The sequence below is a fragment of the Azospirillum sp. UENF 111221 genome, from assembly GCF_058780625.1.
The window spans coordinates 614,675-671,697 of sequence record NZ_JBSNCH010000002.1 but is presented as its reverse complement, the minus strand read 5'-3'; the positions used below and the strand labels follow the sequence as shown (position 1 = coordinate 671,697).

Sequence of the window (57,023 nt, the reverse complement as noted above, 5' to 3'; positions counted from 1 at the left end):
TCGAGGATGTCGCGCTCCCCCCGCACCACCCGCCGGACCAGCCGGTGCAGCAGGGCATAACGCTCCGGATCGCGGTGGCAGACCACGCTTTCGATCAGCGCCCCCACCGGGCGCGGCAGCGGAACCGGCGGCGCGTCCGCCGGCAGCGGAGCCGTATCGCCGAACAGCGACGGCGCCGCCCCGCCGCTCCACACCACCGCGTCCGGTTCGACATCGAGCGCGACCAGCCCGCGCAGCGCGCGGCGGAAGCCGTCCAGATCGGCGCCGTCCTTCAACTCCACATGCCGCATGGCTCAACCCCTCAGAACAGGCTGAGCTGCTTGGGCGGCGCCACCAGCCGCTGCCGCAGGTCGGCGCGGTCGGTCAGCCCGCCCGGATGGTGGTCGGCGGCGATCAGGAAGGCGCGCGCCCGCTTCAGTCCCGACGACAGCCGCGCCACATCCTCCAGCCGCAGGGTGGTGTGGCGCCGCGCCTCGACGATCTTGTCGACCGCCCGCGCCCCCAGCCCCGGCACGCGCAGCAGCATCTCGCGGTCGGCGCTGTTCACGTCCACCGGGAAGCGCTCGCGGTTCTTCAGGGCCCAGGCCAGCTTGGGGTCGATGCCCAGAATCCAGCATGCCGCCCTCGCCCCCGGCGGCGATCTCGTCCACGGTGAAGCCGTAATAGCGCAGCAGCCAGTCGGCCTGGTACAGCCGGTTCTCGCGCTGGAGCGGCGGCGGCTTGGCCGGCAGGGCGGAACTCGCCTCCGGGATCGGGCTGAAGGCGGAATAATAGACCCGGCGCAGCCCGTAGCGGCGATAGAGCGTGTCGCTGGTCTCCAGCACCGACAGGTCGGTGGAGGCGTCGGCACCGACGATCATCTGGGTGCTCTGCCCGGCGGGGGAGAAGCGGCGCTTTTCCTCCTTGGCCTCCAGGATGCGTTCGCCGACCTGACCCATCACCGCCTTGATCGAGCTGCCGTCCTTCTCCGGCGCGAACTCCTTCAGGCTGCGGTCTGAGGCCAGTTCGAGGTTGATCGACAGCCGGTCGGCCCACAGCCCGGCCTGCTCGATCAGCCAGGGGCTGGCCTCCGGGATGGTCTTCAGATGGATGTAGCCGGCGAAGCCATGGTCGCGCCGCAGCGTGCGCGCCACCAGCATCAGCTGCTCCATCGTGTGGTCGGGCGAGCGGATGATGCCGGAGGACAGGAACAGCCCTTCGATGCAGTTGCGCTTGTAGAAGCCCAGCGTCAGCTGCACCACCTCGTCGACGCTGAACCGCGCGCGCCGCACGTTGGAGGACCGGCGGTTGATGCAGTAGGCGCAGTCGAACAGGCAGTAGTTGGTCAGCAGGATCTTGAGCAGCGAGACGCAGCGCCCGTCCGGCGTATAGGCGTGGCAGATGCCGGCCCCGGTGGTCGAACCGATGCCGTCCGGCCCGCCCGTCCGCCGCTTCGCTCCCGACGATGCGCAGGAGGCGTCGTATTTCGCCGCATCCGCCAGGATCTCGAGTTTGTCGAGCAGCGCGTCATCCACTGTGATGGCTTCCCTCTTCCTTCCAGATGTTCGCAATATGTTCTTATCTAAGGAAAAGGCAAGCGGGGCGTCTTGAAAGCGGGCCGGAACGGGGCCACGTGCTCTACAACCGGATCCGGGCCCCTCTGGCGACTTAGACGTGGTCGCGATGTCGGATCTCTTCACCTGCTCTTGCGCCGACGGGCGTGACCGCACTTGGAGGGACTGATGCCCTTGCCCCTGAGACAACGCCCCCGGCCTCCGGCATTCCCCGCTCCCGACCTTCCCCGTCGCGCGCCGCCCCTCCGGCGCGCCGCACGGCTTTGCCACCGCTCCGGGTGGGCGGCTTTGCCGCCCTCTGGGCGGCCGGCTCCGTGCGCCTGCGGGGCGCCGGGGCCAGGGCCGAGACCCTGAAATCTTCCCCCGCCTCATTCCCACCCTTTTGATGAAGACGAGCATCGCCATGGACCACACCGAACGCCAGATCATCGACGACCTGTTCGCCAAGCTGCATCAGGCCGAGGCGCAATCCGGCCCGCGCGATCCCGAGGCCGAGGCGCTGATCCGCGAGCGGATCGCCCGCCAGCCGGCCGCCCCCTACCTGATGGCGCAGGCCATCGTGATGATGGAGCAGGCGCTCGCCGCCTCGCAGGGCCGCAACGAGGAGCTGGAGCGCCAGCTGCGCGAGCGTCCCGCCGCCGCTCCCGCCGCCCCGGCCCAGTCCGGCGGCGGCCTGTTCGGCAGCCTGTTCGGCGGCAGCAGCCGTCCCGCTCCGCAGCCGTCATATCCGGCGGCGGCCCCGGCCGCTGCCGCCCCTGCGGCCGCCATGCCGGCCGGCTCGCCCTGGGGCCGTCCGCCCGCCGCTGCCGGTACGCCCGCCTATGGCGACCCGCGCGTCGCCGGCTATGCCCAGCAGCCGCGGGCCGGCGGCGGCTTCATGGCCGGCGCCATGCAGACGGCGGCCGGCGTCGCCGGCGGCATGCTGATCGGCAGCGCGCTCTCCAGCATGTTCTCTGGCGGCGAGGCGGTGGCGGCCGAGGCTGCCGGTGCTGCCACCGATGCGGCCACCGCCGCCACCGACCATGTCGAACAGACGGTCGAGGACAGCGGCTGGGGCGATTTCGGCGGCGAAGAGGAGATGTGAGTCCATCCCTGATGGCGGCGCTCCGTTGAACTGAGCGCCGCCATTAGAGAAATAATTCCTATATAATGGCGTCGGACCCACCGTTGCGGAACCGACGCCATGCCTTCCCCTCTCCCCTTTTCAGGATCGCCTGCGCCAGGGCATGGGAGGGGGATTTTCCCAACCGATGGAACGCTGCCGTCCGGCCTGTTTCACAGCGTTCCATCCGGCCCCGGCGTTGGACCCTTGCCCACCCGGCGGATGGAACGCCGCCGCTTGGCGTGTTTCACGCTGTTCCAGCGGTCTCTCCCGTCGGCCCTGCCGATGGAACGCCGCCGCCCGGCACGTTCCACGCCGTTCCAACCGCCGGCCGTTCCGCCCCGCGCTTCAGGCCTTGACGATGCGGTCGGCGAAGCCCTCGACCGCCCGCATGGCGTTGCGGGTGTCGACCACCAGCGGGCAGTGGGCGGCGAGGCTCTGCCAGTCGATGCCGTCATGGTCGGTGACGATCACCGCCGCGTCGAAGCCTGCGAGCCGCTCCGCCGTCCAGTCCACGGACCTGCGGCCGGCGAGGGCGGCATGCTCGCGGGTGACCGGCAGCACGGGAATGAAGGGGTCGTGGTAGTCGACCGCGGCCCCGCGTTCCAGCAGCATCTCCATCAGCCGCAGCCCCGGCGACTCCCGGCTGTCGTCGACGTTCTTCTTGTAGGCCATGCCGACCAGCAGGATGCGCGACCGGCTGAGCCCGATCCCGGCCTGCCGGTCGAGCGCCAGGGCCAGCCGGTCCACCACATGGCGCGGCATCATCGTGTTGACCTCTCCCGCCAGCTCGATGAAGCGGGTAGAGATTCTGGTATTCGCGGGCCTTCCAGGTCAGGTAGAAGGGGTCGATCGGGATGCAGTGGCCGCCCAGGCCGGGGCCGGGATAGAAGGGCATGAAGCCGAAGGGCTTGGTCTTCGCCGCCTCGATCACCTCCCAGATGTCGATGCCCATCGGTTCAAAAACGATCTTCAGCTCGTTCACCAGGGCGATGTTGACCGAGCGGAAGATGTTCTCAGTCAGCTTGGTCGCCTCCGCCGCCCGCGTGCCCGACACCGGCACCACCTGCGGCACCACCTGTTCGTAGAGCGCCACCGCCAGCTGGCGCGCGCCCTCGTCGTCGCCGCCGACCACCTTGGGGATGGTGCTGGTGGTGAAGCTGATGTTGCCGGGATCCTCGCGCTCGGGCGAATAGGCCAGGAAGAAGTCGCGACCGCTGGCCAGCCCGGTCTCCTCCAGGATCGGCCGCATCACCTCGTCGGTGGTGCCGGGCCAGGTGGTCGATTCCAGGACCACCAGCTGGCCCCGGCGCAGCCGGTCGCGGATCAGCCGGGTGGAGGCCTCGACGAAGCTCAGGTCCGGCTCGCGCTGGGGCGACAGCGGGGTGGGGACGCAGACGATCACGGCGTCGCAGGCGGCGAATGCGTCGGCATCGGTCGTCGCCCGGAACCGCCCGGTCGCCGCCGCCTGGGCGACACGGCCGTCGGCGATCTGTCGGATGTAGGAGCGCCCGCCGTTCAGCGCCGCCGCCTTGGCCGGGTCGATGTCGAAGCCGGTGACCGTGAAGCCGGCCCCGGTCAGCGCCAGGGCCAACGGCAGTCCGACATAGCCGAGCCCGACCACCGCCACCCGCGCGCTGCGGCCGCGATAGGCGCTTTCCAGCGACTGGATGTCGGGTGCCTGCATGTCGGGCTGGGTGTCCGCTGTGCTCATCGTGCCGTTCCGTTCGAAAGGACTGGACCGCCCGGACGGCTGTCCCGCCTGCGGCCGCCGGAATGTGTGACGGGCGGCATGCTTTGCGCAACCCCCCGCTCCGTATTGGTGCCGGGGATCGGAAACTCTGGCGCCGGGACCGTGAAGGGTGCCACCCTCCCCGGACTCCTTGGACTTCCCTCGCCCAGACCCAACCCGCCATGACAGCCCGGCACCCACCTCTCCTTCCGCAAGAGATCGCCCCGGTGGATGACCGCCAGTCGGCGCTGACCGCCCTCCATCTGGGCGGCGACCCGGCGGCCCTCTTCGGCTATTTCATGGCGCTGCGCGAGGAGAGCGACCGGGCGCTCGCCGGCCTGCCACCGGCCGGCGGCAAGCACTATCCCTATGGCCGCTGCGAGGAGATCACCCGCGACCTCTTCGCCCGCCTGTCGCAGCGTCTGGCCCAGCCGGCCGGCCCGGTGGAGCGCGCGCTGCGCGCCTTCGTCGAGGGGGGCGGCGTGCTGCACAGCGTCTGGGGAGTCCTGCGCGGGCAGTATTTCCAGAACGCGCTCCAGATCGGGGCGCTCTATGTCGACGTGTCGAACGACACGGTGGTGGTTACCAAGCCGAAGGTGGAGATCCTGCCGGTCGCGGAGTCCGGCCTGGTGCCGGTGCGCGACCTCGACCATTTCCGGCAGACGGCGGAGCGCTACTGGGGGGCGACGCTCTATGCCAACCATCTGGCGCCGACGCTGGCCCCGCTGCTGCCGGTGCTGTCGGTCAGTCCCGGCCGGCTGGCGCCCGGCCTGCAATCGGCCTGCGACTACATGATCGCGCTGATGTGCCGCGACCGGTTCGAGCAGGCCGAACGCTGGCTGGAGACCGGCCCCGCCCCGCCCGCCGCCCTTGCCGCCGGCTGTCTCGCCGCCATCCCCGCCGACCTGCGCCCGCTGACCGGCCAGCCCCGGCTGGAGGCGGTCGCCGCCTGCCGCCGCGCCCGGGAAGCCGCCTGCTGGGCCGACCCCGACTGGCGCACCGCCCGCGTTCTCGACTATCTGCGGCTCATGCGCGGGCCGGGAGGTTAAGCCTCTTCCCGGCCCTTCACCCCCCTCACAGCCGGTCCGTGCCGAAGGTGTCGCAGGCTTCCAGGCGGCCGCTTTCCAGGCCGGTGCGGAACCAGCGGACGCGCTGGGCGGAGCTGCCGTGGGTGAAGCTGTCGGGGCTGACGGTGCCGCGCGCCTGACGTTGCAGGCGGTCGTCGCCGATGGCACTGGCGGCGGTCAGCGCCTCCTCGACGTCGCCGGGCTCCAGCATCTTGCGGTCGCGGTTGGCGTGGTTGCCCCAGATGCCGGCGAAGCAGTCGGCCTGCAGTTCCAGCCGCACCGACAGGGCGTTGGCCTCGGCCTGGCCGCCCGCCCGCTGCTGGGCCGCCTGCACCTTGTCGGAAATGCCCAGCAGGTTCTGCACATGGTGGCCGACCTCATGGGCGATGACGTAGGCCTGGGCGAAGTCGCCCGGGGCCTGGAAACGGTCGCGCAGCTCGCGGTAGAAGCCGAGGTCGATGTAGAGCTTACGGTCCATCGGGCAGTAGAAGGGCCCCATCGCCGCCTGGGCCCGGCCGCAGCCCGACGCCACCGTGCCGGTGAACAGCACCAGCGTCGGGTCCTGGTACTGGCGCCCCATCTGCTGGAACAGGCCCTGCCAGGTGTCCTCGGTGTCGGCCAGCACGACGGAGACGAAGCGCTTCAGCTCGTCGTCGCCCTGGCTGCGCGGAGCGGCCTCGCCGATCTGGGTGCGGTCTGCGGTGGTCCGGTCTCCCTGCTCGCCGCCGCCCAGCAGCACCGTGGGATCGACCCCCAGCACCATCGAGACCAGCAGCACCACGATGACGCCGCCGACGCCCAGCCCGCCCGCGCCGATGCGGATGCCCCCTCCCCCGAGCCCGCCGCCGCCTAGCCTGCCGCCCAGGCCTCCCTGTCCGCGGCGGTCCTCGACATTCTCGCTTTCCCGTCCGCCCTGCCACCGCATCGCCGCCCTCCTTCGCCCGCCCGTCCCGATCGTCAGGTCCGGTGGAGACGAAACCATCAAGGGCTTCCCACGTTCCCTGCGGGTCCGGCGGTAAGACGGGGAGTTCGGTGCGGAACGGCTTGAAAATCCCACCCCGCTCCCCATCTGGAGACTGGCCGAAGACCGTCTGGGCAGAACCGCTCGGGCTGTGCCGCCCCCCACCTTATCCCGCCCCGGCGGGAGAGAGCCTTCGTGGGGGCGCCGGCCGTTTGGAACATGCCCATGCCGGGGCCTGTTTTACTTTATCGGAGTCTCCTGCGGCGGTGTTGCGCCGCCGCGGCTCCCGTTTCACGACGCCACACACGAACAAGAGCCGGCCGGCACCGAAATCCATCGGTCCGCCCATCCGGCCTGGAGGATTTTCATGACGACCCCGATCGTTTCCGCCCTTTCGCAGACCGCTCGCCATTTTGCCGCCCAGCCCGCGCTTGCGCCGGTCCATCTGGCCTCTACCCGCCTCTCCGCTGGCCAATTCGCCGCAGCTGAAAGCAAAAAGCCCGATTTTCGCTCCAAGCCTGAGCCGTCCGGCTTGACCCGGGGCGAACTGCGGCAGATTGTGCTCGACATCCTGGGCTGATCCTATCGGCCCGGGCTCGTCCCTTTCTACCCATCCACGACTATAGGAGATCACCATAGCCAAGCTCTACGACGCGGACCCCGTCCGCGAAGGCCCGCGCCTCAACCGTGAAATCACCGCCCGTATGGTCCGCCTCGTCGGCGCCGACGGCGAGATGGTCGGCGTGGTGCCGCTCCGCCAAGCGCTGGAAGCCGCCGCGGATGCCGACCTCGACCTCGTCGAAGTGGCGCCCCAGGCGGATCCGCCTGTCTGCAAGATCCTCGATTACGGCAAGTTCCGTTTCGAGGAGCAGAAGAAGGCCAACGAGGCGCGGAAGAAGCAGAAGATCATCGAGCTGAAGGAAATCAAACTTCGGCCGAACATCGACGATCACGATTATGACGTGAAGATGCGTTCCGCCATCCGCTTCATCGAGGAAGGCGACAAGGTCAAGATGACCATGCGCTTCCGCGGTCGCGAGATGGCGCACCAGGATCTCGGTCTGAACGTGCTCGTCCGCGTGCGTGACCAGCTCCAGGACATCGCCAAGGTCGAGCAGATGCCCCGGGTCGAAGGCCGCATGATGGTCATGGTGCTGGCCCCGCGCTGAGCCTGGACCAAAGGGATCTCGCGGGGCGGTTCGCCGCCCCGCCCCTTTCTCGTGCCGGCCGTAAATTCCCCCGCGAATTTCCCTATTATCAAATTTTCCCGCCCTCAAATCGCGCCGGATTAATCCCGGAACATCCCGCGTGATGCGGCGGAATAATACCCGACTATTCGCATTGGGTTATTGACCCCGTCGGTGTCGAACGGGAATCATCGCACTTCCCGTGTCTCACTCCCCCCTGTGTTCCGGAAAGTCGTTGTTATGAAGGACGAACGTGTCGCGCCCGCCTGGGAGCCCATCTCCGGCGAACGGCAGTTCCGCCTGCTGGTCCAGAGCGTGGTCGACTATGCGATCTTCATGCTCGATCCCGCTGGCATCGTCCGCAGCTGGAATGCCGGGGCGGCCCGGATGAAGGGCTATGCCGCCGACGAGATCATCGGCCGGCATTTCTCCAGCTTCTACACGCCGGAGGACCGCGCCGCCGACATGCCGCAGCGCGCGCTCGCCACCGCCCTGTCGGAGGGCAGGTTCGAGGCGGAGGGCTGGCGCCTGCGCAAGGACGGCACCCGCTTCTGGGCCAGCGTCGTCATCGACCCGATCCGTGACGAGACCGGGACCTTGCGCGGCTTCGCCAAGGTCACCCGCGACATCACCGAGCGCCGCAAGGCCCAGCAGGCGCTGGATGAGGCGCGCGAGGCCCTGGCCCAGGCTCAGAAGATGGAGGCGGTCGGCCAGCTGACCGGCGGTGTCGCCCATGACTTCAACAACCTGCTGCAGGCGATCAGCAGCAGCCTGGAGCTGATCGACCAGCGGCTGTCGGTCGGGCGCAGCGACATCGCCCCCTTCACCGCCACCGCCCGCGCCGCGGTGGACCGGGCCGCCACCCTGACCCGGCGCCTGCTGGCCTTCGCCCGGCGCCAGCCGCTGAAGCCGGAGCGCGTCGAGCTGAACGGGCTTGTGGCCGGGCTGTGGGATCTGCTGGGCCGCTCGGTGGGCGAGCAGATCCGGCTGGAGCGGCGGCTGGCGGAGACGCTGTGGCCGGTCCATGCCGACGTGAACCAGATCGAGAGCGCCCTGCTGAATCTGGTGATCAACGCCCGCGACGCCATGCCGGAGGGCGGATGCGTGACGGTGGAGACCGCCAATGCCGCTTTTTCACCGGCCGACCTCGTCAACGATCCCGGGGTGCAGGCCGGCGATTATGCGGTGCTGACCGTGCGCGACAGCGGGACCGGCATGCCGCCCGACGTGCTGGCCCGCGTCTTCGAGCCCTTCTTCACCACCAAGCCGATCGGCCAGGGCACCGGCCTGGGGCTGAGCCAGCTCTACGGTTTCGCCCGCCAGTCCGGGGGCTTCGTCCGCATCGACAGCGCGGTCGGCCGCGGCACCGCGGTGCATCTCCACCTGCCGCGCGATCATGCCGCCGCCGCTTGCACCGGACAGGCGCAGCCCGCCGCCGTGCCGGCGCTGCCGCCCGGCCGGACCGGGCGGGGCACCGTGCTGGTGGTGGAGGACGAGGAGCTGGTCCGCATGCTGCTGGTGGAGGTGCTGGAGAGCGACGGCTACACCACGCTGGAAGCCGCCGACGGCACCTCGGCGCTTGCCCGACTGACAAATGCCCAAGCGGGAACCAAAGACAAAGCCGGGGCAAATCCGCCGGTCGACCTGCTGGTGACCGATGTCGGGCTGCCCGGTCTGAACGGCCGTCAACTGGCGGAGGCGGCGCAGGCGCACTATCCCGATCTGAAGGTCCTGTTCCTGACCGGCTATGCCTTTCAAGCCCTGGACGACAGGCACGGCGACGGCGAGGATGGGCTTGGCCACAACATGCGCATGCTGGTCAAGCCCGTGGCGGTCGACGCCTTCCGCGCCATGGTGCGGAAGCTTCTGTCCGACGGCCCTTCCGACGGCATCTAGGGAGACCTGAGACGATGCACCCGCTCGCCCGCGTCTCGACGCTGCTGCTCTCCCTGACCGTCCTCACGGCTCTGGTCGCGGTCCTGCTGACGCCCCTGCCGGCCTTGGCCAAGCGCTCGGCGAAAAAGACTCCCCTGCCGGTCGCGGCGGAAATCCTGATGGACGCCGGCAGCGGCACGGTCCTGCAGGGGCGCAATGCCGACACCCTGACCTATCCGGCATCGCTGACGAAGATGATGACGCTGATGCTGACCTTCGAGGCGCTGGAACGCGGCACGCTGCGGCTGGACCAAAGCCTCGTGGTGTCGCAGCATGCCGCGTCGATGCCGCCGTCGCGGCTGTGGCTGGCCCCCGGCAGCACCATCACGGTGGAGCAGGCGATCCTGGCGCTGGTCACCCGCTCGGCCAACGACGTCGCGGTGGTGCTGGGGGAGGCGCTGGGCGGCAGCGAGACCGCCTTCGCCGCGAAGATGACCGCCCGTGCCCGGGCGATCGGCATGCGCCGCACGGTCTTCCGCAACGCGTCGGGCTTGCCCGACCGGCTGCAGCGGACAACGGCGCGCGACATGGCGATCCTCTCCCGCGCGCTGATCCGCGGCCACGCCCGCCATTACGCCTATTTCCAGCGCCGCAGCTTCGACTGGCAGGGTGACACGGTCTATGGCCACAACCGCCTGATGGCGCGCTACCCAGGCATGGACGGCATCAAGACCGGCTACATCGCCGCTTCCGGCTTCAACCTCGCCGCCTCGGCGGTGCGGGACGGCCGCCGCCTGATCGCGGTGGTGATGGGCGGCCACAGCGCCAACTCCCGCGACGACCGGGTTGCCGACCTGCTGGATGCCGGCTTCAAACGCCCGACCAGCCCGGCCAAACCGGCGCCCGTGCAGCCGGATCTGCTGATTACCAAGAACAGCGCTTCGATCGCCCAGCGCAGCACGGCGGTGAGCGTGGGCGCCCCGGCGGTGAAGCCGCCCCCCGCTGCGAAATCCACCGGTGGTCCCCCCATTGGCGGTCCCTGGTCCATCCAGGTCGGCGCCTTCGCCAGCCATGCCGCCGCACAGAGCAGCGCCCGCGCCACGGCCAAGCGCCTGGGCGCCCTTGCCGCCGGCACCAGCGCTGCGGTCGTGCGGTCCGGCGGTCTCTACAAGGCCCGGCTGACCGGCTTTGCCGCGACGAAGGCCGATGCGGCCTGCGCCGCCCTGAAGACGGCCGGGAAGGGCTGCTTCGCGCTTCAGGACCGATGACGCGCCGCGGACGGCGTCTTTGGATTTCGCTTTGGATCGGGGGCCTGTTCTCGGCTATGTAGGGAGCGATGGCCACCCTCTCCGAAGCGACTCTTCTGGCGTTTGATCTGCACGCCGCAGGACGGTTTGCCGAGGCGGAAACCCTCTATGCCCGTGTGCTGGAGGCCGAGCCGGACTATCCGGACGCGCTTCATCTGTCCGGTATCCTGCTGGGCCAGACCGGGCGCCTGGAGGAGGGACTGGCCCGGGTCGCCGGAGCCGTGGCCCGGCGGCCGGACTCCGCGGAGTATCTCCTCAATTACGGCAATCTGCTGCGTGCCGCCGGCCGCACCGGGGACGCGATGCACGCCTACCGGCGGGCGCATGTCCTGGGCGCGCCGCAGGCTGCCGAGCTGCTGTCCGGCCTGCTGCTGGATCATGGCGCACGTTGCCTGGACGGCCGCGATCCGACCGCCACCGAGGCGGCCTTCGCCGAGGCGTCGCGTTTGCGTCCCGGCGATCTCCGCATCCGCACCGGGCTGGCGGATGCCCGCTTCGACCGGCAGGACTGGGAGGCCGCCTTGGCGGCTTACCGCGCCGTCCTGGCGCTGTCCCCGTCCTCGCACCTCGTCTGGTACAATTCCGGGGTCGCCGCCTGCAATGCCGGGCGGATGGCGGAGGCGGCGACCGCCTTCCGGTGTGCCGGGACCCTCGTCCCCGATCATCTGGATACGCAGGAATACCTCGTCGCGACGCTTTTCCACTGCGGGCGGATGGCGGAGGCGGCAAGCGAAGCCTGTGCGGTCCTGACGCGGAAGGCGAAAGCGGCGCGGAAGGGGCGGCAGGGCGTCGGAGTGGCGCCGGTTCCCGCAGCTTCGCAGGACGGCCGGACGCGGCGGATCATCAGTTTCAGCCTGTGGGGCTCCGCATCCCTGTACATGCAGGGCGCGCTGGAGAATGTCCGGCTTGCGGCCGAGTTCTATCCGGGCTGGACCTGCCGCATCCACCATGACAAGTCCGTGCCGGCATCCGTTCTCGGCGAGCTGGCCGCGGCGGGGGCGGAACTGGTCGCCATGGACGCGGGCAGCGGACCGGTGCGCGGCCTGTTCTGGCGCTTCCTCGTCTCCGACGATCCGACGGTCAGCCATTTCCTGTGCCGCGACGCCGATTCCCGTTTGAACAGCCGGGAGCGGGCCGCAGTGGATGCCTGGCTGGCCTCCGGCCTCCCCTTCCATGTCATGCGCGACCACATCATGCACACCGATCTGATGCTGGCCGGCATGTGGGGCGGGCGGGCCGGCATTCTGCCGCCGATGGCTCCTCTGGTGGAGGTTGCCGCCCGCGCTGAAGACGGACGCTTGCGGGACCAGCGCTTCCTTGGCCGGGTCGTCTGGCCGCTGATCGAGGGCTGCTGCCTCGTGCATGACAGCGCCCATGACGGCCATGGGCTGCCCTTTCCCGATGTGCCGATCGATGCGCGCTTCCGCTTCACCCATGTGGGGGCTTGCCTGAAGGACACCTGACGCCGGTGTGCGATCTCGGCACCCGGCTCAGCACCCGATACCGGCGCGGGAGTCCTGCAATGCCGTCATGATGTGCCCGATCAGGGCCGATGGCGGAATGGGCTTGGACAAGATGCGGATGCCGGGCTCGCGCCCCAGATCCTGCAGCACCGCCTTTTCGGCATAGCCGGTGACGATCAGGACCGGCAGGCCGGGGCGGTGACGACGGACGAGGCGGGTCAGGTCGGCGCCGGTCATGCCGGGCATGGCGAAGTCGGTGACCAGCACGCCGATGCCCTCGTCCGCTTCCAGCAAAGCCAGGGCCTCCTCGCCGCCGGCGGCCTCCGACACCATGAGGCCGGCCTCGTCCAGCGCCGCGGCATTCGCCATGCGGACCAGGGCGTCGTCCTCGACCAGCAGGATGCGCAGGGCGGCGGACGGCACGGGCAGGGGGTCGGTTCCGGTGGAGGCCGCCGGGCCGCCGGTCGCATCCACCCTGCTTCCCGGCCTGATTTCTGGCCTGGCTTCTGCTGGGCTTTCCACCGGAGCGTGGGGCAGGTACAGCGTCACCGCGGTGCCCAGGCCGGGATGGCTTTCCAGCCGGATGCCGCCGCCTGACTGGGCGGTCAGGCCATGCACCATGCTCAGCCCCAGCCCGCTGCCCTGCCCGACCGGCTTGGTGGTGAAGAAGGGTTCGCAGGCCCGCGCCAGAATGTCGGGCGGCATGCCCGACCCGCTGTCGCGCACGGTCACGGCGACATAGCCGCCGGGCGTGAGGGCGGGGGAAGCCTCCTCGCACGCAATCCCAACCGGCAGGCTGGTGACGGTAATGGTCAGGGTGCCGCCGTCCGGCATGGCGTCGCGGGCGTTGATGGCGAGGTTCAGCAGGGCGATGTCGAACTGGTGGGGATCGACCAGCGCCGGCGGCACATCGGCGTCGCGGTCGATGCGGATGCGGATGGCGCCGCCCAGCGTGCGTTCCAGCAGCGTCGCCATCCCCGCCACCTGGGTGCCGAGATCGACCGGCGCCGGGGCCAGCCGCTGACGGCGGGCGAAGGCCAGCAGATGCTGGGTCAGGGTGGCGCCGCGGTCGACCGCCTGGCTTGCGATCTCCAGCGCCCGGCGGCTTTCCGCCCCGCGCAGTTCGCCGCCGGCCTCCAGCATGTGCAGGCTGGAGCGCACCGCCTGGAGCAGGTTGTTGAAGTCGTGGGCGACGCCGCCGGTCAGCTGGCCCAACGCCTCCATCTTCTGCAATTGGCGGACATGCTCCTCCGCCTCGTCGCGGGCCTCCACCGCCTGCCGCCGCTCGCCGAGCGCGCGGTTGGCGGTCTCGTAGGCCAGGAACTGGCGGGCCATCGCCCACAGCATCAGGGCGAGCGCCACCGCGCTGACCAGCCCGGCGGCGGCGATGACGACCGCCTGACTCTCCCAGCGCGCCAGAATTTCCCCGCGCGTCCGGCTGACCGCGACGACCAGCGGGTAGTTGCGCAACTGCTGGACCGACAGGATGCGCTCCTCGCCGTCGATCGAACTTTTCAGGGTGGCTGTGGCGATGCCGGACTGGGAGAGCTGACTGTCGATGATCGGTTCGGTGGCGACAGTTCCGATCCTGTCCGGTGTTGGCGGGAAGCGCGCCAGCAGCATGCCGTCGCGCCACCACAGGCTGAAGCCGCTGCCCGGCGTCACATGAAGGCTGCGGTAGAACTGCTCGAAATAGGACAGGCGGATGACCCCGACCACCAGCCCGGCCAGCCCGCCGTCCGGGTCGTTCACGCGCCGCGCGATGTAGAGCGTCCAGTCCCGGGTGACCAGGCTCTGCGTCGGCCGGCTGAGGTAGGCGCGTCCCGGATCGGCATCCTTGAGCGCCAGATAATAGTCGCGCCGGGACAGGTCGAGCGCCGGGGCCGGGAACCGGCGGGTGAAATTGACCAGGGTGCCGTCGGCGGCGATCAGGCTCAGCGCCTCCAGCTGCGGCAGGCCGGACGCCTTGGCCTTCAGGATTTCATGAACCTGCCGGTCCGTCCGCAGCCGGTTGAAGGCTTCGGCGCTGCGCCGGTTCTCAAGCGGGATCTGGTCGGCGATCCCGCTGACGGTCAGGTCGATCCCTTCGATGGTGCGCGCCGTCTGCTCGGCCAGCGAGGCGTTGAGCGTTCGCAGGCCCAGCATCGCCTCGGTCACCGTCTCGCCATGCAGCCGGTCCAGGACCATCGCCGTGCCGCCGCACAGAACCGCCAGCAGGCCGATGCCGAGCGCCCCGATGCGCTGGAGCGGGCGGCTTTCCTTCAGAAGCCGCAGCATGACGCCCGCTTCCGGTCCGCCTTTGCCGCCGCTCCCCCACTCATGCTTGAGCCTGCTCCCTTTATCGTCGCCATGCGATCCGATCCCCCTTGCAGGCCACCTTGTGGCGCCTGCCGGAGTTACGGAAGGTTTCGACACTGCATGAGCTTGACTATAAACCCCGTGGCCCGCCGGGCAACCGGTTCCAGGTCATAGGGTGCCTCCCCCCGCTGCGGTGCTTCGTCCCGGCCAGGGTTTTCAGCGCAGTCAGGGTTTCAGCGCAGTCAGGGTTTCAGTGCCGGCAAACTTCAATGCCGGTCATGCAGGCAGTGGGCGTGGTCGGCCAGCACCTCGATCACGTGGCAGCTGCGCACCTGATCCTGGGCGCAGCCCTCCACCATCCGCCGCACCTCGTCGCGCAGGGCTTCCAGCCGGGCGATCCGGGACTCGATCTCGGCCAGATGGGTGCGGGCCAGCAGGTCGGCGTCCCGGCAGGGCTGGCCCGGATCATCGGCCATGGCCAGCAGTTGGCGGATCGCCTCCACCTCGAACCCCAGCTCACGGGCATGGCGGATGAAGCGCAGGCGGCGGACCGACCCGCCGTCGTAAGTGCGCCGGTTGCTGTCGGTGCGCGGCGCTTCCGGCAGCAGGCCGATGCTCTCGTAATAGCGGATGGTCGGGATCTTCACGCCGGTCTGCTTGGCGAGCGCCCCGATGGTCAGGGGGGATGGCGGGGTGGCGGGCAGGCTGGACATGGTCGGCATTTCCCTCTTGATCCTCCAGTCACTGGAGGATCTCAGGCTTTGGAAGAGCTGCCGGCAACGGCCATGATCGAGGAGCGTCTTCCATGCACGGACCGATTTCCGATTCCTTTCCCGATCCTCCGGCCGGGACGCAGGCCGCTACCGCCCTGCGCACCAGCCGCTACCGGGTGTCCGGCATGGACTGCGGCTCCTGCGCCGCCAAGATCGAGACGGCGCTGCGCCGGGTGCCGGGGATCCATGAGGTGCGGGTGTCGGTGCCCGCCGGGACGGTGACCGTCTCGCACGAGAACATGCTGGGTGCTGATGCGGTGGTCCGTCCACTGACGGCGCTTGGTTACGGCGCCACCCCTGCCGATCCGGTGGTGGAGGCCGGACCGTCAAGCCGCGGCGGGGGCTGCTGCGGGGCCGAGGCCCAGCCGCATTCTCACGCTCACTCCCATGATCATTCCCATGGGCCCTCCCACAGCCATTCCCACAACCATTCCCATGGCCACGACGATGCGTCCGAAGCGCCCTGGTGGCGGGGACGCAAGGCTCGGCTGACCCTGGCGGCCGGCGCGGCCCTGGCCGCCGCGACGGCGCTGGGACTGCTGGTGCCGGCGGCGGAGCCCTGGGCCTTCCCGCTGGCGCTGCTGGTCGGGCTCGTTCCGGTCGCCCGCCGCGCCCTGGCGGCGGCACGGGCCGGAACGCCCTTCTCCATCGAGATGCTGATGACGGTCGCCGCCATCGGCGCGCTGCTGATCGGCGCGGTGGAGGAGGCGGCGACGGTCCTGGTCCTCTTTTTGGTCGGCGAACTGCTGGAGGGGGTGGCGGCCGGCCGGGCGCAGGCCGGCATCCGCGGCCTGACCGCACTGGTCCCCGACACGGCGTTGCTGGAACAGGACGACGCCGCCCCGCACTCCGTTCCCGCCGCCGGGCTGGCGGTGGGCTCGGTCATCCTGGTGCGGCCGGGCGACCGGGTGGCGGCCGACGGTGTCGTGCTGTCCGGCCGCAGCGCGGTCGACGAATCCCCCGTCACCGGCGAAAGCGTGCCGAAGCCGAAGGCCGAAGGCGACGAGGTCTTCGCCGGCACCATCAACGCCGACGGCGCGTTGCGCGTCCGCGTCACCGCCGCGGCGCGCGACAACACCATCGCCCGCATCGTCCGGCTGGTGGAGGAGGCGCAGGCGAGCAAGGCCCCGACCGAGCGGCTGATCGACCGCTTCGCCCGCGTCTACACGCCGGGCATCGTCGGGGTGGCGGCGCTGGTCGCCGTGGTACCGCCGCTGCTTTCCGGCGGCGACTGGACGGAGTGGATCTACCGCGCCCTGGCGGTGCTGCTGATCGGCTGCCCCTGCGCGCTGGTGATCTCCACCCCGGCGGCCATCGCCGCCGGCCTGTCGAACGGCGCCCGGCGCGGGCTGCTGCTGAAGGGCGGCGCCGTGCTGGAGGCGCTGGGCCGCATCACCACCGTCGCCTTCGACAAGACCGGCACCCTGACGGAAGGCAAGCCCCGCGTCACCGACCTGATCCCCTTGCAGGGCAGCGAGGCGGAACTGCTGGCCGATGCCGCGGCGCTGGAAGCCGGATCGAGCCATCCGCTGGCCCGCGCCATCCTGGCCGCGGCGGCCGAACGCGGCATCGCCCCGCCAGCGGCAGGCGAGGTCACCGCCCTTCCCGGTGCCGGCCTGACCGGCAAAGTGGATGGCCGCCTGCTGGCCCTGCTGTCGCCCCAGGCTGCGGCATCGTCGCTGGGTGCGGCACCGGCGGACCAGGCCGCCGCCTTCGCCGAGGCGGGCAAGACGGTCTCGGTCCTGCTGGTCGACGGTATCCCCGCCGGACTGATCGCCATGCGCGACGAGCCGCGCCCCGATGCCCGCAGCGGGATCGAGGCGCTGGAGCGCGCCGGCATCCGCTCGCTGATGGTGACGGGTGACAATGCCCGCACCGCCGGGGCGGTCGCCGGGATGCTTGGCATGGCGGCGCATGCCGAACTGCTGCCGGACGACAAGCTGCGCATCGTCCGCGACCTCCAGGCCCGGGGGCAGCGGGTGGCGAAGGTCGGCGACGGCATCAACGACGCCCCGGCGCTCGCCGCCGCCGATGTCGGCATCGCGATGGGCGGCGGCACCGACGTGGCGCTGGAGACGGCCGACGCCGCCATCCTGCACGGCCGGGTCGGCGACGTGGCCGCCATGGTGGCGCTGTCCCGCCGCACCATGGCCAATATACGTCAAAACATCGCACTGGCCCTGGGCTTGAAGGCGGTCTTCCTGCTTACCACCGTGCTTGGTGTCACCGGGCTGTGGCCCGCGATCCTGGCGGACACCGGTGCCACCGTGCTGGTCACCGCCAACGCCCTGCGCCTTCTGTCCGTCCGCCCGTGAGAGTGATGGACAATACATTGATTCTATTAGGAGAAATTCTATGAACATGACACGGCGGACGATGATGCAGGGGGCGGCGCTCGCCGTCCTGGCGCTCGGCCTCGGGTCCGTGGGGCTGCCGGGCATGGTCCGCGCCGCCGTGCCCGCCGGCAACGCGGCGGTGGAGGTCTGGAAGGCGGCGAGCTGCGAATGCTGCGAAGGCTGGGTGCGGCACATGCGCGCGGCCGGCTTCGACGTCACCGTCCATGTCGTCGACGACGTGACGCCGATGAAGCGGATGGCCGGCGTGCCGGACGATCTCGCCTCCTGCCACACGGCGCGGGTCGGTGGCTATGTGCTGGAAGGCCATGTGCCGGCCGAGGACGTAACGCGGCTGCTGGCCGAACGGCCGCAGGCCCGCGGGCTGGCGGTCCCCGGCATGCCGCAGGACGCCCCCGGCATGGATATGGCCAGCGGCCAGCCCTATCAGGTCATGCTGTTCGGCGCCGCCGGCGGCCCGCAGGTCTTCGCCCGCCACTGACCTCCCTGCCGGACCGGGATGGCGGCCCAAGCGCCATCCCGGTCCGGCAAGCCTTGTCTTTGACTCTATCCCCTCCGGGGGGATAGGATCGGGGCATGAGCAAGCACCATTCCCATCCCGACATCGTCAAGCGCCTGAAGCGCGCCGACGGTCACCTGCGCGGCATCATCGAGATGATCGAGGCCGAGCGTCCCTGTCTGGACATCGCGCAGCAGCTCCACGCGGTGGAAAGCGCCGTGCGCGAGGCCAAGAAGCTGCTGATCCATGACCATCTCGACCATTGCCTGGACGCCGCGGTCGATGCCGGACCGGAGGAGTCCCGCCGCTCCATCGCCGAGTTCAAGGCGATCACCAAATACCTCTGAGGGGGCTGGAATGCCGGATTTCGCCGCCCTGTTGCAGCAGGGAGCCGGGCAGGCCTGGCTGTTCGTTCCCAGCGCCATCCTGCTGGGCGCCCTGCATGGGCTGGAGCCCGGCCATTCGAAGACCATGATGGCCGCCTTCATCGTCGCCATCCGCGGCACGGTGTTGCAGGCGGTCCTGCTGGGGCTGGCGGCGACGGTTTCGCACACGCTGGTGGTCTGGGTGGTGGCGCTTGCCGGCTTGCGCCTTGGCCAGGGCTGGGACGCCGCGACGACCGAGCCCTATTTCCAGGTCGCCTCGGCGGTGCTGATCGTCGGAGTGGCGCTGTGGATGATGGTGCGGACGTGGCGGGAGCAACATTCGCATCGCCATCATGACCATCACCACGATCATGGTCACGGCCATCACCATGGTCACCACCGTCATGACGACGAGCCGGAGGATGCGCACGCGCGGGCGCATGCCGAGGAGATTCACCGCCGCTTCGACGGGCGGCCGGTCACCACCGGCCAGATCGTCCTGTTCGGCCTGACCGGCGGCCTGATCCCCTGCCCCGCCGCCATCACCGTCCTGCTGCTGTGCCTGCAATTGAAGGAGGTCGCCCTGGGCGGCGCGCTGGTGCTGTGCTTCAGCATCGGGCTGGCATTGACCCTGATGTCGGCCGGGGTGGTCGCGGCGCTGGGGATGCGCCATGCCGAGCGCCGCTGGTCCGGTGCCTTCGGCCGCATCGCCCGTCAGGCCCCCTATGTCTCCGGCGCTTTGATCCTGGCGGTCGGGCTTTACGTCGGTCTGCACGGGCTGTCGGGGCTGGGATACCATCTCGCCGGCTCGCCCTCCCTGTCCTCCGCCGTTCAGCGGGCGGGATAGGCCGGACAGATCATGCTTTCGGCGGCAAAGAGATGGGCGCGCGCGATCAAGCGCGACGTGCTGGCGGTCTATCTGGCGGCGCGCGACCCGCGCACCCCCTGGGGCGTCCGGGTCCTGGCGATGGCGGTCGCCGCCTATGCGCTGAGCCCGATCGACCTGATCCCCGATTTCATCCCGGTGCTGGGCTATCTGGACGACCTGCTGATCGTGCCGCTTGGCATCCTGTTGGTCGTCCGCCTGATCCCGCCGGACCTTCTGGCCGAACACCGGGCCGCCGCGGCGCGCCGTTCCGCCCAGCCGGTCAGCGTCGCCGCCGCTGCGGTCATGGTTGCCCTCTGGCTGGCGGCGGGCGTTCTCCTATGGCTGTGGTTGGCACCGCCCTTTGAAGGCTGGCTGTCCTAGGCCCAATCGACATTCATGGTTCCCATCGGGACTGAGTTGTGATTCATGGGTTTCCGCTATTTTGAGGCGGAGCTGTCGATGGGGATCAAACGCTACGAACTGACGGATTCCCAATGGGCACGGATTTCAGGATTGCTGCCCGGCAAGGTTGGCGATCCCGGCCGCTCGGGTGGCGATAATCGTCTGTTCGTCAATGGCTGCCTGTGGGTTCTCCGTTCCGGCGCCCACTGGTGCGATCTGCCTGAACGATATGGCAAGTGGAAGACGGTCCACCGCCGTTTCAGCCGCTGGTGCCACGCCGGGGTCTGGGAGCGGGTGTTCGAGGCGCTGACTGCCGACCGGGATAACCAGTACCTGATGATCGATAGCACGATCGTGCGTGCGCATCAGCAGGCGGCGAGCGGAAAAGGGGGGCCAAGGATCAGGCGCTGGGGCGTTCCCGAGGAGGATTGACCACCAAGATCCACATGCTGGCCGATGCGCTCGGCCGACCTCTGCGCTTGATTGTCACCGCCGGACAGGTCGGCGACATCACTCAGGCCGAAGCCTTGTTGGAAGGGCAGTCCGGCGCCGCTGTCCTCGCCGACAAAGCCTATGACAGCAATGCCTTGCGGGAGACGATTGCCGCCATGAATGCCAAAGCCGTCATCCCCTCCAACCGCTCTCGCAAGCTCATCATTCCTCATGATGCCGAAGCCTACAGACATCGAAACCGCATCGAGCGATGTTTCAACCGCCTCAAGCACTTCAGGCAATTCGCCACTCGCTACGACCGCAGGAAAATACACTTCAATGGCTTTCTCAGCCTCGCAAGCATCTCAATTTGGCTGAGGTGATTGTCGATCCGACCTAACCCTCTCCCCGGGGGGGAGAGGGGGATATTGTGGTGGGGAGCAGGATCAGGCGTGCAACAGGCCGATGTCGCTGTAGGCGATGTGGTCGAAGCCAAGGCCGTAGACCGGCGAGTTCGAGGCCAGGCTGAAATCGTCGGCACCCGGATTGACGAAGGCCGGGTTCAGGATCACCGAGCCCTTGTCGTAGCCGGCGGCCTGCCAGTTCGCCAGCGTGCCCCAGGCGCCGCTCGACATCACCTGCGGCCAGGCGTCGAACTCCTTCTCGGCGGTGTTCAGGCTGCTGTAGAAGTTGTTGTGGAGATTGCCGACATTGGCCGGGCCGTAGATGTGGACGGCCGTGCCCTCGCGCACGTCGATGACGTTGCCCGAGATGTCGTTGCTGGTCATCGTGTGGCCCTTCCAGCCGCTCCAGGCGACATCCTGCTGGAGGCCGATCTGGGCGCCGCTGTTGCCGGCGATCACGTTCTCGGTGACCGTGTTGTTCCAGCCGCCATGCAGGAAGACGCCGCCGATGTTGTCGTGGACGACGTTGCCCTTCACCGTGGTGCCGCTGGTCCAGTCGTCGAGATAGATGCCCCAGCTCGCCACCTGGCTCGACGGGTTGGTCGCGGTGGTGCCGGACACGTCGTTGTTGATGACGGTGTGGTTGGCCAGATCCTGCTGGCGGTTGATCAGGTAGATGCCGCCGCCGTCGTTGGACTCGAGGTTGGCGTTGATCACCTTGTTGTAGGAGATGGTCACGCGGTAGGCGGCGTCGCTGCCGTCCGTCTGGACCGAGCCGACGGCGATGGCCTTCTCCGGCGAATTCTCGATCTGGTTGTGGGTGACCTTGACGTCGGAGCTGCCGTTGATCCAGATGCCGGCGTCGCCGCGGTCGGCGGCGTTCGGATGGCGGATCAGATTGTCGGAGACCAGCGTGGCGTTGGAGCCGGCCTTGACGAAGATCGACTCCGCACCGGTGTTGTCGAACTGGTTGCCGGTGACCTTGCTGTTGGCGCTGTTCTGCACCGTGATGCCGTAGCCGCCGCCCTTGACCACGTTGTTGGAGAAGGTCAGGCCGGACGCGTTGTCGGCGTAGACGTAATGGCCGCTGACGACGCCGTCGGCGAAGTTGAGCCCCTCGATGGTGACGTTCTTGGCGCCGCCGAGGCCGAAGGACACGCTGGCGTTGGAGCCGCCGTGGATCACCGCCTTCTCGCTGCCGTAGCCGGCGAAGGTCACGCCGCTGTCGCGGCTGTCCAGCCACAGGCCGCTCTGGTGATAGTCGCCGCCGCGGATGTAGGTGGTGTCGATGTTGGGGTCGGCGCGCATCGCCGCCTGCGCCTTGGCGAGGCTGGCGAAAGGACCGTCGGTGCCGTCGGCGTTGGGCGCCGCCAGCTTGCCCGACCAGCTGTCCTTGCCGTTGGTGGCGACGTAGAAGGCCGGGCCGGTCGGGGTTGGGTTGGTCGGGGTGGTGGAAGTCGTCGGCGTGGTGGGGGTGGTCGGGGTCGTCGTGCTGCCGGCCGGGAAATCGGAGGCCGGGGCGTTCACCACCAGCGTGCCGTTCCACCACATGCCCTTCTGGCCGGCCACCACGTCCTTGCCGTCGAGCGCGCCCTTGTCATAGGTGACGGCGCTGTCGGTCGCGGCGTATTTGTGGCCGTTGATCGAGATGCTGTTGACGGTCAGGCTGCGGTCCTGGCCGTTGATCACCGCATCGTTGTCGTACTGGATCTGCACCTTGTGCGCGACGCGGTCGGCGACGTCGGTGGTGAAGCTGAAATCCTTGGCGGCGGTGCCGGCGGTGCCCTCGCCGATCTGCTTGCCGTCGACCAGCACCTTGAAATGGGCGTTGACGCCGCCCGCCGGGGTGCCGGAGGCGTTCACCACGATGGTGTCCTTGGCCGTCGTGCCCGCGGCCGGCGTCGCCGTGACGGCGGTGGGGAAATAGCTCTTGTCGGCGTTGACGACCAGCGTGCCGTTCCACCACAGGTTCGACTGGCCGGCGACGACGTCCTTGCCGTCCAGCGCGCCCTTGTCGTAGCTGACGATGCCGGCGGTCGGCGCGATCGTCTTGCCGCCGATCGAGATGCTGTTGACGGTCAGGCTGCGGTCCTGGCCGTTGATGACGGCGTCGTTGTCGTACTTGATCTGCACCTTGTGCGCGACGTCGCTGGTCAGCACCGGCGTGAAGACGAAATCCTTCGCCGTCGTGCCGGCGGTGCCTTCACCCACCTTCTGGCCGTCGACCAGCAGGGTGAAATGGGCATTCACGCCGCCTGCGGCCTTGCCCAGGGCGTTCACGACGATCTTGGTAGCGGAAGTGGCCATCGGTTCGGTGTCCTCGCCTGATGTGCCCGCCAGCCTTGACCGCCTCTTGGGGCGGCTGGCTTTCGGGGCCTGATGTCCGTTTTGGGCCTGAACCCGGATGCGGGACGCAGGATGGCGGGGTGTTGCGGGATCTTTGTGTGATGTTTGCCCTAAAAAGAGCGGAATCCGCGACAAATTGCGGACATCCGGACCGAGAGCCGGTTGCGGCCGTTGTCGTGATTGCAGTGCAGCATTTCCGCAACAGCGCTGGGTACGAAACTTGCGGATTTCCCTTATTGATGAAGGAAGCCGTTGAACGAAAGGTGCTTTTCCCGGATTGTTTGGAATAGCTACAACTGTTTGCCGCCGGAACGAGACGCGGCGACCGCGAGGCACCGGGCATCCCCATATGTCAGGCGACCGGAGCGGAACAAGGATTGACCGAGAGATGCCTGAGTACAGCGAGCGGACGCGCCGTGCCGAAGACCACGCCAGCCACCGGCCCCTGCCGGCGGGCTGTTTCCGGGTGCAGCGGCCCATTCGCTTCTCCCACTGCGACCCGGCCGGCATCGTCTATTTCCCGGTCTATTTCGACATGTTCAACGGGGCAGTGGAGGACTGGTTCACCCAGGGGCTGGACATCGACTATGCGACGATGATCCTGCAGCGCCGGCTGGGCCTGCCCATCGTGCATGCCGAATGCGACTTCGTCATTCCCAGCCGGATGGGCGACACGCTGACGCTGGGCGTCCTGTTGGAACGGCTGGGCCGCAGCTCCCTCCAGCTGCGCATCAACGGCGAGCATGAGGGGCAGGTCCGGCTGTCGGGCAGCCTGACCGTGGTCACCACCTCGCTGGACGATTTCGCCGCCGTGCCGATCCCGGACGACATCCGGGAGGCGATGAAGCGCTATCAGGCGGGCTGCGAGGGGTAAGGGGGGCTGGGCCTATTCCCCCTCTCCCCCCTGGGGAGAGGGCCGGGGTGAGGGGGACGCACTGCGTGGCTATCCCGAGAATCCTCGCTATGCTCCCCCCTCACCCTAACCCTCTCCCCGGGGGGAGAGGGGATTGTGCGTGCCTTCCCCCGTGACGGACCATGATGGACGATTTCGACCGGCGGCTGATCGATCTGTTGACGGTGAATGCCCGCACCAGCACGGCGGCGCTCGGGCGGGCGCTGGGGCTGTCGCGCTCGACCGTGCAGGACCGCATCGCCCGGCTGGAGCGGCAGGGCGTGATTTCCGGCTATACCGTGAAGCTGGGCGATCCGGCGCCGCGGCGCGGCGTGTCGGCGCTGGTGATGATCAGCGTGAACGCCCGGCTGGCCGACCGCGCCGTGCATGCCCTGCGCAAGATGCCGGAGGTCCTCCGGCTGCACAGCATCAGCGGGCAATACGATTTGTGCGCCACCGTCGGCACCGAAACCCATGACGCGATGGACGCCGCACTGGACGCCATCGGCCGCCTGCCGGGGGTCGAGCGGACGATGTCGTCCATCGTGCTGTCGACGAAGATGGAACGGTAAAAGCCGGCGGAGCGGCGGGGGTGCCGCCGCTCCGCTTCGGCCTTACGCCTTGCCGTCCATGTGGATGACGCGCAGGTTGTTGGTGGTGCCGGCCTGGGCGAAGGGGATGCCGGCGACGACCACCAGGGTGCCGGTCTTGCCGGCCAGTTCCTCCGAGCGCCCGATGGCGATGGCGCGGTCGACCATCTCCTCGTAGGTGCGGATGTCGTCGGACAGCACGCTGTGGGCGCCCCACAGCAGGCAGAGCCGGCGCGACACCGCCGTGTCGGGGGTGATCGCCAGGATCGGCACCTCCGGCCGCTTGCGGGCGATGCGCGCCGCGGTGGTGCCGCTGGAGGTGAAGGCGACGATGGCCGAGGAATGCAGGGTGTCGGCCAGATCGGCGGCGGCGGCGGCCACCGCGTGGGGCGGCGTGTGCTCCTCGCCCGGATGGGTCGCCTGGATCAGCGAGCGGTAGAGCTTGTGCTGCTCGGTGGAGCGGATGATGCGGTCCATCATCGTCACCGCCTCGACCGGATACTGGCCCGACGCCGATTCGGCCGACAGCATCACCGCGTCGGCGCCGTCATAGATGGCGGTCGCCACGTCCGACGCCTCGGCCCGTGTCGGGGTCGGGGCGGAGACCATCGAATCGAGCATCTGGGTGGCGACGATCACCGGCTTCACCGCGAGGCGGCAGGCGCGCACCAGCTCCTTCTGGCGGCCGGGCACGTCCTCGTGCGGGATTTCGACGCCGAGGTCGCCGCGCGCCACCATCACCGCGTCGGACAGGCGGATGATGTCGTCGATCTTCTCCAGCGCCTGCGGCTTCTCGATCTTCGCCATGATGCCGGCGCGGTCGCCGATCAGGCCGCGGCCTTCCAGGATGTCGCCCGGCTTCTGCACGAAGGACATGGCGACCCAGTCGACGCCCAGCTCCAGCCCGAAGGCGAGGTCGGCGCGGTCCTTGGCCGTCAGCGGCGACAGGTCCAGGATGGTGCCCGGCAGGTTGACGCCCTTGCGGTTGGAGATGGTGCCGCCGACGACGACCTTCGCCTCGATCCAGTCGTCGCCCAGTTCGGTCACCTCGACGCGGACGCGGCCGTCGTCGATCAGCAGATGGTGGCCCGGCATGATGGCGGCGAAGATTTCCGGGTGCGGCAGCGGGATGGAGCGCTTGTCGCCGTCGGTCCCCTGGAGCACGAAGCGGATCTGCTCGCCGGTGGTGACGGCGATCTTGCCGTCGCGGATGGTGCCGACGCGGATCTTCGGACCCTGGAGATCCTGAAGGATGCCGATGGGGCGGCCGACCTCGGCCTCCAGCTCGCGGATGGCGCGGTGGACCTTGGCGTGGTCGTCGTGGGTGCCATGGCTGAAGTTCAGCCGGAAGGTGTCGACACCGGCGAGGAACAGGGTCTTCAGCATCTCGGGCGAGTTGCTGGCCGGTCCGACGGTGGCGACGATCTTGGCGCGGCGATGACGGCGCATATGGTTCCGGCCGCGGGGGCCGTCCTCTTTTGGCTGGGCCGTCCGGTGCGCCGCCGGGGCGGCCACCATGAGAGGACGGCGGGGTGACTGGTCAGCGGCACGAACGGCGGCGACGGGCAACCCCTTCGGGAAGCCCGTCGGCCGTTCGCGTGCCATACCAGGGTGTCGCGATTGGCGCCGGAAAGCAAGGCGGCAGGCAGGGGATGGGGGATGAAACGGCGGGCGGCCGCCGCCCTGCGGCACCGCAGCGCGGTCAGCCGCGCGCCCTGGCCAGCAGCCACCGCATCGCCGCATCGGCCGGATGGGTCAGGGCGAAGAGAAGCGCCGAGCGGACGATGTGCAGCGCCGACGGCGAAGTGCCGGGCCTGACCCGGATGTCCGCCTCCAGCAGGCCGACGATGCCGACGAGCAGATAGGCGCAAGTGCAGAACCACAGGAACGACATGAGGCCTCCAGTCGGAGAGGTCATGCCATTCCCGTGGTTAAGGATGCTCTAACGCCGGCTTTGCCGGCCGTTACCGAAGATCAGTCGGCGACGACGAGGCGGTCGCGCCGCGGGGTGCCGATGCGGCCGCCGATCGCGGCGGCCAGCGCGCCGAGCAGCAGGGCGACGGTGCCCCAGATGCCGGCGGCGGACAGGGTGTTGCTGGTCGCCTTGGCGGCGTTGGTCGCCGTCTCGGCCGCCTGCTGCTTGGCCGACCCGAACTGCTGCTCAAGCTGCTGGAGACGCTGGCGGGCCTGATCCTCGGGAATGCCGGCCTGCTGGGCGACGATGGAGACCGCCTGCTGGCGCGCCTGGTCGGCCTCGGGACCGCCGGCGGCCATCTTGGTCAGGGCGCTGAGCAGCTGCGTGCGGGCGTCCTCGCCGCTGCGCTGCTGGTCGGCCGGGCGCATCAGATCCTCGGCCTGCCGGCGCAGATCCTCGGCCGACACACCGGAGGCGCGGGCGACCTCGGGGACCGCCTGCTTCACCGTCTGGGCGACGCCCGAGGTGGCGCTGCCCAGCGCGTTGAACGCGCCGCCGGTGATGCTGCCCAGCGTGGTGGTGACGAGATAGGCGCTGATCAGCAGCGCGAAGGCCCAGGTCAGCAGGCCGTGGATCAGCCCGTCGCCGCGGGTCGGCACCCCGGCGAGCCGGGCCGCGACATAGCCGCCGACGCCGAGCGCCAGCATATAGCTGACCGTCCACCACAGCCCGGCGCTGATCCCGAAGGAACTGGCCTGCGGCAGAGCGTCGCGCCCGGCGCCGGGGTCGATGGCCGTCATGCCGATGCCCAGCCCGAGCATGCTGAGCAGCAGCTGGATCGCCAGGGCCAGGACGACGCCGGCAAAGACGCCGGCCCAGGAGACGCGGCGGTGGACGCCCGGCCTCACCTCCACATCGGTGGCAAGGACCGTGCGGCGTGGTCCCGTTTCGGGCGATGAGTAGGCACCGTGCTGTGTGATCATGCTCAAGGTCCTTAAAGCCTGGAGGGGACGCAAAAGACTGGAGCCGCCGATGTCCGGGATCGCAAATGACCAATCCCGGACTGTGGATATCGGATACTCTTCACGCCTTGAACATCATGCCGGCAGCAAAGGTTCCTCGCGAAAACAGCAGGTTCCGCAGGGTTGGAAAGTCGACGAGAAACCGGAATCCTTTTGGGAGTACAATGACGAAGCAGGTCGAATAATGATCATTCCTTCAACGGAAATTATATTTCGGCATTCTTTCCTGTGCTGGGCGCTTTGCGCAGCCAGCCGAAGGACAGGACCAGCCGCTCGCCGACCCCCTCGGTCACGCGGTGCGGATGGAGGTCCGGGCGGAAATACTTGATGCGGGGCCGGTCGACGATCGCCTCGTCGCACAGGAACAGGCCGCCCGACGCCGGCTGGCGCAGGATGATGTTGACGCGGTGGTGCTCGAAGCCGTCGGGTGCCGGGTCGACATGCTCGTCCAGGCCGCTGGTCGTCGGATAGCGCAGCAGATAGCAGTCGAAGCGCAGCCGGGCCGAACGGGCCAGCAGCATCTTGAAATAGTCCCTGCCGCCATTCTCCTGGCGGCCGCGGTCCCACCGCAACCAAGCCATCGCCCTGCTCCCGACCGTGAAACGCGTCTCCGGTGGATGCTATCCGACCGCAGCCGGGGCAACAGACTCACAATTCGCCAAGCCGGTCATGCAGATCCTCGATGGCGCGGATGCGGGCGCGGCCGGCCTCGCCGGTCAGCGGGATCAGCTCGGCGGCGAGCGCGTGGATCACCGCCAGGGCGGCGACATGGGTGTCGAGGGCGGCGAGGCTGCGCGTCTCGCAGCGGAAGGTCAGCGGCGGCGGCGGGGCCTCCAGGGCTGAATGGCTGTCGGCGATCAGGATGGTGGGGATGCCGCGCTCCCCCGCGATGCGCAGCAGGCGGACGATGGCCGGCGGACGGCGGCGGATGCCGACCAGGAACAGCAGGTCGCCCGGATTGAGATCGCCGGGCTCCAGATCGGCCAGCGTCTCCGCCATCGTCTCGCCGGTTGCCGCCAGCTGGTGGACCTCGCCGCGGACCTGGATGAACTGCCAGCGGGCATAGCCGGCCAGGAAGGCGCTGTTGCGGGCGCCGCAGACCCAGATGCGCCGGGCGTCGGCGAGCGCGCGGGCCGCCCGCGCCAGCATCGCCGGGTCGGTCTGGCGGGCGGTGGCGGCGAGCGCCTCTGCGCTGCGCCGGAAATGCGCGTCGAGCGGCGCCGGATCGCCGTCGGAGACCGCCGACGATGCGGAGGCCGGGCCGCCGGGCGGCAGCAGGAACAGCGGCGAGCCCCAGTCGCCGCCGCGCCGGGCGGCCAGACGCGCCGCCTCGAAGCCGGCATAGCCGAGCCGGCGGACCAGACGCGACACCGTCATCTTCGACACGCCGGCCCGGCCGGCCAGCTCGGTCGCCGAATAGCCCGACAGCTCGCCCGGACAGGCGAGGATCACATCGGCGAGCTGTCGCTCCATAGGGCTGAGGTCGCCATAGCGGTCGCGGATGCGGGCGGTCAGCGACGGTTCGCCTGCCTCCGGACCATCCGGGGCCTGTGCGGCGTGAATTGCCTGTTTCATGGGCTGATCGCCTCTGGGCTTCGGCATTTGCACAAAAAATGGATTCCGGGGCTGCAACCAAAGCGGTGTTACATTTGTAACGTCTCCTTGCGTTGGCGGGATAAGCGTAACATTCCCGCGCCTTTGCGGCACACCTGAATGCGTAGGACGAAAGTGGCACATGGTTTGAAAAGGAGGGTCATCGTCTTTCGGTTCGGAGATCAGGTGCCATGCGGTTCGCGAAGATTCTGGGTGCTCTCGGCCTTGCCACGGCGGTTCTGGCCGGCGGTCTTGCCCCGACCCATGCAAAAGCCGACGCGCTTGAGCGCATCGCCAAGGAAAAGGTGCTGCGCGTCGCCGTCCCGCAGGACTTCCCGCCCTTCGGCTCGGTCGGCACCGACCTGAAGCCGGTCGGCTACGACATCGACGCCGCCACCCTGATCGCCAAGGAGATGGGCGCCAAGGTGGAGCTGGTGCCGGTGACCAGCACCAACCGCATCCCCTACCTGACCACCGGCAAGGTCGATCTGGTGATCTCCAGCCTGGGCAAGAATGCGGAGCGCGAGAAGGTCATCGACTTCTCCACCGCCTACGCCCCCTTCTACAACGGCGTCTTCGGCCCCGACGACATCAAGGCCGAGAAGGTCGAGGATCTGGACGGCAAGACCGTCGGCGTCACCCGCGGCTCGGTCGAGGACATCGAGCTGTCGAAGATCGTGTCGGACAAGGTGACCGTCCGCCGTTACGAGGACAACAACGGCACCATCTCCGCCTTCCTGTCGGGGCAGGTGCAGCTGGTCGCCACCGGCAACGTGGTCGCCGCCGCCATCTTCGAGCGCAACCCGCCGCGCCAGCCGATCCTGAAGTTCCTGGTCAAGAATTCCCCCTGCTTCGTCGGGCTGAACAAGAACGAGGGGCCGCTGCTGGAGAAGGTCAACGCCATCATCGCCAAGGCGAAGGACGACGGCTCGCTGAACGACATCGCCAAGAAGTGGCTGCACGCGCCGCTGCCGAAGGATTCTGTGATCGCCTGACCCTTCCACCGGCACGGGACCGTATCATGGCCTACAGTTTCGATTTCTCGTCCCTGCTGGACTACACGCCCGTGCTGGTGGACGGGGTGGCGACCACCGTGGCGCTGACCGCGGTCAGCACGGTGCTGGGGGTGGCGCTCGGCATCGGCGGGGCGGCGGCACGGACCTCCAGCGTCAAGCCGCTGGCGGTCGTCGTCGGCGCCTATGTCGAGTTGATCCGCAACACGCCCTTCCTGGTCCAGCTGTTCTTCATCTTCTTCGGGCTGCCCTCGCTGGGCATCCGGCTGGCGGAATGGCAGGCGGCGGTGCTGGCGATGGTGATCAATCTCGGCGCCTATTCGACCGAGATCATCCGCGCCGGCATCGAGGCGACGCCGAAGGGCCAGATCGAGGCCGGGGCCAGCCTGGGCATGACCGGGCCGCAGATCTTCCGTTACGTCGTGCTGGGGCCGGCGATGGCGAAGATCTGGCCGGCGCTGACCAGCCAGATCGTCATCGTCATGCTGGGCTCGTCGGTCTGCTCGCAGATCGCGGCGGAGGAGCTGAGCTTCGCCGCCAACTTCATCCAATCCCGCAATTTCCGGCCCTTCGAGGTCTATTTCCTGGCGACCGCGCTGTATCTGGCGCTGGCGGTGGGGTTGCGCTGGATCTTCAGCCTGATGGGGCAGCGGATGTTCGCCAAGGGGGTGTCGCGTGCTTAACTTCACCCTGTGGGACATCCTGTCCAACCTGCTGCTGGCGGCGCGCTGGACGGTGCTGCTGTCGCTGATCGCCTTCGTCTCCGGCGGGATCGCCGGGCTGCTGCTGCTGGTCGCCCGCGTGTCGCCGGTGCCGCCGCTGCGCATCGCGGCGAAGCTGTTCATCGAGGTGTTCCAGGGCACGCCGCTGCTGATGCAGCTGTTCATCGTCTTCTTCGCCCTGCCGCTGATCGGCATCGAGACCTCGGCCTGGACCTCGGCCGCCGTCGCGCTGACTTTGTTCACCGCCGCCTATCTCGCCGAGATCTGGCGCGGCTGCGTCGAGGCGGTGCCGAAGGGCCAGTGGGAGGCCTCGGCCAGCCTCGCCATGACATTCCCTGAGCAGATGCGCCACGTCATCCTGCCGCAGGCCCTGCGCATCGCCGTGCCGCCGACCGTCGGCTTCTCGGTGCAGGTGGTGAAGGGCACTGCGGTGACCTCGATCATCGGCTTCGTCGAGGTGACGAAGGCCGGGACCATGATCACCAACGCCACCTTCCAGCCCTTCCTGGTCTATGGGCTGGTCGGGCTGATCTATTTCGCCCTGTGCTACCCGCTGTCGCTGTCGGCCAAGGCGCTGGAAAGGAAGCTCAATGTCGCCCGTTAACACGTCCGCCACCGTCCGGCCCCTGGTGAAGCTGTCGGCCATCCGCAAATCCTTCGGCCCGGTGGAGGTGCTGAAGGGCGTCGACATGGCGGTCGAGGAGGGACAGGTCGTCGCCATGATCGGCCGCAGCGGATCGGGCAAGAGCACGCTTCTGCGCAGCATCAACGGGCTGGAGCGCATCGACGGCGGCGTCATCGAGGTTGACGGCGAATGCGTCGATCCCGGCCAGATCGACCTGCGCGCGCTGCGCCAGAAGGTCGGCATGGTGTTCCAGCAGTTCAACCTGTTCCCCCATCTGACCGCCGGCGAGAATGTGATGCTGGCGCTGAAGGTGGTGAAGAAGCAGGACAAGGCCGCCACCCGCGCCGCCGCGGAATCGGCGCTGGCCAAGGTCGGGCTGGGCCACAAGTTCGACGCCTATCCGTCGCAGCTGTCGGGCGGCCAGCAGCAGCGCGTCGCCATCGCGCGGTCGCTGGCGATGGCGCCCAAGGTTCTGCTGTGCGACGAGATCACTTCCGCCCTCGACCCTGAGCTGGTGGCCGAGGTGCTGGGGGTGGTGCGCAAGCTGGCCGAGGAGGGCATGACGCTGATCCTGGTGACGCACGAGATGCGCTTCGCCCGCGAGGTCTGCGACCGGCTGGTCTTCATGCATGGCGGCCGCATCGCCGAACAGGGACCGCCGGCCGAGCTGTTCGACCGGCCGGCCACGCCGGAACTGGCGCAGTTCATCGGCATGGTCGAGGCGCGCTGACCGGCGCGCCCTCATCGGCCGGAGTTGTGGGAGTGTGGAGACCGTTCGACCAGGGTTCAGGCCAAGATTTCGAGGGCGGCGCCCAGCCTTTCGATACCCTGGGCGATCTCACGGCCATCCAGGCCGGCATAGCCGATCACCAGACCGGGATGGTGCGGACGGTCGGAATCCGGTCGGCCGGAAAGGGCTGACGTGTCGTAGAGCGGGGTGATGGGGTAGACGCCCACACCCGCCGCCCGTGCCGCCGACACGATCATGGCCTCCCGCTCCAGCGGAAAGCGGGTGAGCCAGGCGACGACATGCAGCCCGGCCTCGGCGCCGTCCACCCTGACCCCATCGCCGAACCTTGTCCGCAAGGCTGCCAGCAGAGCGGCGCGCCGTTCGCCGTTGCGCCGCCGCACCCGCCGGACGTGCCGTTCATAGGCGCCGCTGGCGAGCAGTTCCGTCAGGGCGCTCTGCTCCAGGGCCGGCGTGTGGCGGTCCGCCAGCCGCTTCGCCGCGCGGAAGGACTGGATCAACGGCCGCGGAACCACGAGATAGCCGAGCCGCAAGGCCGGCGAGAGCGTCTTCGACACCGTGCCAAGATAGATGACGCTTCTGGCTCTATCCAGGGTTTGCAGGGTGGGGATGGGGGCGACGTCGAAGCGGTGTTCGCCGTCATAGTCGTCCTCGATGACAGTGGCCCCGCAGGCCCGCGCCCAGGCCAGCAGATCCTGGCGGCGGCTGATGGTCATGACGCTGCCGAGCGGGAACTGGTGCGACGGCGTCACATAGGCCAGACGGGCGGGCGGCAGCCGCTCCGTGCGCATGCCTTCCCGATCCACCATCTGCGGGATCAGCCGCGCGCCGGTGGCGGTGAGGATGTCCCGGGCCGCCGCATAGCACGGATTCTCGATGATCGCCGGCTCTCCGGGATCGAGCAGAAGCCGCACGCTCAGGTCGAGACCCTGCTGCGATCCGTTCACCACGATGATCTGGTCGGGATCGCAGCGCAGCCCCCGGGCCCGCCAAAGATAGGCTTGCAGGGCCGAGCGGAGTTCGGGCGAGCCGGACGGATCGCCATAGCGCAGGCGGGATGGACGGCACAGGATGGCGGCGTCGACGGCCCGCTTCCAGGTGAGGGTCGGGAAGTCCGACGCGGCGAGTTCGCCATAGCGGAAGTCGATGACGGGCGCATCGGGGCCGGGGAGATGCTGCATGGGAAGGCCGGCCAGCCGGCGCCCGAACTCCGAAAGCCGGGGTGGTGGCGCGCCGGTGTCCGGTGGCACCGGCCGTTCCGTTTTCAGCCCGTCGGGTTTCAGGTCATTCGGGCTCAGGCCATCCAGTTTCAGGCCCTTCGGCACCTGTGGCCTTGCGCCCTGCCTCACCTCCAGATAGCCCTCGGCGGCGAGTTGTTCATAGGCGGCCGTAACCGTCGCGCGGGACACGCCGAGGTCGGCGGCGAGAGCGCGCGACGACGGCAGGCGCGAGCCGGGCGGATAAACGGCGTTGGCGATCTGGGCCCTGATCGCGTCGACGATTCGGGACGCGATGGTCCTGACCCCATCCGGCTGCGGAAGCGTGGGCATCGACTGGACCGGTCAAAAAGATCAGAACTGGCTGTTCAGTGTGGGCCAGTTTTCACGGAAACTCCATCCCGAACTCCAGCTTGACCAAGAGGCCTGCATGTATATCCCAGCCGCGTTCCGCGAAACCGATCTGCCCTTCATCCATGAGACGATGCGGGCCGTCGGGCTCGCCAATCTGGTGACGACCACGGCCGGCGGGCTGCTGTGTACTCCCCTGCCCCTGTTCCTCGCTGCCGACGAGGGCGGGATGGGCACGCTCTACGGGCATGTGGCGAAAGCGAATTCTCAATGGAGGGAGACGCCGGTGGCGGAGGCCCTGGCGATCTTCATGGGGCCGGACGCCTATGTCACCCCGTCCTGGTACGAGGGCAAGAGCCGGGACGGAAAGGTCGTTCCGACCTGGAATTACGTCGCGGTCCACGCCTATGGCCCGGTCGAGTTCTTCGAGGATGCCGACCGGCTGCTCGATGTCGTCACGCGGCTGACCGACCGTCACGAGTCCTCGCGCCCGCAGCCCTGGGCCGTCGGCGATGCCCCGCCCGACTTCGTCGACGCGCAGTTGCGCGGCATCGTCGGTGTGCGGCTGCCCATCGCCCGGATCGACGCCAAGCGGAAGATGAGCCAGAACCGCAGCGGGACGGACAGGGCGACGGTGAAGGAGGAACTGTCCAGGAGCGGATGCGCCCGGGAACGTCAGGCTGCCGCCCTCATCCCGGCTATTCCGGACGGCGTCCCCTGAGCCGGTCCGCACTCGCGGCCGGCATGCGGCTGACCGGTCGTTGCTGTCCAAAAGGAATATAAGCTTATAAAAAATCTCTTAACGCTTTGCCCGCAGGCCGCTGTGGTCTCACGAGCATTAACTTTTTTGCGGGTGAAAAAGGTCTGATGCGAATTCGTCTTACCCCGGTGGCTGTAATTCTGCGTGCTAGGTTTCTATCAATCCAGTCCCCGGATGGATCAGTATATCCGGCTTACATCTGGCATCATCCCGCGGAATTTTTGAAAGAATGATGCGCGATTATGGTTGTGTCCCCGAGTGAATCCGTCTATGTCTTTCGAGATCAACTTTCCAATATGATGTGATTCAAAGTGGATATTGGCTATTTCAAAAGAAGACTGTGTACAGGATCGCAAATCCTGTGACCATGATGGGATATAGTTCGCCGGCCTGTTGCGGGGGCCTTGACCGGGCTTGTGACGATCTGGGCCAAATTTGCCACAAGGTTCGAGAAAAGTTAACCGGATTTGGAAAGGTTTCGTTAACCATTGAAGCCCCAGCATGGCTTCAACGCAACGGACATAGGATCGAAGTCATGAGCACGACCACCTCGCCGAGCAAGATTGTCGTCAACGCCTACGGCCAGTCCCAGGATGGCGTCGCGGCGCATTTCAAGCTGCTGGTGGATGGTCAGGAGGTCGGTTCGGCCAATGCGGCCGACGCCTCGTCGAAGGCATACAGCTTCACCGCCGACCTTGCAGCCAACACGGCGCACAAGATTCAGGTCGTTTACGACAACGACACCGCGAACAGCGCCAATCGCGACCTCTACGTCCAGTCGATCGAGGTCAACGGCCACACGCTGAAGCCGACCGACGCCATCTACGAACGCTATGACGATGCCGCCCCGGCGCCGACGCAGGCCGGCCAGGAAGCCATGTGGTGGGACGGCGCGCTGACCTTCAGCACCCCCGCCAACTACTATGGCGGCGGCCAGACCGCCGCTCCCGCCGCCCCTGCCGCTCCGGCCGCCGGCACCGCGCAGAACGTCATCACCGTGAACGCCGCCGGCAGCGAGGCGGGCGGCATCGGCGCGCACTTCACCGTGCTGGTCGACGGCAAGCAGATCGGCGAAGGCACGGCCACCAGCTCGGAAGCCAAGGATTACAAGTTCACCGCCGATCTGGCCCAGGGCACCGCCCATTCGGTCGAGGTGAAGTACGACAACGACGCCGTCATCGACGGCACCGACCGCAACCTGTTCGTCCACAGCGTCAGCGTCGACGGCAAGACCGTGGCGGCCACCGACGCCGCCATGTCGGTCCACCGCACCATCGACGGCGCCGACCTGGGCGCCACCAGCGACCTCTATTGGGACGCCACGCTGACTGCCAAGCTGGATGCCAGCCATTTCGCCGCCTCCACCGGCTCGGCGGGCGGTTCGACGGGGGGCTCCACCGACGCCGGCAAGGGCGGCACCGCCACCGGCGGCGCGACGGGCGGCTCCACCGGCGGTTCGGCGGGCGGTGACGCCTCGCTGTCGCTGAAGGTCGGCAACGTCACGGTGGCCGATCCGGGCATGGTGCAGAGCAGCAGCTCGATCAACGGCTTCCTGCACACCAACGGCAACCAGATCGTCGACGAGAGCGGCAACAACGTCCGCCTGACCGGCGTCAACTGGTTCGGCGGCGAGGGCTACAACTACGTGCCGTCGGGCCTGTGGGCGGACAGCTACCAGCACCACATCGACAGCATGAAGGACCTGGGCTTCAACGTCATCCGCCTGACCTGGGCCGACGACATGTTCGACAGCACCGCGGTCACCAACGGCATCGACTATTCCAAGAACCCGGACCTGAAGGGCCTGACCCGGCTGGAGGTCTATGACAAGGTCATCGATTATGCCGGCAAGAGCGGCATCAAGGTGATCCTCGACCACCACCGCAACGACGGCGGCGCCGGCACCAACGAGAGCGGGCTGTGGTACACCGCCAACAACCCCGAATCGAAGGTCATCGAAAACTGGAAGATGCTGGCCGAGCATTATGCCGGCAACAAGGCGGTGATCGGCGCCGACCTGCACAACGAGCCGAGCGTGTCCGCCACCTGGGGTGACGGCAACCAGGCCACCGACTGGGCCGCGGCGGCCGAGCGCATCGGCAACTCGATCCAGACCGTCAACAAGGACTGGCTGCTGCTGGTCGAGGGCACGGAGTGGAGCAGCACGCTGGCCGGCGTGAAGGACCATCCCATCGAGTTCGACACCCCCAACAAGCTGGTCTATTCGCCGCACGCCTACGGCCAGAGCGTCGGGCAGTTCAGCTGGCTGTCGGATCCGAGCTATCCGGACAACCTGCCGGCCCAGTACGACAGCATGTGGGGCTACATCTACAAGAACAACATCGCCCCGATCCTGGTCGGCGAGTTCGGCGGCCAGATGACCAGCGCCGCCGAGCAGACCTGGGCCAGCACGCTGATCAAGTACATGAACGGCGACTGGAACCTGGACGGCAAAAGCGACCTGGCGGCCGGCCAGCAGGGCATGAACTGGACCTACTGGGCCTGGACCCCGGAATCGGGCGACGTCGGCGGCCTGCTGGAGAACGACTACAAGACCGTCGATCCGACCAAGATGAACATCATCAAGGCCGGTCTGGCCGCCAACTCGGGCAACTCCGGCACCGTCGCCGGCAGCGACGAGGCGGTGTTCACCGTGCAGCTGGCCAAGGCGGTCACCACCGCCACCACCATCGAGTACGCGACCGAGGACGGCACCGCCAAGGCCGGCACCGACTACACCGCCGCCCATGGCAGCCTGACCTTCCAGCCGGGCGAGACCACCAAGACGGTGTCCGTCCACATCAACGGCACCAACACCAACGACGGCACGGAGAACTTCCTGCTGCACCTGACCCACGACAACGCCAACCTGGGCACCGCCACCGGCTTCATCACCGACCACGCGGCGTAAGGGACAGCTTTTCTACTGTGCTTATGGGGCCGGCCCGCGTCGTCACTGACGCGGGCCGGCTTTTTTTCGGTCAGGCGGTCCTGCCGGAGAGCCATTCGCGACGGAGGAGGCCGTAGACGAGCATGTCGCACACGCCCTTGTGGGTCGTCTCATGCTCGCGCAGGCAGCCTTCGCGCCGGAAACCCAGCCTCTCGATCAGCGCGACGGATGCCGCGTTCTCCGCATCGATCTCGGCGAACAGCTTGCGATATCCCTCGTTCCGGAACAGATGGTCGACGAGTGCTGCGACGCATTCGGCGGCGACGCCCTGTCCTTGACGGTGCGCCGCCGTGATGTAGCCGAGTTCGAGGACCCCTTGGTCCCGTCCCGGATAGGCGACGTAGCGGCCGGCCAGGGACCCGTCGGATTTGTCGATTGCCGCCCAGCTCCGGCCGGGCCATGTCGGATCCGTCAGCCAGTCGGCCAGGTTGTCCATTGTCGTGAAATGGGGCTGCGACATGAAGCGGCACTGCGCCTCGTCGGAAAAGGTCGGGAAGAGGGCTGCGGTGTCCTCCCGGACCAGTTTTCGCAAGGTGAAGCGGTCTGTATCGAGTGTCGGCGTGTCCAAAACCAAGGCGGAACTCATCGGTTGAATTCGTTTTCGGGGCGGGGGCGCCCCAAGCTGCCGATGCCCAAGCTGGCGATGGCCGGCCATTCCATCGCGGGATGCCCGGCCAGCCGGTCCAGCAGGCGGTCCAGAAGATCCCAGATCGCCGCGTCGTGGACGCGGTGGTGGGTCAGCAGGCCGATGGGCTCGGCGGGATTGCGCCGGCCCTCGCGGCGGTCGCGCAGTTCGCGGCACAGCAGGTCGAGCAGCCCGTCCAGCGGCACGGCGGAGCGGCTGCCGCGCCAGTCGATCAGGTCGAGGTGGGTGTTGATCCAGGCGATGCCGTCATGGGGCGCCGGGGACGGGCCGAAGGCGGAGACGGCGCGGTAGCCGGAGGCCGACAGGCAGGCCGGCATGTCGGGGGCCATGCGGTTCCAGGGCGGGACGAACAGCGGCAGGACGCGGTCGCCGAACAGGCCGCGCAGGGTGGACAGGCCGCGTTCGGCCTCGGCCTGCCGGGTCTCGGGTGGGCGTTCGGGGCCGAACTCGCACTTCTTCCGGCCGGGGGCGGCGTGGTCGGTGTGGGACCAGCCATGGACCAGCGGGGTGACGTGGGCATGGTCGGCCAAGGCTTCGGCGAGCGACGGCTCGGCATCGGCCGGGATGACGGCAAGGCCGAGGGGGATGCCGGCATTGGCGCAGCGGGTGAGCAATTCGTCGAGCTGCCGGCTGGCGGCGACCGCGTCGTCGTCGCGCAGCCAGAGCGGGCAGCGGCGGTCCAGATCGGTCCAGCGGGCGAGTTCTTCGGTTACGGCGGTCCAGTTCGTCATGGTGTCTTCTCCGCCAACAGGGCTTCGACGATCTCGACGCTGCGCGCCGCACCGGCCAGGGCGGCGGGGCTGAGCGGCGGGATGCGGGCGCCCAGCACCGACTGCAACGCTCGGGCGAGGCTGTCGGGCGTCAGATCGGCCTCGCGCAGGGTGGCGATGCCGGGCTGGCGGGCCAGGATGGCGGCGCGGATGGTCTGTTCGACCTCCTTGCCGTCCTCGAAGGGGCAGAAGACGCTGGGCACGCCGGCCGTCAGGCAGTCGAGCGCCGTGTTGTAGCCGCAGCGGCCGACGCTGGCCGACGCCCGGCCCAGCAGAGCGCGGAAGTCGGGGCGCACCGGCTCCACCAGCAGGCGGTCGGGCGGGGCCAGGGCGCGCAGCCGGTCGGCCAGCGCCGCGTCGCCCTTCGCCACCAGGAGGCGCCAGCGCTGCGGCAGGGCGCCGGAGGCGGCGCATTGGGCGGCGGCCTCGAAGACCGGGCGGCCGACCGGGCCGCCGCCGGCGGTGACCAGGATCTCGGCGGTGCCGTCCGTGCCGTCGTCGGGGACGGGCGGCGGCGGCACGACGAAGCCGGTGTAGCGCAGCAGCGGCATCATCGCTCGCGTCAGCGGCCAGCTGTCCTCCAGCGGGATCAAAGCGGGGTCGGAATGGACCAGCACGCCGTCATAGAGTCGCAGCAGGCGGGCTTCGGTCTCGGCCACCCGCTTGGGCTTGGAGGGCGGGGCCAGGATGTCGCGGACCGAGGCCAGCGTCAGCGGCGGGTGCGGCAGGGAGCGGGCGCGCTCCAGCAGGGCGTCGAACTCTGCGGCCAGCGCGCGGCGGCCGAAGGGGAAGAGTTCGGTGATGAGGACATCGGGGCGGAGGCTGTCGAGCAGGCCGGTCAGCATCGCTTGCCGCGCGGCGAACAGGCCGGCGTCGGCGGGGGAGCCGTCGGCGCCCAGCAGGGTGGCGAAGTCGGCGCCGTCGCTCGCCAGCGGCGGCAGCTGGTGCAGGGTGGCGTTGCCGGTTTCGAGATGGGGGGCGGGACGGCCGCCGCTGGCGACATCGACGCGCCAGCCGCGGGCGGTGAATGCCTCGGCCAGGGCCAGCGCGCGGCTGAGATGGCCGGTGCCGAGCAGATGGGTGACGGCGATCAGCAGCCTCATGACAGGCGCTCCCCCTCTTTTGGACCGGCCGGGCGGAGCGTGCCGTCGGCGGCCAGCGTCATCGCGTAGAGGCGGTTGCGCTTGACCGGCACCGGCGGCGGGCCGCGAAAGTCCCAGCCCCAGGCGAGCGCCAGCGCGACGCGCATCACGCCGATGTGGGTGACGACGAGGTGGGAGGGAGGTGTCTTCTTCTCCCCCCTGGGGAGAAGGTCGGGATGAGGGGGTTCGGCGCAGCCGAAAAGATTCCTCGCCGTGCGTCCCCCTCACCCTAACCCTCTCCCCGGGGGGGAGAGGGGATTGGTCCCGGGTTGGGAGAGAGAGCAGATCTTCCAGCCACCCCGTCAACCGCTCCCGCACATCGGCGGGGCTTTCGCCGTTGGGGGGACGGAAGTCCCAGCCCCACTGGTCGAGGTCGCGGTAGCCGCTGGCGGGGTCGGCGCGCAGGTCGCGGCCATGCAAGCCCTCCCAGGCGCCCCAGTCCATTTCGATCAGGCGCGGGTCGCTGTGGACGGGGCGGCCCTTGCCGAGAAGGGCGGCGGTCTCCACGGCGCGGGAGAGCGGGCTGGCGTGCAGGGTGGCGGAGTACCAGTCCGGCGGAAGGGTCAGGGCGGCGAGCTGTTCGCGGCTGTCCGGGGCCAGCGGAATGTCGGTGCGGCCCTGGATGCGGCCCTCGCGGTTCCAGGCGGTGACGCCGTGGCGCAGGAAAGCGAGGCGGATCATGACATCAGTCCGCTGAGCAGGCCGCGCAGGCGGTCGGCTGCCGCGGTCAGGGCGTGGTGGGCCTCGACATGGGCGCGGGCGCTGCGGCCAAGCGCGCGCAGGGCCGGCGGATCGGCCAGCAGGGCGGCGAGCGCGGCGGCGAACTCCTCCGGGGCCGGGCCGGTCAGCCGGCCGCCGACGTCGTCGCGGATGACGGTGCCGGTGCCGGCATTGTCGATGGCGAGCACCGGCACGCCGTGCGCTTGAGCCTCCAGATAGACCATGCCGAACGCCTCGTTCAGGCCGGGCCAGACCAGCAGGTCGGCGGTGCGGTAATGGTTGGCGAGGCTGTCCGGCGGGCAGGCGCCGTGCAGCGTCACCCGTGGGCCGAAGGGGGCGAAGAGTGCCGCCACCTCTGCCGCCGCCGGGCCGTCGCCGACGATGTCGAGCGTCCAGGGCTGGGCCGACAGGAGCTGGAGAGCCTCGGCAAGCAGGCGGTAGGAGGCCAGCTTGTCGCCCGGCCGCATCATGGCGACGGTGAGCAGGCGGGGCGGCGCGGTCGGCTCTCGGACTTCCGGGGCAGGCGGCAGGTCGAGGAAGGGGGGCAGCATCGCCACCCGCTGGCCGGGCGGGCCGTAGGCCTCCACCGCCTGACGGTCGCGGGCGCTGACGCAGAGGACGAGGGCGGCGGCCTCGATGGCGGCCTCGGCGGCGGCGGCGAAGGCGGACCAGGGGCCGGTCAGGCGCTTGCGGGCGCGGGTCGCCTCCACCACGACATAGGGGATGCCGAGGCGGCGGGCGACCGCCGGGCCGATCAGGTCGGGGGCCTTGTAATAGACATGGTAGCTGAGCCACAGCGCCGGGCGCCGTTCCGGCTTGGCGGCGTAGAGCGACAGCAGCCGGTCGCACTCGGCGGCGGCCGCGGTGGTCAGGCGGGCTTGAATGGCGGGGTCGCCGGCGCCGTCATAGACGCGCAGGCTACTCGCCACCTCCACCGGCCCGATGGTTTCCAGCGCCCGCAGGATCAGCCGCGCCATCTGGCGGTCGCCGGAGGGGATGGGGTGGTCGACCGGCTTCAGCGGGGCATAGAAGGCGATCCGGGGGAAGGCGATCCGGGGGAAGGCGATGCGCGGGAGGGGGGCGGTCACGCCGCGGCCTCCTCCAGCCGGCGGACGAGGCGGTCGATGCCGGCGGTCATGCCGAACTCGGCGCAGAGCCGGCCATAGGCGGCGTTGGCCAGCCGCAGCCGCAGCGCCGGGTCGGCGGCGAGCCGTTCCAGTGCGGCGGCGATGGCTGGCGGGGTGCCGTCGGTCAGCAGGCCGTGGGTGCCGTCGGCGATGAATTCCGGGATGGCCGACACGGCGGTGGAGAGGATGGCGAGGCGCTGGCTCGCCGCCTCCATCAGCACATTCGGCAGGCCGTCGCGGTCGCCGTCGCCGGCCACCACGCTGGTCAGCACGAACAGGTCGGCATGGCGGAGCGCCTGGATCACCGTCGCCTGATCCTGGGCGCCGCGCCACTCGATGCGGTCCGACAGGCCGAGCCGCTCGGCCTGGGCGCGCAGGGCCTGCTTGAGGTCGCCGGAGCCGATATGGACCAGCCGCCAATGCAGCCCGTCCGGCAGCGTCGCCAGCGCGTCGAGCAGCCGGTCATAGCCCTTCTTCTCCACCAGCCGGCCGACCGACAGGATCTCCACCGCGCGGTCGGGGGTGGAGCCGTCGCGGGCCGGGGCGTCGCCGCGGTCCGGCGGGGCGGGGAAGCGCGAGAGGTCGAGGCCGTGATAGACGAGGTCGATGCGGCCGGGGTCGGCGGCGAGAGCGCGCAGATGGGCCGCACCCACGGCGGTGCAGGTGGCGCCGAAGCGGGCGTCTGCCAGCTTCTCGCGCTTCTCCCACTCCGGCGTGGTCCAGATGTCCTTGGCATGGGCGGAAAAGCCCCAGCCGATGCCGCGGATCGACGCGGCATAGCGCCCGACCGACGCCGGGGTGTGCAGGAAATGGGTGTAGAGAAAGGGCACGTCGGCCGGCAGCTCCGCCGCCAGCACCAGCGCCTGCCCGAAGCGGCGTCCGCGGTTGGCGGTGCGGTCGCGCGCGAGGTCGCGCAGCCATCCGGCCGCGGTGCGCAGCAGGCCGGCCGGATGGCTCAGGATCAGGCGGCCGAGTGCCCGCAGCACGCGGGCCGGCTCGTCGCGCAGATATTCCGGCAGGTAATGGACCGGGGCGGTGATGCGCTCGTGCAGGGCGTGGCGGCGGCTGTCGGTCGGGTGGCGCAGCGACCAGATCGCCAGATCGATGCCGCGCTGCTGGAGGGCCAGAAGCTCCTGCGCGATGAAGGTCTCCGACAGGCGGGGATAGCCCTTCACCACCACGGCGATCTTCAGCGGCTTGCCAGTCCCCATGGCATCGGACGACATGCCGCCGCCCGTTCCGGCGTCGGTCATGCGCGCTTGCCTGCCATGGCGCGGGACAGCCGTTCCGCCGCCCGGCGGATCGGGGTGACGGGGGTGGCGCGGGGGAGCACCGAGTCGGCCGCCAGCACCTCGCGCGTCAGGTCGACGATGCGCTCCAGCCCGCCGAGCAGGCCGGGCAGCGGGCTGGCCGAGGGTGGCGGCTGGCCCGGCAGGGCGCGGATGGCGTCGGCCATCGCCCGCGGGTCGGCGCCGTCGCGGTCGCTGTCCAGCGTGCGCAGCAGGCCCAGCGCCTCCGCCGCCTCGGCGCGGATGCGCTGTTCCAGCCGGGGGCGGGTGCGCGGGGCCAGCACCGACGGCTTGTCGAAGGACAGGATCTCGCAGAAGGTGTTGTAGCCGCCCATCGCCACCACGCCGACCGCGCCGGCATAGAGATCCTCCATGCGGGAATGGAAGTTGATGGTCTCCACCCTGCCCTTCAGCTGGCGGATGCGGGTGGCGAATTCCTGGCGGCGTGCATCCTCCAGGAAGGGGCCGTAGACGATCAGGGCGCGCGGGGAGAGGTCCGGATCGCTCTCGTAGGCGGCGATGGTCCAGTCGACCAGCGCCGCCCCGTCGCCGCCGCCGCCCGGCGTCACCAGCACATAGGGGCCGGTCATCGGGCTGTCCGCCGCCTGGACGGCGCCGCCGCCCTCCGTCGGCTCGCGCTTCAGATAGCCGGTGTAGCGCAGCCGCGCCGCGATCTCCGCCGGCAAATCGAGCCCGTCGAGCGGGCGGTAGACCTCCGGCAGGCCGTAGATCCAGAGCTGGTCGTAGTAGCGTTCGATGGCGGCGACCGCCTCCTTGCGCTCCCACTCCGGCTGGAGAGCCTCGGGCGCGTCCAGCACGTCGCGCAGGCCCAGCACGATGCGGGTGTTGCCGCTGGCCCGCATCTCGTCCAGCGCCGGCAGGAATTCGCCGTGCAGGCCGGTCGGCTCCTTGTCTACGATGGCCAGCGTCGGGCGGAATGCACGGGCGGTGGCGCGGATGATCTCCGCCCGGATCGCGGTGGTCTCCTCGATCGGCAGGCCGAGGTTGCGGGCGGTGTAGCCGCCGTCGGGCTGCTTCACCACGCCGGGCAGCCGCACATGGTCGACCCGCTCCGGAAAGTCGAAGCGGCCGGCGACCGGCGAGCCGGTGAGGATCAGCGCGGAGGCGTCGGGAAAGGCCGACACCAGGGCCTGGGCAATCGTCCGCGACCGCCGCAGATGGCCGAGCCCGAAGGTGTCATGGCTGTAGAGCAGGATGCGCGGCGGCGTCCGGTCGGGATGGAGGGGCCGAAGGGGCGGCTGTGGCTGGTGCATGCTCGGACACTCCGCTTCAGCAATGCTTCGGAACCGACAATCCGTCGCGGAACAGATCGCTGTGCTTGTCTTTGGAACCGGTTCGGCGCCGGTGGTTGCGGGGTCGTCCAGGCACCGGCGGCAAGGCTCCAGCCTGGAGAGAACCCCTCACATGGATTTTGCCGCGCATCAATATGACTTCCGACCGGGTAAGGGCAACGCCTCTATGCGCTGTGATATATATGAGCGCCGGACAGGCCGCCAGCCGGCGTCCAGCGGCGATGACGGGTCAGTCGCCATGATAGGGATCCAGGGCGTCGCGCAGGCCGTCGCCGAAGAAGTTGAAGGACAAGACTACCAGAATCACCGGCAGCATCGGCAATGACACCCAGGGATAGGTTTCCACGGCCATAAGGTTCTGGGCGTCGTTCAGCATCACCCCCCAACTGGTCGCCGGCGGGCGCAGCCCCAGCCCCAGGAAGGACAGCGCCGTTTCGCCGAGGATCATCGCCGGGATCGACAGGGTGGCGCTGGCCAGCAGGTGGCTGGCGAAGTTGGGCAGCAGGTGGCGGCGGATGATGCGCGCCGGGCTGGCGCCCATCAGCTCCGCCGCCATGACGAAATCCTCCTCGCGCAAGGCCAGGAAGCGCGAGCGCACGGCGCGGGCCAGCGACGGCCAGTCGAGCAGGCCGAGGATGACGGAGATGCAGAGGAACACCGTCACCGGAGACCATTGCGCCGGCACCGCGGCGGACAGTGCCAGCCACAGCGGCAGCTCCGGCAGGGATTTCAGGATTTCCGACAGGCGCTGCACCCCGGCGTCGATCCAGCCGCCGAAATAGCCGGCCATGCCGCCCAGCGTGATGCCGATGGCGAAGGACACCGCGATGCCGAGCAGCCCGACGGTCAGCGACAGCTGCGCCCCGATGGCGAGGCGCGAGAGCATGTCGCGGCCGAGCCGGTCGGTGCCCAGCAGATGCAGAGAGGCCCCCGGCGGCGGGCAGACCAGCCGGAGCCGCGATTCGACAAGACCGAGGAAGCGGTAGGGCGCGCCGGGGCAGAGGAATTGCAGCGGCATCGGCCGGCTGGCGTCGGTCTCGTAGCGCCAGCGATAGTCCTTCAGGTCGGGCCGCCCGGTGGTCGGATAGACGAAGGGGCCGATGAACTGCCCCTCGTGGAACAGGTGGACGCCCTGGGGCGGGGCGTAGAGATGCTCCACGTCGCGCTCGTTGGCGCTGTAGGGCGCCAGGAAATCGACGAAGGGCAGGCTGAGATAGGACAGGCCCAGGAACAGCGCCCCCAGCACCGCCAGCCGGTGGCGCAGGAAACGGCGCAGCATCAGCCGGCCGGTGGAGGCGTTGGCGTCGAAGCGGGTGGCCGGCGCGTCCGCCGCGGCCGGATCGGGATAGGGCCGGCTGTCGACGTAATGCTCCCAACTGCCGCCCGTGCCGCCGCCAGTCACGCCCGAGTCCGTCATGCCCCCGTCTTTCATGTCCCCCTTTTTCATGCCCCCTTCTTTCATGACTGGGCCTTCCTCGCCTTGCCGAGGCGGATGCGGGGGTCGAGCAGGGCGAGTGCTATGTCGGAGACCAGCATGCCGACCAGCACCAAGAGCGAGATGAACATCAGGATGAAGCCGGACAGGAAGATGTCCTGCGCCCGCAGCGCCTCCAGCAGGGCCGGGCCGATGGTCGGCAGGCTGAGCACGACGGAGATCAGCACCGATCCCGACACCAGCGACGGCAGCAGCGAGCCGATGTCGGAGACGAAGGGGTTCAGCGCCATGCGCAGCGGATAGCGGGTCAGCCGGCGCAGCGGCGGCACGCCCTTGGCCTTGGCGGTGACGACATAGGGCTTGCCCAGCTCGTCCAGCAGATTGGCGCGCAGGCGGCGCACCATGGCGGCGGTGCCGGACAGGCCGATGACGATGGTCGGGATGATCAAATGTTCCAGCACCGAGCCGGCCTTGGCCCAGCTGAGCGGCTGGTCCTCGTATTTCGCGTCGACCAGCCCGCCGATGGGCAGGCCCAGCCATTTCTGGCCGTAATAGAGCAGGATCAGCGCCAAGAGGAAGTTTGGCGTTGCCAGCCCGATATAGCCGACGGCGGCAGCGAGGTAATCGACCCAGCTGTTGGCGCGGATCGCCGCCAGCGCCCCCAGCGGGAAGGACACCAGATAGACGAACAGCACGGCGGCGAGGTTGAGGATGACGGTGAACCACAGGGTTTCGCCCACCACCGCCGCCACCGGCTTGTTGAACTCGAAGGACCAGCCGAGATCGCCCTGGAGCAGGCCGTGGAAGCCGTTCGGCCCCGGCCAGACGCCGATCCAGATCAGGTACTGTTCGGCCAGCGGGCGGTCGAGCGCATATTCGTGGCGCAGGAACTCCGCCTTCGCCAGCCCGGCCTCCTGGCCGGTGGCGCGCAGCTCGGCGATCTGGTTGGACAGGTAATCGCCGGGCGGCAGGTTGATGACGATGAAGATCAGCATCGACACCACGAACAGCGTCGGCACCATCACCAGCAGCCGGTGCAGGATGAAGCGCAGCATGGCCGTCAGTCCTCCCCGCGGTGGATGCCGACCGGCTCGGGATCGGCCGGGCGGGCGTCGGTGAAATAGAACTCGTCGGGGCGGTAGACGCCGAGATAGGCGCCGGGATCCCACAGCCACAGCCCCTTGTCGGGGATGTTGCGCAGGCGGTTCGATACCGCGATGGGCTGCGGCGTCTTCGATACCACGCCGATGGCGTAGATCTGGTCGGCGTGGATGTCGAGCAGGGCGGACCACAGGGCGCGGCGCTCGGTCTCGTCGGTGGTGTGGCGCCAGCGCCGGGCGATGTCCATCAGCTCCTGCGGGATCGGCATGTCGATGGGTTCGCCGGCGCTGCCGGAGGTCTGGTAATACTGGCCCCATTTCGGCCAGCTGAAATTCTCCTGGGTCATCGGCGCCAGCTCCTCCGGACTGCTGTCTGGGTCGGGGATGCCGTTGTCCCAGCCGCCCCACACCGCCATCATCGTCTGGCCGGCATAGACCCGGTTGCGCAGCACGTCGCGGTCGACCGTGCGCATCAGCAGCCGCACGCCGATGTCGCGCCAGGTCTCCGCGATGATCTGCATCGCGTCGGAGATTTCCGGCTTCTCGCCCGAGGTCTCGACGATCACCTCCAGCGGGCGGCCGTCCGGCAGCTCGCGGTACAGCTCGCCGCGCCTGCGCGTCAGCCCGATCTCGTCCAGCAGGGCCGAGGCCTGTTTCGGGTCGTAGCCGGTCCACACCCCCTTGCGTTCCGGCTTGAACAGCGGGCTGCCCGGCAGCACGTCGACTCCGCTCTCCTCGGCCAGCCCGAAGAAGAGCGAGCGGTTGACGATGCGGCGGTCGATCGCCATCGACAGGGCGCGGCGGAAGCGCACGTCGCGCAGCAGGGTTCGCCAGACCGGGTCGTTGTAGTTCAGGTTGGGGTAGAGGGCGATTTCCGCCGCCTTGCCCTCCGGCCACAGCAGGGTGCGGTAGTTGCCGTCCCGCTCCCCCGACACCAGCACCGGCACCTGCGAGAAGGTCAGCCCTTCGGCCTGGAGGTCGGCTTTGCCGGTGGCGACCTGGGCCGGGATCAGCCCGCCGCCCATCACCGACACGTCCAGCCCGTCGGCATAGGGAAGCTGCATGCCGCGCCGGTCGAAGCGGTGGTAGTAGGGGTTGCGCTGGAACAGCAGGTGGTTGCCGGTGCCCTTGGAGACCGCCATCCAGGGCTGGAGCGTCGGCTGGTCCGGGTTCTCCATCCGGAACATGTCGTCGAGCGCGTTGTGGAGCGCCGCCCAGTTGCGGACCTTGTACTTGGCGAGCAGCGGCGCCAGCTCCGCCTCGCTGGTGTAGCGGGCGTGGTAGCGCTTCAGGTAATGGGCCGGCCGGTAGATGAAGGGCGGCCGGGCGGCGGCCAGCGTCGGCAGGAAATAGGGGTTCGGCTCGTCCCAATGGAAGCGGACGGTGACGGCGTCGGGGAAGCTGACCTGCGGCGGCTTGCCGTCCACCAGCATGAAGCGCGGCGGGCCGGAGGGCGACAGCATCGGGTTGTTGGCGATGTCCTCCCACCAGTAGCGGATGTCGTCGCTGGTGAAGGGGGCGCCGTCCGACCAGCGGTGGCCGGCCCGCAGGGTCAGGGTGAAGTCGCGGCCGTCGACGACCTGAACGTCCTTCAGGATGTCGGGCACGATCTCCCGCTTGGCGGTGTAGCCGACCAGCCGGGCATAGCCGTAGAGCACGGCGATGCGGCTGTTGCGCCGCTGGGTGATGAAGGTCCGGATCCAGCCGCCGGACAGGCCGAGGTCGCGGCCCTTGCCCTCCACATCGACGATCAGCGGCTCGTCCGGCATGCGCTGGCGGACGGGCGGGATCAGGCCGTAGCGCACCTGGTCGCGCAGCATCGGCGGATCCTGCGGCGTGAAGGCGGCGGCGGGGGTGGCGAGGGTCAGGAGGAGGAGAAGGATTTGCGCGAGCATCCCGCCGCGCGTCCCCCTCACCCTTCCCACCGCAGAGCGGTGGGCCCCTTCCCTCTCCCCGGGGGGGAGAGGGTGAAGGTCACGCGCGTCGTCGCTATGGAGCACTCCGGTCCTCATGCCGCCCGCCTCACGAAATGGCCGGGGGCCGCTTCCACCAGCGGGGGCGGCGCGCCGTCGGCAGCGGGGCGGAAGGGTTCGGGCCACAGGTCGGGGCGGCCGGCGCCCAAGGCCACGGTGGCGATGTCGATGGGACGGCTCACGTCCGGCTCCGGCGAGGCGGCGATCAGCGCGCGGGTGTAGGGGTGCAGCGGGGCGGAGAACAGGATGGCCGGCGGCGCCTCCTCCATCACCCGGCCGGCGCGCATCACCGCGACGCGGTCGGCCAGCCGCGCCACCACCGCCAGATCGTGCGAGATGAACATCAGGCTGAGGCCCAAGCGCTGCTTGATCGATTCCAGCAGGTCGAGCACCTGCGCCTGGACCGACACGTCGAGTGCGGAGGTCGGCTCGTCGCAGATCAGCAGCTGGGGGTCGAGCGCGAGCGCGCGGGCGATGCCGATGCGCTGGCGCTGGCCGCCGGAGAAGGCGTGCGGATAGCGGTTGGCCCAGGCGGGGTCGAGCCCGACCTGCGCCATCAGCGCCCGTACACGCTCGCGGCCCTCGCCGCGGCCGCAGACGCCGTGGATCGCCAGCGGCTCGGCGATGATCTCGCCGACGCTCATCCGGGGGCTGAGCGAGGCGTAGGGGTCCTGGAACACCATCTGGGCCCGGCGGCGGTAGGCGGTCAGCTCCGGCCCGGCGGCGGAAAGGAGATCGAGCGGCGGTTCGCCGGCGGATGCCCGGAACAGCAGGCGGCCACCGGGATCCGGCCGCTCCGCCAGCATGGCCAGCCGCGCCAGCGTCGTCTTGCCTGATCCTGACTCGCCGACGATGGCCAGCGTCTCGCCGCGGCCGACCGAGAGGTCGACGCCGTCCAGCGCGCGGATGCGGACATTGCCGCGCTCGTAGGTCTTGGCGACGCCGTGGAACTCCAGGATGGGGTCTTGCACGGTGCCGGACCCTTGCGCGCAGGCCGTCTCCGGGATGGAGGGGGCGGCGGCCATCAGCTTGCGGGTGTAGCCGTGCAGCGGCCGGCCGAGAACGTCGGCGCAAGATCCCGATTCCATCACCCGGCCGGCGCGCATCACCACCACGGCGTCGGCCATGTTGGCGACGACGCCCAGATCGTGGGTGACCAGCAGCACCGCCATGCCGGTTTCGCCCTGCAACTCCTTGATCAAGGCCAGCACCTGGGCCTGGAGCGTCACGTCCAGCGCGGTGGTCGGCTCGTCGGCGATCAGCAGCTGCGGGCGGGCGACCATCGCCATGGCGATCATCGCGCGCTGGCGCAGGCCGCCCGACAGCTGGAACGGATAGGAGCGGAAGGCGCGGACCGGATCGGGGAAGCCCACCCGCTCGAACATGGCGAGGCAGCGTTCCCGCGCGCTGCTGCGGTTGCAGTTGCCGTGCAGCCGCAGCACCTCCATCGTCTGGTCGCCGATGGTGTGCAGCGGCGACAGTGCGCTCATCGGTTCCTGGAAGATCATCGAGATGCGGCTGCCGCGGATGTCGCGCAGGCGCGATGCCGACAGGCGCAGCAGGTCGACCGCCTCCGCACCATGGCCGAACAGGATCGAGCCGCCGGCGACCGTCGCCCCGCGCGGCAGGATGCCGAGGATGCTGCGGCAGGTCAGCGTCTTGCCCGAGCCGGACTCGCCGACCAGCGCCACGCTCTGCCCGCCGCCGATGGAGAAGCCGACGCCGTCCACCACCGGATGGGGGGCGTTGCGGAAGCGGATCGTCAGGCCCTCAACCTTCAGCATCGCGCCGCTCTCCTCCCGTTTTACAAAGCCGTTCGCAATTCGCCGTTATCCCCCTCTCCCCCCCGCTCTCGCGCAAACGAAGTTTGCGCTGACGCGACAGGCGGACCTCTGGTCCGCCGAAAGCGGGGAGAGGGTCGGGGTGAGGGGGGCGCACAGCGAGGATTCCCGGGATAGCCACGCCATGCATCCCCCTCACCCTAACCCTCTCCCCGGGGGAGAGGGGATGCTTGGTGCGCCTGCCCTACTGCGTCCATTTCATCATACTTCCGTTTCGGATCGGCTATCCGCAGGGGCCGCCTCCGGGGCCGCCTCCGGGGCCGGGGCCGGGACCGGAGGCGGGACGGCGGGGGCTTCGCTGGTCAGGCGCTTGCCGATCTGCTGGATCACCCGCATCGGCAGGTCCGGCACCGACGACAGCAGGCGCAGCATGGTCGGCCCGTCCAGCCGCAGCAGCCGCAGGTCGGTGCGGGCGCGGATGGTGGAGAAGCGGCGCACGCCGGCCAGAAGCTCCAGCTCGCCGATCACCTCGGGCGGCTTGATGTAGGCGATGTGCAGCGGCGGCTGGTTGTCCGGCATCAGCCGCACCAGCTCCGCCTCCCCTTCCGCCAGGACGAAGGCGAATTCCGACTGTTCGCCGCTGCGATAGATGAAGTCGCCGGCCGCGACCGTGCGCCATTCCGACGCCGCCAGCAGCCGGCGCAGCACCGTTTCCGGCAGGTCGGAGAAGACGGGCGAGCGCGACAGCAGGCGCAGGGCCGGCTCGTCGGTTCCCTCCCCCTCTCCCGGCACGGTGTCCTCGTCCTGGTCGGCGCCGATGTGGCCGCGCCGGACCAGCCGGCCGTCCTCCAGGTCGTAGAGCGCGTCGAAGGCGGGATTGTCGGAAATCCGCTCCTCCAGCACGATCAGCGTCATGGTCGGCAGCAGCTCCTTCATCGCCTGGAAGATGCGCAGCCGTTCCTCGGGATCGTAGCTGTTCAGCGCCTGGTAGATGACGAAGATGTCGGGCTTCTTCATCAGGCCGCGGATCAGCTGGACGCGCTGGCGCACGCTGATCGGCAGAAGCGAGCCGCCGATGCCGACCTCGCCCAGCGCCACCAGGATCAGCACGAAGGCCCGTGCGTCGGTCCGTTCCAGCGCCTCGTCCACCAGGGCGCGGAGCTTGGTGATGGCGCGCGGATCCTCGGTGGTGATGCGGCCGAACAGGAGGTTGTCCATCACGTTCAGGCGCGGGTGGTAGAGGTCGGGGTGGAAGATGGCGACCTTGTCGCGCAGCTCGTGCGGCATGTCGTCGAGCACGCGGGCGCGGATCGCCATGATCGCCTCGCGCTCCGCCTGCGGGATGAAGTCCATGCCGTCGCGCTTGGGCACGATCATCAGGAACATGGTGGCGAACAGCAGCGTGTCGGCTTCCTGATGGCGGCGTTGCGGCCGTTCGGACCGGCGCTTCAGACGGGTGACCGCCTCCACCAGCTCCTCGAACAGGGCGTCGTCGATGTGCGGGTAGCGCATGATCATGACGTCGCCATCGTCGCTGTCGCGATAGACGCCGACCACCCGCAAGGCGAAGCGCCGGCCGATGCGCACGGCGGAGTCCCACAGCCCGTGCTCCTCCATCAGGCCGCGGACGGTGGGGTTGCAGACCATGCGGGCGACGGTCAGCCGCTTGCCGTCCGGCAGGCCGGCCAGCATGTTCTCGGCGATGCTGGCATAGGGGTTGAAGCGGTCGCGCTCGAAGCGGGCCAGCAGTGCGTCCATCCCGCGTTCGGCGATGGCGTCGCGCAGCCAGTGGCGGGCGCGCAGCAGCGGCTGGGCGACGAAGGGGTAGTCGTCGGGGTCGAACACCTCGCGCAGGCCGCGCTGGTAGACGGCACTCTCGCCGCCGGTGGCGGCCAGGCATTGCATGAACCAGGGGCGCAGGCTGGTCCAGTCGGTGGCGCCGATCATGCCGAAGTCGGTCCAGATCCCGTCCATGCTGTCGGTGGAGTTGCCCGACGCCTGGGCCTCGACGATCTCGCGGCGGCGGGCCGGGGTCATGCTGTCCGGGTCGTCGGCCGGCGGGCGGTGGCGCAGGCCGTAGGTGATGTTCTGCATCATGCTGCCGGTGAACATGCGCGGTTCCGGGCTGGCATAGGCCATGCGGCGGCCCAGCAGATCCAGCGGCAGCTCGTCCAGCTTGCGGTCGCCGATGGCGATCCGGCCGGAGGTCGGCGGCGACAGCCGCACCAGCACCTCGGCCAGACGGCGCAGCGCCAGCGCGTTGGTGCCGGCGATACCGATGAGCGCGCCCGGCGGCACCTCCAGCGACAGGCGCTGCAGCATGCGGTCGCCGTATTCGTTGGCCCAGGTCACCGCCTCCAGCCGCAGCGGGGCCTTCAGGTCGGTCGGGGTGGCGGGGGTCGGTGTGGCCCAGTCGAACAGGAAGGGGGAGAGAACTGCTCGGCGATCTGCTCGTACTTGATCTGGGCGTCGATCATGTTCTGGTAATAGTCGAGCAGCTCCTTCCAGGGCGCCGTCAAATCCTTGAAGGCGGAGAGTGCCGCCACCAGGGCGCCGATGGTCATGTTGCCTTGCAGGACCAGATAGCCGCCGATGGAGAACAGGAAGAAGGGCGTGATCTGATTGATAAAGTTGTTCAGGAACTTGACGAAATACTTTCGCTTGTAGATCTCAAGCCTGATCCAGTAGATGCTGCCGAGGTACTGTGAGAATTCGGCCAGGACATAGCGGACGGTGCCGTTGACGCGGACCTCGCGGATGTTCTCGACGCTTTCGCCGATGCGTTCGGACAGCTGGCGGACCTTGCGCACCCGCTCCTTGCCCAGCAGCTTCACCTTCAGCTGAAGCTTCGGGATGATGTAGGCCTGCACCGGGATGAGGGCGACCGACACCAGCCCGATGGTCGGCTGCTGGATGAACAGGAACAGCAGGATGGTGAGCATCGTGCCGCCCTGGTAGAGCGGCTGGGCGAAGGAGTCGCCGATGAAGCCGGCCAGCGGCTCGGTCTCCGACGCGACGGTGGAGATCAGCTCCCCCTGGCTGACCTTGGAGAAATGCGGCAGCGGGAAGCGCAGCATGCGGTCGAGCAGGATGAAGCGCAGGCGCCGCACCTGCCGTTCGCCGACCACGCCCTTGAAGGTGTTGATCCGCATCTTGAAGGCGCCGTTGGCGAGCACCAGCGCCAGGAAGGTGAAGCAGAGAACCAGGAGGTAGGTCACCGGCCCCATGGCGACGCCGAGGATCTCGCGTTCCGGCTGCGGGTCCGACAAGGCCCGGTTGATGATGATCTTCGGCAGTTCCAGCGAGGCGTAGAGCACCGGGAAGGAGGCGACCGTCAACAGGGCGAGCAGGATCTGCTGCCGCCCGCTGTGCTTCCAAATGAACTGAAAAATGTTGCGGTTCATCAATGGCCTTCAGCGTCGCGGCCTTCAGCGTCGCAGCCGTCGCCGGCCGCCCCTGTCATGCAGCGGAGGATGAGGGGAAATAAATGGGCGTGGCCCGGTCCGTTTTCCAACGGCGCTTTTGCCATGCGCCCTTTTTCAATCCACCCTGCTTCGATCCACCCTGCTCCGCTCAGCTTTCCACCCTCCAGGCATGGTAGGTCCAGCGTTCGTCGGGCGGCAGGTCGAGCCGGGTCCAGTTGGGACGGTCCAGCGGCCGGTCGGACAGCACGACGCCGCCGGGCAGCACCAGCGCATCGATCAGCGGCGCCAGCCACGCCGCCTGCGCGGCGTCATGGTTGCGGTCGGTGCTGCCGAAATCGGCATGGGCCAGCCGGGCGCAGCGGCCGAACCGCTCCGCCGCCGCCGGCATGGTCTCCTTGAAATCGCCGACGAACAGGCGGTCCTCGTCGGGCGTCAGCTCCGGCGGCACGCGGACCCACATGTCGAAGACCAGGATGTCGCGCGGCGGGAACAGGTGGCGCAGATGGTCGAAGGTGCGGCCCTTGCCCAGCCCCACCTCCAGCACCAGCCCGTCGCGGCCGGCGACCTCACGCTCCGCCCAGGCCAGCGCGTTGCGCTGCACCGTCATGCGGTCGATCATCCGGTCGAGCAGAGACCGGCTTTCCCCGCCATTGCCACCATCACCATTGCCAACACCGGCCGCCATCGGCCCTTCTCCCCTTGCCAAGCGCCCGAATGGCACGGGTGCAGTGTGGAAGTCCGCGCGCGCGCCGTCGAGACAAATTGTCGCGTGGTCGGGAGCCGGCGGCCGTCCTGTCGCCCTGCCCTGCCCTGCGTCCGGGACGCTTCCTTCAGGGACGGTTGGGGTCGAAGCGCTTCGCCAGCCCCTGCCAGCAGCGATAATAATCGTGCTGCAACTCCGCGGTTTCCAGGGCGTGGCGCGTGGGACGGATCACCGCACGGGTCTCCACCATGAAAGCCATGGTGTCGGCGACCCGCTGCGGCCGGCTGGTGTCGGCGGCCGTCGCTTTGGCGAAGGTCTCGGCATCGGGGCCGTGGCCGCTCATGCAGTTGTGCAAACTGGCGCCGCCGGGCAGGAAGCCCTCCTCCTTCGCATCGTAGACGCCATGGATCAGCCCCATGAACTCGCTGGCGACGTTGCGGTGGAACCAGGGCGGACGGAAGGTGTCCTCCTGCACCAGCCAGCGCGGCGGGAAGATGACGAAGTCGATGCTGTCGACGCCGGGGGTGTCGCTGGGCGAGTGCAGCACCAGGAAGATCGACGGGTCGGGATGGTCGAAGCCGATCGAGCCGATGGTGTTGAAGCGGCGCAGGTCGTATTTGCAGGGCGCGTGGTTGCCGTGCCACGCCACCACGTCCAGCGGCGAATGGTCGATGCGGGCAGTCCACAGAGCGCCGTCGAACTTCGCCACCAGCTCGAAGTCGCCGTCGACATCCTCGTACCAGGCGTCGGGCGTCAGGAAGTCGCGCGGGTTGGCAAGGCCGTTGGAGCCGATGGGGCCGAGGTCCGGCAGGCGGAAGGGCGTGCCGAAATTCTCGCAGACATAGCCGCGGCCTTCGCCGTCCGGCAGCTCGACCCGGAAGCGGATGCCGCGGGGGATGAGCGCGATCTCCTGCGGCTCGACCTCCAGCACGCCAAGCTCGGTGAACAGGCGCAGGCGGCCCTGCTGCGGCACGATCAGCAGCTCGCCGTCGGCATCGTAGAAGAAGCGGCCCTCCATCGACCGGTTGGCGGTGTAGAGATGGATGCCGCAGCCGGTCTGCGCCTGCGGCCCGCCGTTGCCGCCCATGGTGACGAGGCCGGCGATGAAGTCGGTCGGTGCGTCCGGCATCGGCGGCGGGTTCCAGCGCAGCTGGGTCGGCGGGGCCGGCACCTCGTCGAAGCGGCTGGTCAGGCGGCCGGACTCCAGCGGGCGGAAGGGTTCGTGCACCACCGCCGGGCGGATGCGGTAGAGCCAGGAGCGCCGGTTGTGGGCGCGGGGGGCGGTGAAGGCGGTGCCGCTGATCTGTTCGGCATAGAGGCCGTAGGGCGGGCGCTGCGGCGAGTTGCGGCCGACGGGCAAGGCGCCGGGCAACGCCTCGGTCGCGAATTCGTTGCCGAAGCCGGACCGGTAGGTGAATGCGGAGGACGTCATGCGGGCTGCTCCCTTCTGCGAGGAGCGCCGGCGGCAGGCGCCGGGCGCGACCATTTGCCGCTGATATAGTTTCTTTTGAAACTATGCGCCAGGGGAAAATGGGGGTGGCCGCTGCGGGAGCCTTTCCCCCTCAGTTCATCGGGCGGTCGGGCAGGTCCAGCAGGAAGTCGCCGCCCTCGTCGTAGCCGGCGGTGCGGATCACGCCGTATTGCGGGGTCTGCGGCGCCTCGCTGGTCACGTCCTGGCGGACCTCCTGATAGAGGGCGTAGCCGCTGCTGTCCTTCGGCAGGCCGAGCACCCGCTTCTTCAGCGCCACCGCGAAGGGGGAGTTCACCTCGCCGTCGGCGACCGGCTCGTCGCCGCCCGACGACAGGGCCATGACCGAGCGGCGCTGCCGCATCTCCGTCTCGCTGGCGAGGCGGCTGGCGTCGACCTTCTGCTCCTTGGTGAAAGCGCCGGAATAGCAGCTGTCCGACACCACCATCACATGCTTGGCCGGCATGCGGCTGAGGAAGCGGCCGATGTCGTTGTTCGACACCCAGTTGCGGGCGCTGGTCGTCTCCGCGTCGGCCGGCAGCCAGTAGCCGGTGCCGGTCTCCGCCAGCTCATAGCCGTGGCCGGCGTAATAGACCATCACCTGGTCCTGCTCGCCGACCTCGCGGCCGAGCTTGCGCAGGGCGTCGCCGATCTGCGCCTTGGTCGGGTTGCGCAACACCCGCGTCTCGTAGCCGAGCTGGTCGTTCAGCGCCTTGCCCACCGCCTTGATGTCGGCGTCGGGCGT

At 69.1% G+C, this 57,023-nt stretch carries 48 protein-coding genes and 2 pseudogenes (2 of these 50 running past the window's edge); 21 read left to right on the top strand and 29 right to left on the bottom strand.

Annotation, left to right across the window (positions count from 1 at the left end; translation table 11 throughout):
• Together ACWPN3_RS07675 and ACWPN3_RS07670 are read right to left on the bottom strand one after the other, a co-directional pair.
• Positions 1-290 carry the beginning of a UdgX family uracil-DNA binding protein gene (locus ACWPN3_RS07675; protein ID WP_492243666.1) on the bottom strand. The gene continues 1,135 nt to the left of window position 1, outside the view, so only the first 290 of its 1,425 coding nucleotides appear in the window; the start codon lies at positions 288-290; the stop codon falls past the left edge of the window.
• Between the two features lie 3 nt (positions 291-293).
• Positions 294-1,514 carry a putative DNA modification/repair radical SAM protein gene (locus ACWPN3_RS07670; protein WP_492261208.1) on the bottom strand — a complete coding sequence of 407 codons (1,221 nt, stop codon included), beginning with the start codon at positions 1,512-1,514 and terminating at the stop codon, positions 294-296.
• A gap of 442 nt (positions 1,515-1,956) precedes the next feature.
• Between ACWPN3_RS07670 and ACWPN3_RS07665 the strand changes: the two genes are divergently transcribed.
• Positions 1,957-2,637, top strand: a complete 681-nt coding sequence (locus ACWPN3_RS07665; RefSeq protein WP_492243667.1) for a DUF2076 domain-containing protein — start codon at positions 1,957-1,959, stop codon at positions 2,635-2,637.
• A 366-nt stretch (positions 2,638-3,003) separates the two neighbouring features.
• Here ACWPN3_RS07665 and ACWPN3_RS07660 read toward each other — a convergent pair whose 3' ends face one another.
• Both ACWPN3_RS07660 and ACWPN3_RS07655 read right to left on the bottom strand, forming a co-directional pair.
• Entirely contained in the window at positions 3,004-3,330 is a 327-nt protein-coding gene (locus tag ACWPN3_RS07660; RefSeq protein ID WP_492261207.1) for a UDP binding domain-containing protein, read from the bottom strand.
• A 193-nt stretch (positions 3,331-3,523) separates the two neighbouring features.
• Positions 3,524-4,342, bottom strand: a pseudogene (locus ACWPN3_RS07655) (nucleotide sugar dehydrogenase); the annotation flags it as partial.
• Positions 4,343-4,614: 272 nt separating this feature from the next.
• Between ACWPN3_RS07655 and ACWPN3_RS07650 the strand changes: the two are divergent.
• Positions 4,615-5,436, top strand: coding sequence for a hypothetical protein (locus tag ACWPN3_RS07650; protein WP_492243669.1), 822 nt, complete (start codon positions 4,615-4,617; stop codon positions 5,434-5,436).
• A gap of 25 nt (positions 5,437-5,461) precedes the next feature.
• Here the strand turns inward: ACWPN3_RS07650 and ypfJ are convergent, their stop codons facing one another.
• Positions 5,462-6,379, bottom strand: coding sequence for a KPN_02809 family neutral zinc metallopeptidase (ypfJ, locus tag ACWPN3_RS07645; protein ID WP_109095242.1), 918 nt, complete (start codon positions 6,377-6,379; stop codon positions 5,462-5,464).
• 403 nt (positions 6,380-6,782) lie between these two features.
• Here ypfJ and ACWPN3_RS07640 point away from each other — a divergent pair, with 403 nt between their 5' ends.
• From ACWPN3_RS07640 to ACWPN3_RS07620, 5 genes are all read left to right on the top strand, one after another.
• Entirely contained in the window at positions 6,783-6,995 is a 213-nt protein-coding gene (locus ACWPN3_RS07640; RefSeq protein WP_109095243.1) for a hypothetical protein, read from the top strand.
• A gap of 55 nt (positions 6,996-7,050) precedes the next feature.
• On the top strand, positions 7,051-7,584 hold the full coding sequence (gene infC, locus ACWPN3_RS07635) for a translation initiation factor IF-3 (RefSeq protein ID WP_081506050.1): 534 nt from the start codon (positions 7,051-7,053) through the stop codon (positions 7,582-7,584).
• 258 nt (positions 7,585-7,842) lie between these two features.
• A complete protein-coding gene (locus ACWPN3_RS07630; protein ID WP_492243503.1) occupies positions 7,843-9,498 on the top strand; it encodes a PAS domain S-box protein in 1,656 nt (551 codons plus the stop codon).
• Between the two features lie 14 nt (positions 9,499-9,512).
• Complete coding sequence (locus ACWPN3_RS07625) at positions 9,513-10,745, top strand: D-alanyl-D-alanine carboxypeptidase family protein (RefSeq protein ID WP_492243504.1); 1,233 nt, start codon at positions 9,513-9,515, stop codon at positions 10,743-10,745.
• A gap of 68 nt (positions 10,746-10,813) precedes the next feature.
• Positions 10,814-12,247 carry a tetratricopeptide repeat protein gene (locus tag ACWPN3_RS07620; protein ID WP_492243505.1) on the top strand — a complete coding sequence of 478 codons (1,434 nt, stop codon included), beginning with the start codon at positions 10,814-10,816 and terminating at the stop codon, positions 12,245-12,247.
• A gap of 27 nt (positions 12,248-12,274) precedes the next feature.
• Here ACWPN3_RS07620 and ACWPN3_RS07615 read toward each other — a convergent pair whose 3' ends face one another.
• Together ACWPN3_RS07615 and ACWPN3_RS07610 are read right to left on the bottom strand one after the other, a co-directional pair.
• Complete coding sequence (locus ACWPN3_RS07615) at positions 12,275-14,524, bottom strand: hybrid sensor histidine kinase/response regulator (RefSeq protein ID WP_492243506.1); 2,250 nt, start codon at positions 14,522-14,524, stop codon at positions 12,275-12,277.
• A 287-nt stretch (positions 14,525-14,811) separates the two neighbouring features.
• Positions 14,812-15,258, bottom strand: a complete 447-nt coding sequence (locus ACWPN3_RS07610) for a MerR family transcriptional regulator (protein ID WP_492243507.1) — start codon at positions 15,256-15,258, stop codon at positions 14,812-14,814.
• A 92-nt stretch (positions 15,259-15,350) separates the two neighbouring features.
• Here ACWPN3_RS07610 and ACWPN3_RS07605 point away from each other — a divergent pair, with 92 nt between their 5' ends.
• From ACWPN3_RS07605 to ACWPN3_RS07580, 6 genes and pseudogenes are all read left to right on the top strand, one after another.
• Positions 15,351-17,633 carry a heavy metal translocating P-type ATPase gene (locus tag ACWPN3_RS07605; RefSeq protein ID WP_492243508.1) on the top strand — a complete coding sequence of 761 codons (2,283 nt, stop codon included), beginning with the start codon at positions 15,351-15,353 and terminating at the stop codon, positions 17,631-17,633.
• Positions 17,634-17,673: 40 nt separating this feature from the next.
• The gene (locus tag ACWPN3_RS07600) at positions 17,674-18,153 is read left to right on the top strand and encodes a DUF411 domain-containing protein (protein ID WP_109095249.1); all 480 of its coding nucleotides are present in this window, start codon (positions 17,674-17,676) and stop codon (positions 18,151-18,153) included.
• Between the two features lie 95 nt (positions 18,154-18,248).
• On the top strand, positions 18,249-18,518 hold the full coding sequence (locus ACWPN3_RS07595) for a metal-sensing transcriptional repressor (protein WP_109095250.1): 270 nt from the start codon (positions 18,249-18,251) through the stop codon (positions 18,516-18,518).
• A gap of 10 nt (positions 18,519-18,528) precedes the next feature.
• A complete protein-coding gene (locus ACWPN3_RS07590) occupies positions 18,529-19,383 on the top strand; it encodes a nickel/cobalt efflux transporter (protein ID WP_492243509.1) in 855 nt (284 codons plus the stop codon).
• A gap of 24 nt (positions 19,384-19,407) precedes the next feature.
• Positions 19,408-19,722 (top strand): annotated as a pseudogene (locus ACWPN3_RS07585) (YkvA family protein); the annotation flags it as partial.
• Positions 19,723-19,863: 141 nt separating this feature from the next.
• Positions 19,864-20,621 (top strand): IS5 family transposase gene (locus tag ACWPN3_RS07580; RefSeq protein ID WP_492261249.1). Its coding sequence is split into 2 segments (ribosomal slippage): positions 19,864-20,188 and positions 20,188-20,621, totalling 759 coding nucleotides; the frame shifts between segments, so codons are not numbered across the junction.
• Positions 20,622-20,684: 63 nt separating this feature from the next.
• On the opposite strand, the gene ACWPN3_RS07575 is transcribed toward ACWPN3_RS07580, so the two are convergent.
• Positions 20,685-22,949: a carbohydrate-binding domain-containing protein gene (locus ACWPN3_RS07575; protein ID WP_492261206.1), complete on the bottom strand. Its 2,265-nt coding sequence runs from the start codon at positions 22,947-22,949 to the stop codon at positions 20,685-20,687.
• Positions 22,950-23,376: 427 nt separating this feature from the next.
• Between ACWPN3_RS07575 and ACWPN3_RS07570 the strand changes: the two genes are divergently transcribed.
• Positions 23,377-23,862 (top strand): acyl-CoA thioesterase, encoded by a 486-nt coding sequence (locus ACWPN3_RS07570; RefSeq protein ID WP_247873143.1) that lies wholly within the window; start codon positions 23,377-23,379, stop codon positions 23,860-23,862.
• A 161-nt stretch (positions 23,863-24,023) separates the two neighbouring features.
• Positions 24,024-24,452 (top strand): Lrp/AsnC family transcriptional regulator, encoded by a 429-nt coding sequence (locus ACWPN3_RS07565; protein ID WP_247873144.1) that lies wholly within the window; start codon positions 24,024-24,026, stop codon positions 24,450-24,452.
• Between the two features lie 42 nt (positions 24,453-24,494).
• On the opposite strand, the gene pyk is transcribed toward ACWPN3_RS07565, so the two are convergent.
• The 5 genes from pyk to ACWPN3_RS07540 form a co-directional block, all read right to left on the bottom strand.
• A complete protein-coding gene (gene pyk / locus ACWPN3_RS07560; protein WP_109449300.1) occupies positions 24,495-25,919 on the bottom strand; it encodes a pyruvate kinase in 1,425 nt (474 codons plus the stop codon).
• Positions 25,920-26,172: 253 nt separating this feature from the next.
• Positions 26,173-26,364, bottom strand: coding sequence for a hypothetical protein (locus ACWPN3_RS07555; RefSeq protein ID WP_109449302.1), 192 nt, complete (start codon positions 26,362-26,364; stop codon positions 26,173-26,175).
• Positions 26,365-26,444: 80 nt separating this feature from the next.
• The gene (locus tag ACWPN3_RS07550) at positions 26,445-27,368 is read right to left on the bottom strand and encodes a hypothetical protein (protein WP_492243776.1); all 924 of its coding nucleotides are present in this window, start codon (positions 27,366-27,368) and stop codon (positions 26,445-26,447) included.
• Positions 27,369-27,613: 245 nt separating this feature from the next.
• Positions 27,614-27,988, bottom strand: a complete 375-nt coding sequence (locus ACWPN3_RS07545; protein WP_492243777.1) for a hypothetical protein — start codon at positions 27,986-27,988, stop codon at positions 27,614-27,616.
• A gap of 67 nt (positions 27,989-28,055) precedes the next feature.
• The gene (locus tag ACWPN3_RS07540) at positions 28,056-28,982 is read right to left on the bottom strand and encodes a MurR/RpiR family transcriptional regulator (protein ID WP_492243778.1); all 927 of its coding nucleotides are present in this window, start codon (positions 28,980-28,982) and stop codon (positions 28,056-28,058) included.
• Between the two features lie 209 nt (positions 28,983-29,191).
• Between ACWPN3_RS07540 and ACWPN3_RS07535 the strand changes: the two genes are divergently transcribed.
• Genes ACWPN3_RS07535 through ACWPN3_RS07520 form a run of 4 tightly spaced genes read left to right on the top strand, consistent with a single transcriptional unit; the run spans position 29,192 to position 32,090 of the window.
• Positions 29,192-29,995, top strand: a complete 804-nt coding sequence (locus tag ACWPN3_RS07535; protein WP_492243779.1) for a transporter substrate-binding domain-containing protein — start codon at positions 29,192-29,194, stop codon at positions 29,993-29,995.
• A 26-nt stretch (positions 29,996-30,021) separates the two neighbouring features.
• A complete protein-coding gene (locus ACWPN3_RS07530; protein ID WP_098735605.1) occupies positions 30,022-30,696 on the top strand; it encodes an amino acid ABC transporter permease in 675 nt (224 codons plus the stop codon).
• Positions 30,689-31,339, top strand: coding sequence for an amino acid ABC transporter permease (locus ACWPN3_RS07525; protein ID WP_455180616.1), 651 nt, complete (start codon positions 30,689-30,691; stop codon positions 31,337-31,339). The genes ACWPN3_RS07530 and ACWPN3_RS07525 overlap by 8 nt, the downstream gene beginning before the upstream one ends.
• Entirely contained in the window at positions 31,326-32,090 is a 765-nt protein-coding gene (locus tag ACWPN3_RS07520) for an amino acid ABC transporter ATP-binding protein (RefSeq protein ID WP_492243780.1), read from the top strand. The genes ACWPN3_RS07525 and ACWPN3_RS07520 overlap by 14 nt, the downstream gene beginning before the upstream one ends.
• A 56-nt stretch (positions 32,091-32,146) precedes the next feature.
• Here the strand turns inward: ACWPN3_RS07520 and pdxR are convergent, their stop codons facing one another.
• Positions 32,147-33,658 (bottom strand): MocR-like pyridoxine biosynthesis transcription factor PdxR, encoded by a 1,512-nt coding sequence (pdxR, locus tag ACWPN3_RS07515; RefSeq protein ID WP_492243781.1) that lies wholly within the window; start codon positions 33,656-33,658, stop codon positions 32,147-32,149.
• 97 nt (positions 33,659-33,755) lie between these two features.
• On the opposite strand from pdxR, the gene ACWPN3_RS07510 reads away from it, so the two are divergent.
• Entirely contained in the window at positions 33,756-34,397 is a 642-nt protein-coding gene (locus ACWPN3_RS07510; protein WP_492243782.1) for an FMN-binding negative transcriptional regulator, read from the top strand.
• Positions 34,398-34,971: 574 nt separating this feature from the next.
• On the top strand, positions 34,972-37,347 hold the full coding sequence (locus ACWPN3_RS07505) for a cellulase family glycosylhydrolase (RefSeq protein ID WP_492243783.1): 2,376 nt from the start codon (positions 34,972-34,974) through the stop codon (positions 37,345-37,347).
• Between the two features lie 70 nt (positions 37,348-37,417).
• Here ACWPN3_RS07505 and ACWPN3_RS07500 read toward each other — a convergent pair whose 3' ends face one another.
• The 15 genes from ACWPN3_RS07500 to ACWPN3_RS07430 form a co-directional block, all read right to left on the bottom strand.
• Complete coding sequence (locus ACWPN3_RS07500) at positions 37,418-37,972, bottom strand: GNAT family N-acetyltransferase (protein WP_492243784.1); 555 nt, start codon at positions 37,970-37,972, stop codon at positions 37,418-37,420.
• Entirely contained in the window at positions 37,969-38,763 is a 795-nt protein-coding gene (locus tag ACWPN3_RS07495) for a polysaccharide deacetylase family protein (RefSeq protein ID WP_492243785.1), read from the bottom strand. Before ACWPN3_RS07495 ends, ACWPN3_RS07500 begins: the two co-directional genes overlap by 4 nt.
• Entirely contained in the window at positions 38,760-40,625 is a 1,866-nt protein-coding gene (locus tag ACWPN3_RS07490) for a histidine phosphatase family protein (RefSeq protein ID WP_492261205.1), read from the bottom strand. Before ACWPN3_RS07490 ends, ACWPN3_RS07495 begins: the two co-directional genes overlap by 4 nt.
• Positions 40,622-41,752: a glycosyltransferase family 4 protein gene (locus ACWPN3_RS07485; RefSeq protein WP_492243789.1), complete on the bottom strand. Its 1,131-nt coding sequence runs from the start codon at positions 41,750-41,752 to the stop codon at positions 40,622-40,624. The genes ACWPN3_RS07490 and ACWPN3_RS07485 overlap by 4 nt, the downstream gene beginning before the upstream one ends.
• Complete coding sequence (locus tag ACWPN3_RS07480) at positions 41,749-43,044, bottom strand: glycosyltransferase family 4 protein (RefSeq protein WP_492243790.1); 1,296 nt, start codon at positions 43,042-43,044, stop codon at positions 41,749-41,751. The genes ACWPN3_RS07485 and ACWPN3_RS07480 overlap by 4 nt, the downstream gene beginning before the upstream one ends.
• Positions 43,041-44,354 (bottom strand): glycosyltransferase family protein, encoded by a 1,314-nt coding sequence (locus ACWPN3_RS07475; RefSeq protein WP_492243791.1) that lies wholly within the window; start codon positions 44,352-44,354, stop codon positions 43,041-43,043. Before ACWPN3_RS07475 ends, ACWPN3_RS07480 begins: the two co-directional genes overlap by 4 nt.
• Before the next feature lie 268 nt (positions 44,355-44,622).
• Positions 44,623-45,810 (bottom strand): ABC transporter permease, encoded by a 1,188-nt coding sequence (locus ACWPN3_RS07470; protein WP_492243792.1) that lies wholly within the window; start codon positions 45,808-45,810, stop codon positions 44,623-44,625.
• A gap of 41 nt (positions 45,811-45,851) precedes the next feature.
• A complete protein-coding gene (locus tag ACWPN3_RS07465) occupies positions 45,852-46,883 on the bottom strand; it encodes an ABC transporter permease (RefSeq protein WP_109449332.1) in 1,032 nt (343 codons plus the stop codon).
• Between the two features lie 5 nt (positions 46,884-46,888).
• On the bottom strand, positions 46,889-48,823 hold the full coding sequence (locus tag ACWPN3_RS07460; protein ID WP_492243793.1) for an ABC transporter substrate-binding protein: 1,935 nt from the start codon (positions 48,821-48,823) through the stop codon (positions 46,889-46,891).
• Between the two features lie 113 nt (positions 48,824-48,936).
• A complete protein-coding gene (locus tag ACWPN3_RS07455; RefSeq protein ID WP_492243794.1) occupies positions 48,937-50,685 on the bottom strand; it encodes an ABC transporter ATP-binding protein in 1,749 nt (582 codons plus the stop codon).
• 258 nt (positions 50,686-50,943) lie between these two features.
• Positions 50,944-53,034, bottom strand: a complete 2,091-nt coding sequence (locus tag ACWPN3_RS07450) for a cyclic nucleotide-binding domain-containing protein (protein WP_492243795.1) — start codon at positions 53,032-53,034, stop codon at positions 50,944-50,946.
• Between the two features lie 23 nt (positions 53,035-53,057).
• A complete protein-coding gene (locus tag ACWPN3_RS07445; RefSeq protein ID WP_492243796.1) occupies positions 53,058-54,086 on the bottom strand; it encodes an ABC transporter transmembrane domain-containing protein in 1,029 nt (342 codons plus the stop codon).
• Between the two features lie 169 nt (positions 54,087-54,255).
• Complete coding sequence (locus ACWPN3_RS07440) at positions 54,256-54,792, bottom strand: class I SAM-dependent methyltransferase (protein ID WP_492243797.1); 537 nt, start codon at positions 54,790-54,792, stop codon at positions 54,256-54,258.
• A gap of 145 nt (positions 54,793-54,937) precedes the next feature.
• Positions 54,938-56,242 (bottom strand): homogentisate 1,2-dioxygenase, encoded by a 1,305-nt coding sequence (gene hmgA, locus ACWPN3_RS07435; RefSeq protein ID WP_492243798.1) that lies wholly within the window; start codon positions 56,240-56,242, stop codon positions 54,938-54,940.
• Positions 56,243-56,372: 130 nt separating this feature from the next.
• Positions 56,373-57,023, bottom strand: the 3' portion of a protein-coding gene (locus tag ACWPN3_RS07430; protein WP_492243799.1) for a two-partner secretion domain-containing protein. Its footprint extends 4,557 nt past the window's final position; the window shows 651 of its 5,208 coding nt (coding positions 4,558-5,208); its start codon lies beyond the right edge, outside the window; its stop codon occupies positions 56,373-56,375.

Bases quoted from the DNA above. Each gene is read 5' to 3' on its own strand.
- ACWPN3_RS07665 (WP_492243667.1), top strand. From the start codon at position 1,957: ATGGACCACACCGAACGCCAGATCATCGACGACCTGTTCGCCAAGCTG.
- ACWPN3_RS07660 (WP_492261207.1), bottom strand. From the start codon at position 3,330: ATGGCCTACAAGAAGAACGTCGACGACAGCCGGGAGTCGCCGGGGCTG.
- ypfJ (WP_109095242.1), bottom strand. From the start codon at position 6,379: ATGCGGTGGCAGGGCGGACGGGAAAGCGAGAATGTCGAGGACCGCCGC.
- ACWPN3_RS07640 (WP_109095243.1), top strand. From the start codon at position 6,783: ATGACGACCCCGATCGTTTCCGCCCTTTCGCAGACCGCTCGCCATTTT.
- ACWPN3_RS07630 (WP_492243503.1), top strand. From the start codon at position 7,843: ATGAAGGACGAACGTGTCGCGCCCGCCTGGGAGCCCATCTCCGGCGAA.
- ACWPN3_RS07625 (WP_492243504.1), top strand. From the start codon at position 9,513: ATGCACCCGCTCGCCCGCGTCTCGACGCTGCTGCTCTCCCTGACCGTC.
- ACWPN3_RS07620 (WP_492243505.1), top strand. From the start codon at position 10,814: ATGGCCACCCTCTCCGAAGCGACTCTTCTGGCGTTTGATCTGCACGCC.
- ACWPN3_RS07615 (WP_492243506.1), bottom strand. From the start codon at position 14,524: ATGCTGCGGCTTCTGAAGGAAAGCCGCCCGCTCCAGCGCATCGGGGCG.
- ACWPN3_RS07610 (WP_492243507.1), bottom strand. From the start codon at position 15,258: ATGTCCAGCCTGCCCGCCACCCCGCCATCCCCCCTGACCATCGGGGCG.
- ACWPN3_RS07605 (WP_492243508.1), top strand. From the start codon at position 15,351: ATGCACGGACCGATTTCCGATTCCTTTCCCGATCCTCCGGCCGGGACG.
- ACWPN3_RS07600 (WP_109095249.1), top strand. From the start codon at position 17,674: ATGAACATGACACGGCGGACGATGATGCAGGGGGCGGCGCTCGCCGTC.
- ACWPN3_RS07595 (WP_109095250.1), top strand. From the start codon at position 18,249: ATGAGCAAGCACCATTCCCATCCCGACATCGTCAAGCGCCTGAAGCGC.
- ACWPN3_RS07590 (WP_492243509.1), top strand. From the start codon at position 18,529: ATGCCGGATTTCGCCGCCCTGTTGCAGCAGGGAGCCGGGCAGGCCTGG.
- ACWPN3_RS07575 (WP_492261206.1), bottom strand. From the start codon at position 22,949: ATGGCCACTTCCGCTACCAAGATCGTCGTGAACGCCCTGGGCAAGGCC.
- ACWPN3_RS07570 (WP_247873143.1), top strand. From the start codon at position 23,377: ATGCCTGAGTACAGCGAGCGGACGCGCCGTGCCGAAGACCACGCCAGC.
- ACWPN3_RS07565 (WP_247873144.1), top strand. From the start codon at position 24,024: ATGATGGACGATTTCGACCGGCGGCTGATCGATCTGTTGACGGTGAAT.
- pyk (WP_109449300.1), bottom strand. From the start codon at position 25,919: ATGCGCCGTCATCGCCGCGCCAAGATCGTCGCCACCGTCGGACCGGCC.
- ACWPN3_RS07555 (WP_109449302.1), bottom strand. From the start codon at position 26,364: ATGTCGTTCCTGTGGTTCTGCACTTGCGCCTATCTGCTCGTCGGCATC.
- ACWPN3_RS07550 (WP_492243776.1), bottom strand. From the start codon at position 27,368: ATGATCACACAGCACGGTGCCTACTCATCGCCCGAAACGGGACCACGC.
- ACWPN3_RS07545 (WP_492243777.1), bottom strand. From the start codon at position 27,988: ATGGCTTGGTTGCGGTGGGACCGCGGCCGCCAGGAGAATGGCGGCAGG.
- ACWPN3_RS07540 (WP_492243778.1), bottom strand. From the start codon at position 28,982: ATGAAACAGGCAATTCACGCCGCACAGGCCCCGGATGGTCCGGAGGCA.
- ACWPN3_RS07535 (WP_492243779.1), top strand. From the start codon at position 29,192: ATGCGGTTCGCGAAGATTCTGGGTGCTCTCGGCCTTGCCACGGCGGTT.
- ACWPN3_RS07530 (WP_098735605.1), top strand. From the start codon at position 30,022: ATGGCCTACAGTTTCGATTTCTCGTCCCTGCTGGACTACACGCCCGTG.
- ACWPN3_RS07520 (WP_492243780.1), top strand. From the start codon at position 31,326: ATGTCGCCCGTTAACACGTCCGCCACCGTCCGGCCCCTGGTGAAGCTG.
- pdxR (WP_492243781.1), bottom strand. From the start codon at position 33,658: ATGCCCACGCTTCCGCAGCCGGATGGGGTCAGGACCATCGCGTCCCGA.
- ACWPN3_RS07510 (WP_492243782.1), top strand. From the start codon at position 33,756: ATGTATATCCCAGCCGCGTTCCGCGAAACCGATCTGCCCTTCATCCAT.
- ACWPN3_RS07505 (WP_492243783.1), top strand. From the start codon at position 34,972: ATGAGCACGACCACCTCGCCGAGCAAGATTGTCGTCAACGCCTACGGC.
- ACWPN3_RS07500 (WP_492243784.1), bottom strand. From the start codon at position 37,972: ATGAGTTCCGCCTTGGTTTTGGACACGCCGACACTCGATACAGACCGC.
- ACWPN3_RS07495 (WP_492243785.1), bottom strand. From the start codon at position 38,763: ATGACGAACTGGACCGCCGTAACCGAAGAACTCGCCCGCTGGACCGAT.
- ACWPN3_RS07490 (WP_492261205.1), bottom strand. From the start codon at position 40,625: ATGATCCGCCTCGCTTTCCTGCGCCACGGCGTCACCGCCTGGAACCGC.
- ACWPN3_RS07480 (WP_492243790.1), bottom strand. From the start codon at position 43,044: ATGACCGACGCCGGAACGGGCGGCGGCATGTCGTCCGATGCCATGGGG.
- ACWPN3_RS07475 (WP_492243791.1), bottom strand. From the start codon at position 44,354: ATGCACCAGCCACAGCCGCCCCTTCGGCCCCTCCATCCCGACCGGACG.
- ACWPN3_RS07470 (WP_492243792.1), bottom strand. From the start codon at position 45,810: ATGACGGACTCGGGCGTGACTGGCGGCGGCACGGGCGGCAGTTGGGAG.
- ACWPN3_RS07465 (WP_109449332.1), bottom strand. From the start codon at position 46,883: ATGCTGCGCTTCATCCTGCACCGGCTGCTGGTGATGGTGCCGACGCTG.
- ACWPN3_RS07460 (WP_492243793.1), bottom strand. From the start codon at position 48,823: ATGCTCGCGCAAATCCTTCTCCTCCTCCTGACCCTCGCCACCCCCGCC.
- ACWPN3_RS07455 (WP_492243794.1), bottom strand. From the start codon at position 50,685: ATGCTGAAGGTTGAGGGCCTGACGATCCGCTTCCGCAACGCCCCCCAT.
- ACWPN3_RS07445 (WP_492243796.1), bottom strand. From the start codon at position 54,086: ATGAACCGCAACATTTTTCAGTTCATTTGGAAGCACAGCGGGCGGCAG.
- ACWPN3_RS07440 (WP_492243797.1), bottom strand. From the start codon at position 54,792: ATGGCGGCCGGTGTTGGCAATGGTGATGGTGGCAATGGCGGGGAAAGC.
- hmgA (WP_492243798.1), bottom strand. From the start codon at position 56,242: ATGACGTCCTCCGCATTCACCTACCGGTCCGGCTTCGGCAACGAATTC.